Raw genomic sequence first — 57671 nt, forward strand, 5'->3', positions numbered from 1 at the left:
GGCTTCCCGCAGGAACTCACTAAACCGATTCCAGGATTTTTTATCGGCAGTCTCTTGGTAACGAGGGCTGCCAAATACGGTAAAGGCATGAGGCGCGCCGCTATAGGTGATCATCTCATGCTGAATGCCACTTTCTTCCAGTTCGATCGCCAGGTTCGCAAACTGATCCATGGTGATTGCTGTATCAGCGCTGCCATGGAGAATCAGCAGTTTGCCTTGGGCATTTTGATAACTCTGTCCTTCCGGGGTTTTTAGTCCGCCGTGGAAGGTGGCAAAACCTTTCAGTGCTGCCCCTGAGCGAGCCAGTTCCAGTGCCGCAGCACCACCAAAGCAATAACCCATGACAACCGTGTTATTGAGATTACCGCCCTGCTGCTGAGCAGTATGTAGCGCGCCTTGCATCAAGCGGCGCATTTTCTCCCGGTCTTTATACAGCTCTCCGGTATGCTGGCGCTTATCTTTGACCTCAGTCGGCCGTATACCTTTGCCAAACAGATCGGCAGCAAAAACGCTGTAGCCCATCTGTTGCAGCATATCTGCGCGTTTTTTCTCGTAATCTGTCAGGCCATCCCAGTCATGTAACAGGAGTACCAGAGGAGCCTTGGTGCCTGCGCTAACATAGTAGCCTTGATACTCCTCTCCACTAACCTGGTAGGTAATATCTTGAGCAAGTGCCGAAGCTGAGGTTAATAACAGGCTGGTTGCCATGGCTGGGATAACAGTGTGTTTTAGGCATGTAGAACAAAGTTTGCGGATGTTCATCGTCAGTCTCCAGGACTTATGATCATTACCGGAACGTTTATGAATTACGGGTTATGCGAGTTATTTGATGTCACCGCGGTTGATGAACTCAATGTAGTTCGCAATGGATTGGTATTCTCAGTTTAGTACGATTGATGTTTGGTTTATGGATCAGTGTAAGGGTTTATGTCTGAGGTTTTATTAAACATAATCGCTGTCAGATCGTGGTTTACTGCTGAAAGAAGCAGGCGAGTATCAAACAGACAACCAAACCGTAGTTTCAGGCACCGGAAGAGATTTATGACGATTCAGAGCTTGCTGCGCACTGGGCACAGCAAGCTTATGGCGTAGCATTAAGAGCTAAGCAGTCGTTTATGGGGCGAGATGTTCAAACTGCTGGTCAATGAATCTTCATTACTGAATATATTTCTCTTCCAGCATTGCACCCAGTTCATTCACAATCAGGGTTTGTTCCTCCCAGATCTTTTCAGCCAACCAGGGCTTTTTGGCATAGAACTGACGGCTTAACATCAGGTAGTAATCTTCGGTGTAGATAGGCTCCATAGCGCGACTGATAAACTCTGCCAGCTCTGCATGCTTTCGCGCCAGCGCTTCCACATGATTAACAATTAGCACAGCGGCCGGAGCTTCACGTTGTAACAGTGTTTGAAGAGCCTCTGTTGTCGTTGCTTTATGGATCAGGGGGTAGTCATATTCTTTTAGCTTATCTTCCACTGCGTTAATTTGAGTTAAGATAACGCTCTTGCCTTTAAGTCCATAGATCTGGCCTCCATCGGTAGACACGCGTGTATCTTTGACGCGATAGAGAGCGTACTCTTCTCGGTATAACTTTTGCCTGGGGTCAACTTTCGCTTTGGTGAAAGGGTATTTACCGGTAAACAGCCACTCCTCGCGATAAGGTACGTTAAACAGACCGTCCAGTTTTCCGCTTTTGATCTGTTGCAGGCAATCATTAAACTCGCAGCGTACTAACTGGAGTTTTACCTCTTTTACCTTCTTGCCCAGTGCCTGCATGATTTCGACAGAGTAACCGGGGTTATTAGTGGGGATATCTGTACCATCATCCAGATAATAAGGCGGGTGAGAAGTGGTTGGGTAGCCGACCAGAAAACGCAGTGGTGCGGCTTGGCTGATAGTGCTCAGTGCCAACAGGCCACAGCCTGCCAGTATGCCAAATTTTCTGAGAAGTGATAATTGCGCCATGCTTGCCTCCGGCAGAATTCTGTCCCTGATCGGTATATCGTTCACAGTGAATTGAGTCTCTATTGTGAGTAGTTATAACACAACACGATGAATAAGGTCTTGACCCAAAGATCTGCGCTGTTAGTCTGCCGTAGTTTTATTACTGGGCATCCACAGCCTCATTCAGGGCGAAAAGTAGAGTCATGAGCCATAAACCTGAATATTTTATGCACAGGGCAATCGAGCTGGCACAACAAGCAGCAGACCAGGGCGAAGTACCTATTGGTGCAGTTGTCGTGTTGGATGGAGAAATAGTCGGGCGGGGATGGAATCAGCCGATTACTGGTTGTGACCCTTCGGCCCATGCGGAGATTATGGCATTAAGAGATGCAGGTCAGACGTTGCAAAACTATCGTCTGAATGAGTGTGATCTTTATGTCACTGTAGAGCCTTGTACGATGTGCGCCGGTGCGATTATTCATAGCCGGATTCGTAAGGTGTATTATGGTGCGGCTGAGGCAAAAACCGGGGTGAATGAAAGTATTTGTAACCTGTTTGCTCAGCCCTGGTATAACCATAAGGTTACTGTTGAGGGCGGTTTATTGGCTGGGCGTTGTCGTCAGCAATTAAAACAGTTCTTTGCTCTACGCCGGGGTAAAGACGAGAGTAAGGAAGGATGCAGTAATAACACGCAAGAGCAGTGATTAAAGTACAGGAGGTACAATACTAAAGCTGACGCTTTGGCTGATGGGTTGTTCGGTCACCCGGTTCTGGGCGAGCTGTTGTAAGCGTGTATCGTACCAGCTCAGGATATCGTAGTACTGACGTATATTCTGTACATAGGTCACAGGCTCTTGACCTCGGGCAAAGCCATACTTGGTGTGCTTGTACCAGTCTCGTTTCTGCAATAGAGGCAGGTGCTCGCGTACATCGATCCACTTGGTTGGATCTTTTTTCATATGCTCAGTAATAATGCGGGCATCTTCTAAGTGACCAAAACCAACGTTGTATGATGCCATCGCCATCCAGGTACGGTCGGGTTCCTGAATACGTTCCGGCATACGGCGGATCAGTTTTGCCAGGTAGCGTGCTCCACCATAGATGCTCTGCTTTGCATCAAGGCGATTGGTTACGCCCATCTCTTTTGACGTATTGCGGGTTAACATCATCAGGCCTCGTACACCCGTAGGTGATTTAGCATGAGGTCGCCAATGAGACTCCTGATAGCCTACCGCTGCGAGTAATTTCCAATCCAGATCATATTTTTTAGCGGCGCCACGGAAATGGCGCTCATACTTCGGTAAACGATTGCGAACGTGACGTAAAAAAAGCTGAACACCTACATAGTTCAGTTCTTCTTTGTGGCCGTAGTAGCGATCCTGCATCTGCTCCAGCTGGCCCTCTTCAGCCAATTTGGCAAAAAACTTTTTCGTTTCCTGATAGAGGGTGTAATCCCTTTGCTTTGGCATGACCCAGGCTAGCTTATGATTGCCCGGCAGCTTAAACGCTTCTTTTACCTTAGTGAAATAGGCCAGATTAATATCCAGCTCGTTGGAGTTTACTACTGCGTAGTCCAGTTCTTCTTCCTGCACCATGCGAATCAGATCAGTTGCTTCCAGGTCTGCTGTTTCTTTCCAGCTGAGCTTGGGGTGTTGGCTTTGCAACTCTCGTAGCAGACGCGCAGATTCGGTTCCGGCGATTACTGCGAGCTGGCTGCCGACCATATCGTCGAGAGATTTCGGTTTTTGGTGTTCGGTGTTTCTGCGGTTATAGATAACAATCGGCTCCACCTGCATATATTCAGGAGCATAGAGAAAGTCGTGAATTTTAGACAGGCTGATCTCAAGACCAGCGGCACCGATATGGGCTTCACCGCGGCTGAGGGATTGGTAGATCTCTTTAATATCGTGGTTGCTGTCGATCTCTAACTTAACACCCAGATGTTCGGCAAACAGTGTTGCCAGTTCATACTCCATACCGGCAGGGCCATCAGCGCCTTCATAGTATGTCATCGGAGTGTTGCGGGTGAGGATTTTCAGCACGCCCTGCTGTTTGATCTCTTCGAGTACACTGGGGCGCTTCTCCTCTTTTTTACAGGCAGACAACAGCATCGCCACTAGCAGGAGTACTGCTAAGCAAAGAAATGACGAATAAGTGAATCGAGTCTGCTGCACGGAAAATTACCCTGAAAGTGATCCTTTTAATGGATGCTATACGAATGATTGAGCCTATTGTCGCACTTTTTTGACATCAAAAACTCAAACTTGCTTCACAATACCGTGAAAGTCGTCGGCTATCATTGGCGTTGACCAAGGTATTTGCAGTATTATTAGCACCCTTATCATGTCTGCTTTATGAAAGCAGGTGGCATTGTATATCCTTTTGTCGCCTGTTTTTAAAGAGTAGAACAGGTTCCAGTTTCTGAAACTATTTTTAAGAGGCTTCTTTTCGTCATGCTTAAGTTGCGTGGAGCGCCCGCCCTTTCCGCCTTCCGAACCCGTAAGCTGTTAACCGCCCTGCAAGCGGCTGTGCCTGCTGTCAAGGATGTATACGCTGAGTTTACCCACTTTGCCAAGCTGTCAGCCAGCCTGAGTGAAGAACAACAGCAAGTGCTTGACCGCATTCTGCGTTACGGACCAAAAGCTGAGGTGAAGGAGCCTTCTGGCACCCTGTTCCTGAGTGTTCCGCGCCCGGGTACTATATCGCCCTGGTCATCCAAGGCAACGGATATTGCCCATAACTGTGGGCTGGAGGCGATTGAGCGTATTGAACGTGGTATCGCTTACTATGTGCAGGCGGATAATTTATCAGCAGATGAAACGGCTCAGTTGCAGGCTCTGCTACATGACCGTATGACTCAGGCTGTGCTATCTGATCTGGACGAAGCCAGTTGCCTGTTCTCGGAAGAATCACCGCGCCCCATGACGTCGGTTGATATTCTGGGGCGTGGTCGTCCGGCGCTGGAGGAAGCCAACCTGTCTCTGGGTCTGGCGTTGGCAGAAGATGAGATCGATTATCTGGTGGCCAGCTTTACCGAACTGGGCCGTAATCCGAACGACGTTGAGCTGATGATGTTTGCCCAGGCGAACTCTGAGCACTGTCGTCACAAGATCTTTAACGCCAGCTGGACCATCGATGGTGTTGAACAGGAAAAATCCCTGTTTGGCATGATCAAGAATACCTACCAGCAGAATCCAACGGATGTATTGTCGGCCTATAAAGACAACGCGTCTGTGATCGTGGGCCATGAAGCCAACCGTTTCTTCCCGAATCCCGAATCAAAAGAGTACGGCAAAAACAACGAAGCCGTACATCTGCTGATGAAGGTTGAAACCCACAACCACCCAACCGCGATTGCCCCTTTCCCTGGCGCGGCGACAGGTTCTGGTGGTGAGATCCGTGATGAAGGTGCCACCGGTCGTGGTTCCAAACCAAAAGCAGGTCTGACCGGTTTTACCGTATCCAACCTGAATATCCCGGATTACAAACAAGCGTGGGAAGGGGACTACGGCAAACCTGCCCGTATAGTATCTGCGCTGGATATTATGATCGAAGGCCCTCTGGGTGGCGCGGCGTTTAACAACGAGTTTGGTCGTCCTAACCTGAACGGTTACTTCCGTACTTTCGAAGAGAAAGCGATGGGCGTAAACGGCGAAGAGATGTGGGGCTACCACAAGCCGATTATGCTGGCCGGTGGTATGGGTAATATCCGTGCCGACCACGTTGAGAAAGGCGAAATTATCGTTGGTGCTAAACTGATCGTGCTGGGTGGCCCGGCGATGCTGATCGGTCTGGGCGGCGGTGCTGCCTCTTCTATGGCCACCGGTGCCAGCTCTGAAGATCTGGACTTCGCTTCTGTACAGCGTGAAAACCCGGAAATGGAGCGTCGCTGTCGGGAAGTGATCGACCAGTGCTGGCAGCTGGGTGACAAGAACCCTATCAGCTTTATCCATGACGTAGGTGCCGGTGGTCTGTCCAACGCCCTGCCTGAACTGGTTAAAGATGGCGAGCGTGGCGGTCAGTTCAACCTGCGCAAGGTACTGAACGATGAGCCGGGCATGAGTCCGCTGGAGATCTGGTGTAACGAATCTCAGGAACGCTATGTGATGGCGGTTTCTCCTGAAAATCTGGAAGCCTTCGAAGCGATCTGTGCCCGTGAGCGTTGCCCGTTTGCGGTAGTGGGCGAAGCCACCGAAGAGATGCACCTGACCGTACACGATACCGTATTCAGTAATGAGCCGGTTGATCTGCCAATGAGCGTGCTGTTCGGTAAGCCGCCTAAGATGCACCGTGAGTTTAACCGCGTGAATCCTGAGCTGCCTGCTCTGGACTTCGCTGATGTTGAGCTGAAAGAAGCGGCATCCCGTGTACTGCAGCTGCCAACCGTTGCGAGCAAGTCCTTCCTGATCACCATTGGTGACCGCTCTATTACCGGTATGGTCGCCCGTGATCAGATGGTGGGTCCTTGGCAGGTGCCTGTGGCGGATGTGGCGGTGACCACCACGACTCAGGATGCGATTACTGGTGAAGCGATGGCGATGGGTGAACGTACCCCGCTGGCGCTGATCAATCCAGCAGCCTCTGGTCGTATGGCAGTCGGTGAGACCATCACCAACCTCGCGGCAGCGAATATCGAAAAGATGGGCGACATTAAACTGTCGGCTAACTGGATGTCTGCGGCGAGTCATGACGGTCAGAATCAGGCTCTGTACGATACCGTTCATGCGGTAGGTATGGAGCTGGCGCCAGAGCTGGGTATTGCCATTCCGGTAGGTAAGGACTCCATGTCCATGCGTACTGTATGGGAAGATGACGGTGAGCAGAAAGCGATCACCTCACCACTGTCTCTGGTAATTACTGGTTTTGCACCAGTGCTGAACGCTGCAAAAACACTGACGCCGGAACTGCGTACTGATAAAGGTGATACCGATCTGATTGCTATCGATCTGGGTCGTGGTCAAAACCGTCTGGGCGGCTCTGCTCTGGCGCAGGTCTTCAATCAAGTGGGTAACCAAGCCCCCGATCTGGATGATGCGGAAGATCTGAAAGCGCTGTTTGCAGTGATTCAAGGTCTGAACCAAGACGACAAACTGCTGGCTTACCATGACTGTTCCGATGGTGGTCTGTTCGCAACTCTGACCGAGATGGCGTTTGCCGGTCGTACCGGTCTGAATGTGAAACTGGATCTGCTGGCCGGTTCCGACAGTTCTGACGATCTGTTGGCGGCTCTGTTTAATGAAGAGCTGGGTGCGGTGATTCAGGTCCGTCGAGAAGACACCGAACAAGCGCTGGCGCAGTTTGAAGCGGCAGGTCTGGGCGACTGTGTTGCCGTGATCGGTGAACTGAACGACGAAGATTGGATTCGCTTTACCTTCGACGGTAATGCCGTGCTGGAAAACTCCCGCGTGAACTATCAGCGCCTGTGGAGCGAAACCAGCTACCGTATTCAGGCGATGCGTGACAACGCGGATTGTGCTCAGGAAGAGTTTGATACCATTCTGGACTCCACTAACCCAGGTCTGCACGCCGAGCTGACTTATGATGTTAATGAGGATATCGCAGCAGATCTGATCGCATCCGGTAACCGTCCGAAAGTAGCTATCGTACGTGAGCAGGGTGTTAATGGTCAGATCGAAATGGCAGCGGCCTTTGATCGCGCCGGTTTCGCTGCGGTTGACGTCCACATGAGCGATATTCTTGAAGGCCGTGTGACTCTGGATCAATTCCGTGGTCTGGTCGCTTGTGGTGGTTTTTCCTACGGTGATGTCCTGGGTGCTGGTGAAGGTTGGGCGAAGAGCATTCTATTCAACCCGGTTGCTCGCGAGCAGTTCAAAAACTTCTTCCACCGTGAAGATACCTTTGCTCTGGGCGTATGTAACGGTTGTCAGATGCTGTCTAACCTGCACGAACTGATTCCAGGTGCTGAGCACTGGCCGCACTTCGTACGTAACCAATCCGAGCGGTTCGAAGCTCGCGTATGTATGGTTGAAGTACAGGACAGCCCGTCCGTATTCCTGCAAGGTATGGCGGGTTCCCGTATGCCAATCGCAGTAGCACACGGTGAAGGTCATGCAGAATTTGCAGACGAAGCACACCTGAACAATCTGCTGGACAGCGGGGCACTGGCTCTGCGCTATGTGGATAACTACGGCAAGGTCACTGAAATGTATCCTGCGAACCCGAACGGTTCCCCTGCAGGTGTGACCGGTGTGACAACCACCGACGGTCGTGTGACTATCATGATGCCACACCCTGAGCGTGTCTACCGTGCAGTCACCAACTCCTGGTCGCCAGATAACTGGAGCGAGGACGGTGCCTGGATGCGTATGTTCCGCAATGCCCGTGTTTGGGTGGGTTAATAGCTAATCAGATGCGTGATAAAAAGGCAGCTTCGGCTGCCTTTTTTACGGCGTTATAGATACGAAAAAGGGAGCTTTTAAGCTCCCTTTAATAGTTCTGAGAAACGTGGCAGAGTTGTAGGTTAAAAAGCTTTCTTTTGACCCAATTTACCGGATGTTTTTGCTGCTACATAGGCGCTACGAATGAGTTTCATGCCTTCGATTTTTTTAGTAGAAACTTTTGGCGTTTGGCGTACAGGCTTCATAGTACGGCCCCTCTTCACAATAGGATTTCCTGACAACAAAGTTTAGCTTATCCGCTTCATCCTTTACAAGCCGATCATACAGTTTCTCTAATCCGGTTGTTTCTGCGGTAAAGAAGTATCTTTGGGCTCCAGTATAAACACAGTGTTTATCCAATATGTTAGTAATGAGTTTACCCAGTAGCAACGCATCTCGTCTTCGGAGAGGACCTCCTGATGGTGGTGCGAAATATGTTTCGTTTTCAAAATTAGCTTTTAGATCAAATTTCACATCAAAACCAAGGTGGTCCTTTGTATAGAGGTCGTCAAAATCACACTTTGGAGTGAAAAACATCAAATATTCTCTATGTTGAACGGTAAACTCAACAATGTGACCATTAATTTGGTATTCGCTAGGTATTTCTTGGATTGTCCCTATTGGCATTGAGCGATAATCTCTTGTTTTAAGCTTGCCAAGCCAATTATAGGTGGTTTGGCTAGCCACTAAAACAACCCTTCCTGAACCGGCATTTCGGGCCAATAAGTAAATAGTGCAGCATTTTGTGTGATTTTATTCAGCTGTTCTGCAAAATGCTCTGCCACTTCAGGCGCATGAGTATTACTGGGGGTATGCAGAAAAACAAAGGGTGTGCGTCCTTCCTGTAACCATTGGCTGATTTTGTTGAGCCAGGGATCAAGATAGTTCAACGTGCCCTGCCAATCCCGTGCGGTGATAAAACGTACCATCGGACTCTGCCCTGTAGCGATCACATGCAGTGGTACTTTGGGCTTGGCCGATAGGGCATCCTGGGTCTCTGCATCTGGCGTTGGGTTGTTAAACAAGGCGCGGGTATCAAACTGAATACGGTTGATGCCTTGTTCCATCAACAGCGCATTAAAACGCCGTTCCGTATCATCCTTCTGGTAAAAGCCTAAATGGCGTACTTCGATACCGTAATTGAGCTCTTTGGGTAGGCCGAGTAGAAACCGCTCTAGGGTATCCATCTCATCCGGTGAAAAGCTATCCGGTAGCTGAATACACACTAAGCCTAGCTTTTCCTGCAATGCTGATAAGCGCTGTAGCGCTTCGTTTAGCTCGGTCTCACAGTGACGCAGGCTTAACTCGTGGGTAATCGTTTTGGGGAGCTTAAAGCAGAAGCGAAAATGATCAGGTGTGTTTTGATACCACTCCTGTACGGTATGAGTTTCCGGCAGACCGTAGAAGGTGGTGTTACCTTCCACGGTAGAAAAATAGCGGCTATAACGACCCAAGGCATGACGGGGTATATTGCCTGCCAGCGGGCCATCACTCCAGGCGGAGTGATTCCATTGTGCTAAGCCGATATAGCAGTGTGATGTTTGCATATAGATTAAGTCTTAGGCGATTTCAGCGCGCGCACGGCCGTTGTGTTTGGCTTGATATAGGGCTTTGTCGGCCTTTTGGAGCAGATCAAAAGGCTGGCTGTTGTTATCCGGTTGGCAGCTGGCGATACCCAGGCTTATGGTTACGATACCTTCTGGACTCTGCTCATGGGTTATTTGAGCGGCACGGGTTGCTTGCAGTAACTGTTCTGCAATAGGCTGACCTTGATGGCTATCCATATTGGGTAAGAGCGCAACAAACTCTTCACCACCGAAGCGCGCCAGTATGCCGTTGTATTGCTGCATCGTTTTATTCAGGGTTTGTGCAACCTTGATCAGGCAGTGATCACCGGCATGATGGCCATAGTGATCGTTGTAGTCTTTGAATTTATCAATATCAATAATGATCAGGCATAACTTGGTGCGTTGCTCGATACCCTGTTGCCAGTAGTGGTCAAAAGCTTGTTCAAAGCGACGACGGTTGGCGACTTGGGTCAGCGTATCGGTTTCACTCAATATTTGTAGCTGCTGGTTTAACTGCTTCAGCTGTTCATTGGCTTGCTCTGCTTCCAGGCGGGCACTGATCAGTTCCTGTTCCGCCCGTTGCCGGGCAGTAACAAATACCTCAAAGGCCTCGCCCATGGCCGAGATCTCGTCGTTGCCTTCGGTCGGAATCTTAGGGGTATAGCCTGCGACATGACTCATCATTACCTGGTGCAGATGATCCAGACGTTTGATGATCTTTTTGCGGACATATAAGACGCCCAGCACGACCAGTACGATAAAGATAACGCTGAACAGACCAATCATCTTCTGTGTTTCAGTCACTAGGCGCTGGTGTATCCGAGCGGCATCGCGGGCGTTCTGCTGCAGTGTCAGGAAATAGCTATAGCTACTGGCGGCCAGTTTCTGAGCATAAAGTCGTGTTTCTCTGGCAGAGGCCAAAGAGACTCTTTGGCTCACCAGAGTTTGCTGGGCATTTTTGAAGACGCTTTGGCTCAGCTGCTTTAATCGGTTTAAGGTATTTTGCTGCGTGCTATTTAGCCCGGATTCTTTACTCAGGGTGTCTAGCAGTGTTTGAGTACGCTGTTCCAGGTGACTAAGTTGCCCTCGTCGTTCTGTATTCAGTGCCGCAGCACTGTAACTGAGAGCAGCCAGGGCATAGCTATTAAACAGGCTAGGCTGGGCGTCAGCGTTTAATAGCCGCTGTTCAAGTGTCTGTATTTCCTGTATCAGTTGATTCAGCTGTTGCTGCTGCTGTTGGAGGTGACCCTGTTCCTGCTGCAGTTTGCTTTCCAATTGCTGCAAGCTATCAAAATAGGGCTGTTGCCAGCGGTCCAGCTTATCCAGTTCCTGCTGCTCCTGTTCATCGTTGGCAATAAGCTGTTGACGTATATTCTGGTAAATCTGCAGCAGGCTGTTATCCAATGCAGAAATATCGGAGGTCGTTCGTCGTGTGCCCAATAAGCTTTCCAATGCTTGGGCAGCGATCACCTCCGCATCACGGCTGAGCTCTGCAGCGGTCATGGTACGCTCAAAGTGGGTGCCGCTTAGGTTACTAAACTCCCGGCTCTGCTCTCTGAGTGCCTGGATACTGTGCCAGGTCGTTAGAAGATAGAAACCCATTACCCCGGCTAAAATAAGCATCAGGTAAAGGCCAAGACCCCTACGCGCTTTGGTTTGGTGTCCTGATACAGATGTCATAAGGTCGGTATGCTATACACAGTCTGGTTCCGTTTTTATTTTTATTTGAAAGGAGGGGCAAATAAGACTCCTCCCTGACTCCAGGGTTGGTTTAAGCCTCTTTCCATCGCAATAGGAGTGTCTGGGCCAAAGTGTCGATTATAGATTTCACCGTAGTTACCAACGGCTTTGATCGCACGATAGGCCCATTGTTGATCCAGTCCCAGCTGTTGCCCGATATTGCCCCGGGCACCCAGTAGATTCAGTGTTTCGACATCTCGACTGCTTTTAAGTGCCAGGTCGACGCTGTCAGCGGTAATGCCTTTCTCTTCCGCTAAGATCAGAGCGTGGATGACAGAGCGGATAATACGCTGCCATTGTGGATCATTATTACGTACTTTTGGTCCAATAGGTTCCCTGGAAATGCTTTCTGCAAGAATGCGGTAATCCTCTGGGTTGCTGGCACGATTGGCACGATTAATCGCCAGGTTTATACGGTCTGCGGTGTAGGCATCGCAACTGCCCCGAAAAAAACTGTCCCCGTTGCTGCTCATGACCTTGGCCTCAATATTGCGGCTCTCCAGTATATCGATCAGGTTCTGATAGCTGGTGGTGTTGGCTGTGGCGCAGACGGTTTTCCCTGCCAGATCATTCAATGAATAAATATTTGAGCTTTTTCTGACAATAAAGCCTTGGCCATCAAATAGATAGATGGCGGGAAAAGCGACCTGGTATAGGTCTTCACGCCCCAGTGTCCAGGTGGAGCTATACATGACAACATCTGTTTTCTTTTCCTGTAATGAAGTGAAACGGCTTTTTGAGTCCACTTCCACATAGTGAACAAAATCTGGCTTTTTCAGTACGGCTGCAGCTGCAGCTTTACAGAAATCAACATAAAAACCAGCCCATTCGCCTTTGGCATTAATGGCGCTACGGCCAGGATCATCGGGGAAAACACCGCAATTCAGGTCGCCTCGCTGCAGAACTTGCTCAAGGGTGTTGGCAGCCTGGGCGCTGATACTGATTGTGACCAATAACAGTGTTGCTAATAGCTGTCGGGTGATTCTGTATATCTTTTGTGTGAAGTTAGATGTCATCAGTGGTTATCTTTTAAGCAGAGGTCTTTAACTTTACTGCGAATAGGCCTGCGAATCTATCTATTCGGTGCCTGCTTTTTCTCTGGATCTTTTATTGGAGCATCAAACAGACTATTACCACAGTGGGGGCAATGTATTTTATGACCCAGTTCCAGGCTTTGATTGTGGATAATCTGGTTCAGCTCCTTTTCCGAGATACCGTACTGACGGCTTATTGTTTTGAGCAGATGTTTTTCATGATCGCTCAGTTCACCATCTTCCAGAGCATTGATCACCTCTGCAGTTAAAGAAGATTTTCTGTTTTGCAGTTCTTCGGAAAAGCGAGCTGCCAGCATACCGGCAGGCAGCGCAACCGTGCCTACGCCCAGCAGCATAATCAGAATCGCCAGGATCTTTCCTCCTGCAGTGACGGGGGTCATATCGCCGTAACCCACGGTTGTCATGGTTACCACGGCCCACCAGATGGCATCCAGTACAGTTTTAAAAGCCTCGGGCTGGGCCTGGTGCTCCAGGGTGAACATCAGACAAGCGGCTAGCACGACCAGAACCAGTACAGCAAAAATAGCAGAAGCAATTGAACCCAGCTCTGAGCTCAGCACTTTGACAAACACATCCATACTGCGGATATAGTGTGAGAGCTTCAGGAGTCGCAGCAAACGCAATAGTCTGAGATAACGCAGATCAATATTGATAAACAGCGACAGATAGAAAGGCACAATCACGATCAGATCCACCAGGGCGATGGGGCTGCGAATATACTTCAGCCGTCCTTTAAAGCCTTGGCCAAAGCGTGGGTTTTCCGGTGCAATCCAGATGCGAATCAGATATTCCACGGTGAAAATTGCAACAGAGAATATTTCCAGCCATTGGAACTGGATTTTATATTGTTGGTTGATTTCGGGAATGGACTCAATTATCACAACGGTCACGTTGACGACGATCAAGGTGATGATAAAGCCGTTAATCAGATAACCCAGAGGGGTATTAGCACGATCCCCGTCCAATAAATGATAGCAGCGGCTACGCAAAGAGTTTAAAGAAGAACTTGTGCTCAATGGCTTGTCCTGAAGCTGAAGTTATTATGATTTTTTACAAGGTTAGGAAGATTCGATATGCATGTAAATAGGCCAGAGATAATCCCCGTCACCGTGCCAATATTGGAAACGGAGCGTTTATGGCTGCGTTCGTTTAGGCCTGATGACCTGGATGACTACTTTGTTATGGCATCTGACCCGGAAGTGGTGCGTTATATTGGGCCAGGGGAGCCGTTGACCCGGGATTTAGCGTGGCAGAGCCTGGCCTATCTGTTGGGGCACTGGCAGATGAAAGGCTATGGTTTATGGGCGCTTGAGGAGAAGGAAGCGGGGCGCATGATGGGTCGTGTTGGTTTGTATGATCCTCCAGGCTGGCCGGGTATTGAGTTGGGCTGGATGATTGCACGTCAATACTGGCGCCGTGGGTTGGCTTATGAATCGGTGAGCTGTGTGCTTGACTGGTCTCGTTCTCAGTCGGATAAGCAACAGCTAATCAGTTTGATTCATCCGGACAATAATCCCTCAATCAGCCTTGCCAATAAACTGGGCGCGCGCTTTGATCATAAGATTGAGCTAGGGGATGTGCAGGCGTTGCAGTTTGCCTTTGATCTGAAATAGCTCTCAGGCACACTGGGGGACGGGCATTTTTATAGAGCAGGGTATTTAATAACCCTGATGATAATCACAAAAGGACTTTTTTATGGCGGTAACAGGGGTTCATCCTAACCTGAATACATGGCGATTACAGTTTCATCAGCTGCTGGCTAAGCTGGACGCCGCAGGTATACAAGCAACACCGGAAAGTGCCCGTCAGGCACTGGCTGATCTAACCGCGCGCTATGTGACGCCCGGGCCTGAGTTGGCCCGTGTTGAGGATCTGGCGTTATCGTTACCTGATCGCTCCATTTCGTTGCGTTTTTATCAAGCAAAAAGGGAACAAGTAGACAAAGAGGCAGAAGGGCAAGCAAAGCCGGCAGATCTGGTGTTGTTTGTTCATGGTGGAGGTCATATGGCAGGTAGTATTGAGGTCTATGATCCTATCTGCCGTCGCTTGGCTCAGGCTTCCAAGCAAGCGGTGTTGTCCATAGAATATCGTTTGGCCCCCGAACACCCTTGGCCGTGCGGTATTGACGATGTGCGTGCGGTGATGGCTCATCTGCCTGAATTGTTAGATCGTTTGCAACTACCTCTGGCTGAGCTGAATGTTCATATGATGGGGGATTCAGGTGGTGGTGCTATGGCAGCAACCATCTGTTTGCAGCCTGATAATGATCTGGGTTTTGAGCTGCAAAAGTTGGTCTTGGTTTACCCTAGTCTGGATTACCGGATGGAGACTGATTCAGTGCGCCTGTTTGGCGACGAATATATGCTCACTGCGGATAGAATGCGTTGGTATTTTGATAACTATCTGCAGGAACAGGCTGATCCTTTATCAATCTCGCCACTGGAGATGTCTTTGCCAGGGGCTTTCCCCGAGACGCTGATTATTAATGCGGGTTTTGATCCGTTAAAGGATGAAGCGGAGTTGTTTAAGGTTAAACTGGTAGAGGCTGGTTTTTCAGCACAACTGGCCTGTTATGACGATATGTTGCATGCGTTTTTAAATCTGGAAAGTATGGTGCCGGAGGTGTGTGAGCGGGCTTATTGTCAGATTGCGGATTTTTTAAATGCTTAATCGGATGGGGTAATATGATCCCGCTCTATAACAGAGAAGGGCTTGTCAGTTGGCAAGCCCTTTGTCTTTCGCTCTTCTTCTATGGAATCAATAAGACGATTTAAGCGTTAGTTTTGAGTCCAACAGCGTACCTTTTGTACCAGGTTACCGCTTATTTCTGTGGTTTCCAGGTAATAAGGTCCCACTTTCAGACAGACGTTAGCCTCGGGGAATGACTCCAGGCGCTCGATAATCAGGCCGTTCATTGTTTTGGGTCCGTCAACTGGCAGAGCCCAATCCAAAGATTTATTGATATCCCGGATACTGGCGGTGCCATCGACAATAAAGTTCTGACTACTGTTTTCTTCATCTTCAGCGCTGGTTTTCTCTTCCAACTGGATCTCTTCATTCTCGCCGCTAATAGGGGAGGCGAAATCACCAACGATCTCTTCCAGGATATCTTCCAGGGTCACAATACCCATAACATCGCCATATTCGTCGACCACAATGGCGATACGGCGCTTAAGTTTCTGGAAGTGCAGCAGCTGAGTCTGCAGCGGCGTTGTTTCCGGAATAAAGTAAGGTTCACGAGCCTCGGCGATCAGGTCTTCTTTCGCTGGGTTTTCACGGGCCATAAAGCGCGACACATTACGCATATGCAGAATGCCCAGTACATTATTGATATCGCCTTTATACAAAATCAGGCGCGTATGCTGACAGGTTTGCAGCTGTTCAATGATGCTCTCTATAGGATCATCCAGATCAATGCCCTGAATGTCCTGGCGGGGAATCATGATGTCATCGACAGTCATGGACTCCAGATCGAGAATACTCAGGAGCATCGTTTTGTGGCGACGGGGGATCATTGCACCTGATTCCAGTACTACGGTACGCAGCTCTTCAGGTGTGAGCTGATCGTTACTGCTGTCGTTCTGATTGATCCCCATCAGTTTTAATAGAGTGTTGGTGATGGCATTGACCATAAACACCAGTGGATACATCAGCTTCAACAGGGGGGACAGCAACAGTGAGGCTGGGTAAGCTATTCTTTCAGGATGTAGTGCCGCCAGTGTTTTCGGTGTGACTTCTGCAAAAATCAGAATCACCAGTGTCAGCAGAGCTGTGGCAATGGCAATGCCTGCATCGCCGTATAAACGAATAGCAATGATTGTCGCAATGGACGATGCCAGAATGTTAACAAAGTTATTACCGATCAGAATGACACCAATCAGGCGATCAGGACGTTCTAACAGACGGCTGACCCGTAGCGCGGCACGGTCTTTGTTTTTGGCTTTGTGGCTGAGTCGATAACGGTTAAGCGACATCATGCCGGTTTCTGAACTGGAGAAGAAACCAGAACAGATAATAAGAAAGACGAGTAGGCCAAATAATATGCCAAGGGGGGTGTCGTTCAAGAGCTGTATTTTCCTTAACTTAACTGTGAACTACTTTTTAGGGATTTCGAAGGTTACTGTCAAGATGGTCGGCGAAATTGCCGCCATCTTTAAACGAAATTTCATGGCAGATTTAGCTGAGCAGTACTTCCAAAGCAAACTTGCTACCAAAGTAACCCAAAATCAATAGTGTGGTGCCGCCCAGTGTCCAGCGTACTGCCGTCATACCTCGCCAGCCCAGCCAGTGATGGCCGCCTAGCAGTACCGCAAATACCAGCCAAGCCATTAACGTTAACACAGTTTTATGGGCAAGATGTTGCGCAAACAGATTTTCAATGAAAATAAAACCTGAGCCGATAGCTAACGTCAGCGCCAATACGCCGGCACAGATCAACTCGAACAGTAAACGCTCCATGGTTTGAAGTGGCGGCAATACCTGAATAATGCCACGGGTATGTTTATGTTTAAGTTGATAGTTTTGTATGGCAACCAGCATCGCCTGACAGGCTGCAATGGTAATAAAACTGTATGCCAGCAAAGAGGTGGTGATATGGCTTAACAGGCCGTGAGGCATCTCGCTGGGTGCTGAAACAGGGCCCCAGATGGCAAAGATCAGAGCCACCATAGACATCGGGAATACCCCGATAGCCAGATTTAGAATCGGTTTTTTCAAACTGCTGACGAGTAAGAGTGTGCTGATACTCAGTGTAGCCAGGACGCCCATTTCACTTAATCCCAGATGCACGCCATCAGGCTGAAACATCGCCAGCCAAACGCTTAAGCCATGATTGATTACTGCTGCACAGCCCAATAGCTGTACCAGAGATGGTCGAATGGGGGCTTTGCGTTGCAGGGCCATCCATTGATATGAGGCCGCTGCCAGATAAAAAACAGTTGCGATCAGAGCTAATGCAATAGCGTCCATAATCTGTCCGGTATCCCAAATATAAGAAGCGCGTCAAAAGAGAATAAAAATCAGGCTGTAATAGTAACTGATTGCATTATGGATTGCATAAATAGCACTAGGGATTTTTTATAAATGAGCGCCGGATTGACATAATTTAGCATATTCTCGGCTTTTCTATGGTGGCATGAGGCAGATGCCCATAGATGCCAAGGCCCTGCGTTGGTTATAATGCATAGTAATTGCGCTTAAATGTTATGGCGTTAGCCTGTCACCGGCGAATAAAGCGACCGGTGTTTTATTACGTTTGGCTTGATGGTGTTTGTGCGGTATCAGGCTGTTGAGGATGTGTGGATGTTTGAAAATTTAACCGATCGCCTTTCGAAAACCCTGCGTTCGATTACCGGTCAGGCCAAGCTGACCGAAGACAATATTAAGGACACCCTGCGTGAAGTGCGCAAGGCGTTGCTGGAAGCGGATGTTGCCCTGCCAGTAGTGAAAGCCTTTATTGAAAAGGTGAAAGAGCGGGCGGTTGGACAGGAAGTCAGTAAGAGCCTGAGCCCAGGTCAGCAGTTTGTCAAAATTGTTCAGCAGGAACTTGAAGCGATTATGGGTGAAGCGAATGAAACGCTGAACCTGAACGCTAACGCTCCAGCCGTAATCCTGATGGCGGGTCTGCAGGGTGCGGGTAAAACCACCTCTGTGGCTAAACTGTCCCGCTACCTGAAAGAGCGTGAGAAGAAAAAGGTACTGGTGGTATCTGCTGACGTTTATCGTCCAGCAGCGATCAAGCAGCTGGAAACCCTGGCCGGTGAAGTTGAGGCTGAGTTCTATCCGAGTAGCACTGATCAGAAGCCGGTTGATATCGCAAAAGCGGCGATTGCTCACGCCAGGATCAAATTCTTCGATGTAGTGATAGTCGATACCGCAGGTCGTCTGCACGTTGATGCGGATATGATGGATGAGATCAAAGATCTGCATGCGTCTATTGACCCGGTAGAAACCCTGTTTGTGGTGGATGCCATGACAGGTCAGGATGCTGCTAATACCGCTAAAGCCTTTAATGATGCGTTGCCGCTGACCGGTGTGATCCTGACCAAAGCGGACGGTGATGCCCGTGGTGGTGCTGCACTGTCGGTACGTCATATTACCGGTAAACCGATCAAGTTTATGGGTATGGGCGAGAAGGTTGATGCCTTAGAGCCGTTCCACCCGGATCGTGTGGCTTCCCGTATTCTGGGTATGGGTGACATTCTGTCTCTGATTGAAGAAGCAGAGCAGAAGATCGACAAAGAAAAAGCAGAAAAGCTGGCCAGGAAGGTTAAGAAAGGTAAAGGCTTTGATCTGGAAGATTTCCGTGATCAGCTGCAGCAGATGAAGAAGATGGGCGGTATGGCCGGTCTGATGGATAAGCTGCCGGGCATGGGGCAGATCTCTGAAATTGCGAAGAGCGGTGCCGCAGAGAAAGAGATGGGCAAGCTGGAAGCGCTGATCAACTCCATGACGCCGGAAGAGCGTCGTAAGCCGGATCTGATTTCAGGCTCCCGTAAGCGCCGTATCTGTGCGGGTTCCGGTCTGCAGATTCAGGATCTGAACCGTCTGCTGAAACAGCACAAGCAGATGCAGAAGATGATGAAGAAGATGGGTTCTAAGGGCGGTATGTCCAAGATGATGCGCGGCCTGGGCGGTATGATGCCTCCGGGTATGGGCGGTGGCCCTGGTGGTGGCAACTTCCCTCGTTTCTAACGACTGCTTCTTATAGTTCGCAGTCATCAAATCATGGGTCTTCGGGCCCATGATTTGTTTTCCTCCGGTTCTTTTTTCTTTTTCTTTCCTTCACTAACTTTTGTCATTTCTACTTCTCTTCTTTCCCTTTTATTGCGCTTGTCTGCTTCTTTTACTGTCTATCTATGTCGTGAGCTTATACCATTCCCGGTAAGTTTCTTGATATCAGAGTCGGTTGGATAAGCGAAGCGCCATCCGACACTGGCTCCGGTGTCGGGTGATTGTCGGAAGGCACCTTACGGCTTTTCCGACCTATAACAGCTTATCTTGTTTGGTATTAATTTACGGTGCTTTTGCGCTAAATTACATTTCTTTTGCGGATTGTGGGTCAAGTCGCTTGCGTTTCCGTCAGAGGGCCCTAAAATAGCGGCACATTTTCAGACTACTCATCTGCTCAGCCCGGGAAAGCTCGGTGTTGTTGCGGATTATTGTGCTTTTGTGGTTCCAAATGCTGGTGTTTTCCCTTAGAATATGCCGCCTTTCGGGCCTAAAGCCCGATGAAGCAAGTCTGTAGCGAAATTTTGACAACTCCGAATATAGGATCAGAAGGCAATGGTAACCATTCGTCTGGCTCGTGGTGGCTCTAAGAAGCGCCCGTTCTACCATCTGACTGTAGCTAACTCTCGTAGCGCCCGTAATGGTCGTTTTATCGAGCGTGTTGGTTTCTTCAACCCACTGGCTAAAGGCCAGGAAGAGCGTCTGCGTGTTGACCAGGAGCGTGTAGCTTACTGGACTGCACAAGGTGCAACTCTGTCTGACCGTGTTGCTCAGCTGCTGAAAGAAGCTGCTAAGTAATTATCACGTTATAACAGAGAATTAAGACAGGCTTATGTCCGATCAAAAAGAAAATTTTGTCGTTTTAGGCAAAATCACGAGTCCTTTTGGTCTTCAGGGCTGGGTCAAGGTCTATTCTTATACTGACCCGATGGACGGTCTCTTCCAGTATAAGAAATGGTCTTTATGGCGGGATGGCAAGCCGGTAGGTGAGTTTGTTCTGAGTAAAGGTCAGAAGCACAGCAAGGGCTTAATTGCCCGGCTGAAGGCGGTTGAAAACCGCAATCAGTCTGAAGCGCTGGCAGGCACTGAAATTCGCATCAGCAAAGATCAGTTGCCGGATCTGGAAGACGGTGATTACTACTGGCACCAATTAGAGGGGCTGACAGTAATAACCATTGATGGCGTCAATCTTGGTCAGGTCGACTATCTGATAGATACAGGTGCTAATGATGTGGTGGTGGTTAAAGCCAGTACAGATAGCATCGATGATAATGAACGTTTGCTTCCTTATCTATTGGATCAGGTGGTCAAAGAAATCGACCTGTCTGCCGGCACTATGCTGGTAGATTGGGATCCGGATTTCTAAGAGTTTATTACTGTGTGGTTAGGTGTTGTATCCCTGTTTCCTGGGATGTTTGATGCGGTCACCGAGTACGGTGTAACCGGGCGTGCAGTGAAAAAAGATTTACTGCAGCTGGATTTCTGGAATCCTCGTGATTTCGCAACCGACAAACATCGCACAGTAGATGATCGCCCGTACGGCGGCGGCCCAGGTATGCTGATGAAGGTTGAGCCTCTTCGGGATGCCATTCTGGCAGCTAAGCAAGCTGCTGGTGCCGATGCCAAGGTGATCTATATGTCCCCACAAGGGCGGCCTCTTGATCAACAAGGGGTGCTTGAGCTGGCCTCCCGTGAGCGAATGGTGATAGTCGCTGGACGGTATGAGGGTATCGACGAGCGTGTTGTGGAGACATTAATCGATGAAGAGTGGTCAATCGGCGATTATGTTCTCAGCGGTGGCGAACTGGCGGCATTAACTCTTATCGATAGCGTATCTCGTATGGTTCCTGGCGTACTGGGGCATGAAGATTCTGCCGAAGAAGATTCTTTTGCTTCAGGGTTGCTGGATTGTCCGCACTATACCCGACCGGAAGAAATTGACGGTCTGAAAGTGCCGGATGTGCTGCTTAGCGGGAATCATGAAGCCATTCGTCGGTGGCGTCTCCAGCAATCTCTGGGTCGAACCTGGTTAAGGCGGCCGGAATTGTTGGAAAAAGTCGACCTGGACGATGAGCGCCAGGCATTGTTGGAAGAATTCATCCGCAATCATGACGGTTCGCGCTAAAAGCGCAAGTCGAGCGGCTTAAATCTAGGAGCGAGCTAATGAGCAGCAAAAACACTATTATTCAGGCTATTGAAGCCGAACAGATGAGCAAAGAAGTACCTGCATTTGCACCAGGTGATACTGTTGTTGTTCAGGTTAAAGTAAAAGAAGGTAGCCGTGAGCGTCTGCAGGCGTTTGAAGGTGTTGTTCTGGGCAAGCGTAACCGCGGTCTGAACTCTGCTTTCACTGTACGTAAAATCTCTCACGGTGTGGGCGTTGAGCGTACTTTCCAGACTTACAGCCCTCTGGTAGACAGCATTTCTGTTAAGCGTCGTGGTGACGTTCGTCAGGCTAAACTGTACTACCTGCGTGAGCTGAGTGGTAAGGCTGCACGTATTAAAGAGAAGCTGGGCTGATCGATTAAATCAGTTCGACTTGCTGAAAAAACGGGTAATCCTTAGGGATTGCCCGTTTTTTTTCGTCTGGAGTTTTTGTCATGTCAGTAACTGTAACTGATTGCTCAGCAGAGTCGTTGCTACAGGAATTTCATCATTATCTGTTGTTGGAGCGAGGGTTAAGCGCTCACACCTTAGAAGCTTACCGCCGGGACCTGCGTCAGTTTACCGCCTGGTTGCTAGAGCAGCATGGCCACAGTGACCTGTTAGTGGTGACGACCGAGCTGCTAAAAGAGTTTGTTGCAGATCGTTTTGAGCAGGGTAAAAATGCCCGCTCCGTGGCCCGATCCATCAGTGGGCTGAAAACCTTCTACTATTGGTTGCTGGATGAAGGCCAGGTCAGTGTTAATCCTGTCAGCTTATTACCCAAAATCAGTCAGGTGAAAAAACTACCCGGTGTGTTATCGGAACGGGATGTAGATGATTTACTGAAACAGCCGGATCGAGCTGATCCTATCGAGGCCCGTGATCGCTGTATGCTGGAGCTGTTGTATGCCACGGGCTTGCGTGTTTCCGAGTTGGTAGGGTTACAGACCGGCCAGGTGAGCATTCAGCAGGGCTTGGTAAGAGTCACCGGCAAAGGTCAGAAGGAGCGTCTGGTACCTTTGGGGCAACTGGCTTTAGACGAGCTGGAAGATTATCTGCGTCATACCCGTCCTTTGATCGCAAATATCGGTGATAGTGATGTGCTTTTTCCCAGTCGTAAGGGCGGCTTTATGACCCGGCAGGCGTTTTGGTATCGCATTAAAAAGTATGCTGTGCTGGCAGGGATTGAACAGCAGATCTCACCCCATCAGCTACGCCATGCTTTTGCTACACATCTGTTAAATCATGGTGCTGATCTTAGAGCAGTGCAGCTATTACTGGGTCACAGTAGTGTTTCGACGACACAGATCTATACCCATGTAGCAAATCATCGTTTGCAGCAGTTATATCAAACTCATCACCCGCGAGCCTGACTGCTCAACCTATGATTCGCTTAAGCTAATAAATGCCCTTTGGACATAGATAGAGCATTGGTGTCGGACCAAGATAACGGTATAGTGCAAAGCCTACTTCAGCGGAACATTTATTACTTGCTGCGGTCACAGCTGAAGGCCTGCACCGTTTATCGGTTTGGCACCGAAGCCAGGCCAGCTTATCGATATGGGAATCTGTTATGAAAAAACTGAAGGGTTATCTGAGTGCGCTGACACTGTTGTTGAGCTGCGTACTGGCACTGCCTGCATTGGCGGAAAGTGCTGAAGATGTGATTTTAAAGAAACTGAAAGCAGCGGGACCAGCGATTCCTGTCAATGAGATTCGTCCGGCGGTGTTGCCTAATTTCTATGAAGTAGAGCTGAGTAGCGGTGAAATCCTGTATGCCAGTCAGGATGGAGGGTATCTGTTTACCGGCGATCTGTACCAGATTGCAGAGCAGGGCTTTAAAAATATTTCTGAAGAGCGCCGTATGACCAAGCGTGCGGATCAGATTGTTGCGCTGGATGAGCAGCAGATGGTTGTTTTCCCGGCTGAAGGTGAGCAGAAAGGTCAAATTACTGTCTTTACGGACATCGACTGCGCTTATTGCCGTAAGTTGCATCAGGAAGTCCCTGAGCTGAATAAGATGGGTATCGCCGTACGTTACTTAGGCTTCCCGCGTGCGGGAGTCGGTTCTAGCTCTTACTACACTATGGTTTCTGTCTGGTGTGCAGAGAATCAACTGGATGCGATGACACAAGCCAAGCGCGGAGAGTCCATTGAAGATAAACGCTGTGCCAACCCGGTGGCTGACCAGTATAAACTGGGTCAGCAGCTAGGCGTTCAAGGTACTCCAGCTATCTTCCTGGATGATGGTCGACTGCTACCGGGTTATATGCCAGCAGCACGCATTTCAGCGGCTTTGGGTTTATAAACGTGTAATATCTGATTCGTTATCGATTCAGTGTTTGATCCCAGCACAGCCCCGGACGATTTGTTCCGGGGCTGTGCTTTTTAGCCCGATAAAAAACCAGCCTGGCGCAGGAATGCACAAAAAAAATCTGTTTTTTGTCCCTGTCTTCAGCAGTTGCTTTAGGTTGGTTTTTATCTGGACCAAAACAGGCTAATATGAACGGCCTTAAAAATCCTAGTCAGCACAGGAAAACACTGTGTTCTAGGTGAAATGACTACAGGAAATATGCAAGAGGGTAATGAGTTGAAACCGGTAAAAGTGGGTGTATGTGGATTAGGTACCGTCGGTAGCGGTACTGTAAATGTATTGCGTCGTAACGCAGAAGAGATTGCCCGTCGTACTGGTCGCCCAATTATTGTAGAGCAAATTGGTGCCCGTCGTGACAATCCAGCTTGTGATACTACAGGTATTACCATTACCCGCGATATTTTCGATGTGGCTAATAATCCTGAAATCGATGTCGTGGTTGAGTTGATTGGTGGTTACGATGTAGCCCGTGAGTTGGTACTGAAAGCGATTGAAAACGGCAAACACGTGGTTACCGCTAATAAAGCGCTGATCGCGGTACATGGTAATGAGATCTTTGCAGCGGCGCGTGAAAAAGGTGTTGTTGTAGCCTATGAAGCCGCGGTTGCCGGCGGTATCCCTGTGATCAAGGGGATTCGTGAAGGTCTGACAGCGAACAAGATCAACTGGCTGGCCGGTATCATCAATGGTACAGGCAACTACATCATGACGCAGATGCGTGATTACGGTCGTGACTTTGCGGATGTACTGAAAGAAGCTCAGGAGCTGGGTTACGCAGAAGCGGATCCAACCTTCGATGTGGAAGGTATTGATGCAGCGCACAAGCTGACCATTCTGAGCTCTGTGGCGTTTGGTATTCCATTGCAGTTTGATAAAGCCTATACCGAAGGCATTGGCAAGATTACACCACTGGATATTGAACAGGCCGATGAGCTGGGTTACATCATTAAGCATCTGGGTATATCCCGTCGCACCGACAAAGGTGTTGAGCTGCGCGTACACCCAACGTTGATTCCTAAGGATCGTCTGATCGCCAACGTACACGGCGTACTGAACGCGGTCATGGTTCAGGGTGATGCGGTAGGCCCAACCATGTACTACGGTCCGGGTGCCGGTGCAGAGCCGACGGCTTCTTCTGTGATTGCGGATATCGTTGACGTTGCGCGTACCATGAATACTGAATATGGCGAGCGTGTTCCACCACTGGCCTTTACAGAAGAGTCTCTGGATTCCGATTCCGATATTCTGCCGATGGATGAAGTGGAAACGGCTTACTACCTGCGTCTGCATGCGGTGGACCGTCCCGGTGTGTTGGCTCGTGTCGCGAGTATTCTGAGCGATAAAGGCATCAGCATCGAAGCGATTATCCAGAAAGAGGATAAAGAGAGCGAAATGGTGCCTATTATCCTGCTGACACATAATACGCAGGAAAAACTGATGAATGAGGCTATTCGTGAAATCGAGTCTCTGGTAGATATCTGCAGTGAAGTTATACGTATCCGTGTAGAAAGCCTGGACTAAGTTTTACTGAGCCGTATGCAGGGACACCGAGGTGATTAATCAGGTGTTTCCTGCTATAGATCCAGTCTGATAGTGCTGGCTCATACCGAGTAAATAGCACTGTCAGACATCCCGCTTTGATTGGGTGGTTTGCAAGACCGGTAATAGAACCGGCTCTCCTTTAGAGCGCTTCTTTTAGGGAGATCGCTTCTTTTAGGATGATATATGCAGCGCCTGATCCCAGATAATAGACGAGAAGAATCGTGCGTTATATCAGTACCCGCGGCCAAGCGCCCGCTCTGAATTTCGAAGATGTTGTACTTACCGGCCTGGCCAGTGACGGTGGCCTGTATGTACCTGAAACTATCCCTCAGTTTTCTGCTGAAGAGATCGCCTCCTGGGCGGGCCTGCCTTACACCGAGATCGCCTTTAAGGTGATGCACGCCTTTATCGGTGATGAGATTCCGGCAGATACGCTGAAAGCGATGATTGAAGATACCTACGGTACCTTCAAACATGATGCGGTAACTCCGCTGAAGCAGCTGGATAGCAACCACTACCTGCTGGAGCTGTTCCATGGTCCTACACTGGCGTTTAAAGATGTGGCGCTGCAGATGCTGGGTCGTCTGCTGGATCACTTCCTGGGCAAGCGTAATGAACATGCGGTAATTATGGGTGCAACCTCTGGTGATACCGGTTCTGCTGCGATTGAAGGTTGTAAGCCGTGTGAGCATGTGGATATCTTTATCCTGCATCCACACAACCGTGTATCTGAAGTACAGCGTCGTCAGATGACTACGGTACTGGCGGATAACGTATTTAACATCGCGGTTGAAGGTAACTTCGACGATTGTCAGGCGATTGTTAAAGCCAGCTTTAACAACCAGGGCTTCCTGGGTGGTAATACCCGTCTGGTGGCAGTGAACTCGATCAACTGGGCGCGTATTATGGCTCAGATCGTGTACTACTTTGTTTCTGCTGTGGCTGTAGGTGCACCACACCGCAAGGTATCTTTCAGCGTACCGTCTGCCAACTTCGGTGATATCTTTGCCGGTTATATGGCGTACAAGATGGGCTTGCCGGTGAACCAGTTTGTTGTTGCCACTAACGCCAACGATATCCTGCACCGCGTCATCAGCAAAAACGATTTCAGCAAGCAGCCGCTGTTGCACACGTTGTCGCCAAGTATGGATATTGTCGTATCCAGTAACTTCGAACGTCTGCTGTTTGATCTGTATGACAATGACGGTGCTGCGGTTGAAGATCTGCTGAACCGCTTTAACAATGAGCCGGTGCAGCTGGATCAGGCCCGTTGGGATAAAGCCCGTGAGCTGTTCGACAGCCTGAGTGTGGACGACGACACCACCATCGACGTGATCAAAGAAGCCTTTGAGCGTACCGGTGAGCTGCTGGATCCTCATACTGCAACGGGTTATCGTGCAGCAGAAGCCTGTAACCGTGACAAGTCTGTGCCTATGATCACGCTATCGACCGCACACCCTGCGAAGTTCGAAGATGCGATTGTCAAAGCGGGCTTTAAAGGCGCACCTCTGCCACCACATATGGCCGATCTGCTGGAGCGTGAAGAGCGTTACAGTGTACTGCCTGCGGACGCTGATGCGATTCAGCAGTTTGTGGTGCAGAACAAGCGCTGATTAAATTCCAGGGGCGTCATCCCCCTGGTCTCGTTGTACAATAGGGAGCTTTTAGGCTCCCTATTTTTTTACCTGATCATTCAGTTTCAGGCCCATTCGCAGATAAGCAGACTAAAAGGAAGGATATGGCGTCGCGCAGTAAGTTACTTCATTGGTTAGGCAGTTTCTATTTCTGGAATCTGTTTCTGGTTATGCTGGTTATGGTGCGGTTTATCCGTTACATCGACCTGCCGGAAACCATCGTGGGCTGGGGGTATCTGCTGACGACCTGGGTGGGGCATAGCGCGTTTCTGACTTTCCTGCCTTTTCCGATACTGCTGGCGTTAATTGTTTTTGCTTCAGCTCGTTTGTTGATTGCCAGTTCGGTGGCCGTATCCGTGCTGGGAATCTCTGTGCTATTGCTGGATAGTTTTGTTTTTGGTCAGTACCGTTTTCATATCAATCAGATGGTGATCAGTCTGTTATTGAATGATACCGATGGTCAGATTTTTGAGTTTTCACTGTCCTCCTGGCTGATGCTGGCAGGCGGAATACTTGCTGTGTGTACATTGCAAACCTCGGTTGCTATTAAGCTTTGGCAGCGTGGCAAGCGACGCGAGAAGAAACGAGCGTTAAAGCCCTTTGCATTGGGGCTGCTGGCTTGCCTGACTACCAGTCACTTGGTTCATGCCTGGGCCGATGCGGTTTACCAGTTTGATGTGACCCGGCAAGCACGTTTCTATCCACTAAGCATTCCAATGACGGCACGTTCCCGATTGGAGCAGTGGGGGATCAGTAATCCCGAAGCAGCTGAACAGGCGCGCATGCTGAAAACAACGGAAGGCTCGCTTAACTATGGTCAATCTGCTTTGCAGTGCAGTCACCCTACCTCTGCTATGAATGTACTGATGGTGGTGGTTGACTCCTGGCGTGAAGATACCTCCTATGCGCCTTTTTCCCCGAATATTGCGGCCTTTTCTGATCAGTATGGTGTACGTTTTGCTGATCACTACAGCGGCGGTAATGGTACGCGTACAGGTATTTTCAGCCTAATGTATGGTTTGCCAGGTACCTACTGGAACGCTATGAAATCAACGGCCACCCCTGCCGTTATGATCAAAACCCTGCAGCAGCAAGGGTTTGGGCTGGGTATTTTTGCCAACGCTACCCTGGTTAATCCGGCATTTGATAAAACGGTGTTTGCTTCTGTTAGCAATCTGCGTCTGAAGACAGAAGGGGGCTCATCACCACTTCGGGATATTCAATTAACGGATGATTGGCTGAACTGGTTGGATAAGCATCAAAGTGAGCCGTCATCCAGGCCATTCTTTGGTTTTCTGTTTTATGATGCACCCCATGCCTATAGCTATCCAAAAGGTTACCCAGAGCATTTCACTCCGGTATGGGAAGAGGTTAACTATCTGCTATTGAACAACGAATTCAATCCTGAGCCTTATTTTAATCGTTATAAAAACGCCGTGCACTTTACTGATGCTCAGATTGGTCGGGTGCTGGATGATCTTAAGTCCCGGGGCTTGCTGGACAATACCCTGATTGTGATTACCGCTGATCATGGGCAGGAATTTAATGATAGCGGTATGAATTATTGGGGACATGGCAGTAACTTTACTGATGTTCAGGTTAAAGTGCCCATGATTATAGTTGACCCAAGACGTAAAGCGGCAGTGGAGACTAAAACAACCAGCCACCTTGATGTGCCTGCTACTATTCTGGAAAGCGCATTAGGCTGTCAGGATGATAGTCTGAGCTATAGCAGTGGTCAGAATATGTTTCAGCGTGAGAGTCGTCAGTGGCTGATTGCGGGTGCGGATAACAATCATGCGGTCATTGAACCAGAGCGCATTACTGTCACTTATCATAGCGGTCGCTATGAAGTATTGAATAAAGAGTATGAGCTATTGGATCAGCAGACATTGGATTTATCAACGATGAAGGAAGTTATGGATGAGATGGGGCGGTTCTATAAATGATGGCACCCGAAATTCGTCTGCGTCCACTGAACAATCAGGTCCTGCTTCAGGCTCAAGCATTAGGTTTATCGCCTTTATTGGCAAAGGTGCTCGCGGGGCGGTTAAGTGAGGGTGTACGTAACCTTGAGAGTATTGTTCAGCCAGCGTTGCAGTATATCGAGCGACCAGAGAAACTAAAAGATGCGGGTAAAGCCGCGGGGCGTATCGCTCAGGCGGTGATGCTGGGGCAAACCATCGGAGTGCTGACCGACTATGATGTCGACGGTATCACCTCCCATGCAGTGATGTATCGTGCGTTAACCGAACTCTTTCATCATCCTGCAGATAAAATCCAAAGTTTAATCGGTCATCGCCTGCAGGATGGTTACGGTGTCAGCGCAGGCTTAGTCGCGCGTATTCTTCAACTACCTGTGTTGCCCGATGTGATTATCACCGCAGACTGTGGCTCCAGTGATGAAGCCCGTATTGTGCTGCTTCAGCAAGCGGGTATTGATGTCATCGTCACCGATCACCATGCCTTGCCGGTCGAGGGGCCTCCGGAGTCGGCTTTCGCCATGGTCAATCCTACTCAGAGTGATTGCGGTTACCCTGATGCCACAATCGCTGGCTGTATGGTGGCCTGGCTAGTGATGTCTGCGGTACGTATGGAATTAGTCGCCCAGGGATATTTGTCGGAAAAAAGCTCCAAACTAGGCTTTTTGCTCTCTTATGTGGCTCTGGGTACGGTAGCCGACTGTGTCTCTTTGGGGGATAGCGCCATTAATCGTGCTGTGGTGAAAAATGGCCTGGACTTGATTAATCGGTTTGATCAACCCTGCTGGAGAGCTGTACGGAAATTGCTGAAAAAAGAGGACCAGCTGTTTTCGGCAGATGTGCTGGGGTATCAGCTGGGGCCGCGCATCAATGCCCGTGGCCGTTTGGATGATCCTTATGCCGCTTTGCACTTTATTTTGGCGCCTTCTGATCATCAGGCGGAGCAGTATTTATCGATACTCGATCAGGATAATGAAGATCGAAAAGCGATTGAACAAGAGATGACTCTGTCGGCCAACCAACTGGCGCAACAGCAGGTTATACAAGGGCTCGAGGCGCTCAGTATCTATCTGCCGGAAGGTCATCCTGGCGTGCAGGGTATAGTGGCTTCACGAGTGACTCAGAAAACAGGAAAGCCTTCAGTTGTATTGTGTCCTGCTGTGAATCCTGAGCATATGACAGGTTCAGCGCGAAGTATAGATCAGGTCCATATTCGAGATGCTTTGCAATGGGTGCATGACAATAATCCGGATATTATCGTGAAGTTTGGCGGGCATAAGGGGGCAGCTGGGTTAACCATTCAGCGAGCGTCGTATTTAGCTTTTGTGCAAGCTTTTGATCAGGCTGTAAAACAACAAATTGGCTTGGAAAATTTACAGCCGGTGATCTGGGTTGACGGTGAATTGGAACCAGAACAGATCAGTGAACAAACCTGGCACGAGTTACAAGCATTACAACCCTACGGTCGTGAATTTGATAGCGCTTATTTTGAAGGTCACTTTCTGGTTGAGCAGCTCAAAGTGATTGGTGCAGATCAAACTCATCTTCAGCTTTTGCTCAGTGACTGGCAGCAAACGTATAGCTATCGTGCTATCTGGTTTAAGGCATTAGCTGCTGGTCAAACACTTAACTTCAGCGAAGGTGATTATATTCACTGTGTATATCAGCTCAATCTGAATCACTTTCGTGGTCGTAGCCAGATTCAACTGATGGTCGAGTGGGCAGGAAAGAGCCACAAGTGACAACAGGCTGTACACCAAGCCTCTGGCATCCCTGTTTATGCAAATATTTATTTTAGTAGAATCTTTTCTCTACTGTAACTAAATGTTAAAAAAAGAGGGGATGTCATCAACCTGTAAGCAAATAAATCTAGGGTTCCAAGCTGACTTGATACTTAACTCAAATCAAAAGTCAGCAGAATGATGTAAAAAAGGGCTTATTTGACTATTGCCATGCGCGCGCAGGATGTTTAAAGTAGCCCCTGCGATTGAAACAATAAAGGTTTAAGGTTGGCTGGTTGTGCTGGCCGGCTAACCAAAATTTTCTGCAGTATTTGCAGAGCGATTGAGTAGAGAAAGGAAATTAACAAATGAAAAAGACTCTGATTGCTACCGCTATCGCTGGTGCTATGAGCTTCACAGCTGTTGCTCAAGCAGCAGAAGTAAACTACGACCTGTACGGTTCCCTGCGTGTTGTTGCTGAAAATCCTGATGAAGGTGACCTGAATATTGGCGATAACTCCTCCCGTGTTGGTATTAAAGCTTCTACAGAGCTGAATGGTGGCATCACTGGTATCGCTCGTTTAGAATTTAAAGCCAAAACTGATTCTGGTGACGTTGGTGATGGCCGTCTGGCTTACATCGGTGCAACTGGTGGTTTCGGTACTGTAACTGCGGGTCGTCAGTGGACTCCTCAGTACCTGTGGACTTCTGGTAAAGTAGATATTCTGGATGTAGGCTCTAACCCAACTCACTCCTATGATTGGGCTGGCCGTCAAGGTAACACTCTGGCGTACATCACTCCAGATATGGGTGGTTTCCAAGCTGCAGCAGTACTGGTAGCTCGTAATTCTGGCGTTGATACTGGTGACGACGCTGATGCATATAACCTGGCTGCTCACTACTCAGCTGGTGGTTTCTCTGTAGCCGTTGCTTCCCTGATGTATCAAGGTTCTGTTGATGAGAACTACACCTCTGTAGCCGCTAGCTACACTATGGGTGATCTGTACGTTGCTGCTGAAGCAACTGACAACGGTATCGACGACGAAAACACGTTCGAAGTAGCAGGTTCTTACGCTATGGGTGATGTTAAACTGCTGGCTAACTTCGTAAGCTTCGAAGATGGTGAGCAAGTTGCTGTTGAAGCTCAGTACAAACTTGGTGCTCAGTCTCGTGTAGCCGCTACTATTGTAACAGCTGATGATGATGCAGAAGCTGCGAAAGCTGCTGGTAAAACCGGTTCATCTGATTCTGTAGCTCTGAGCTGGCGTGTAGACTTCTAATCATTGCTTGATTAGTCGTACTTACATCGAAACGCTGATCGGTTTTAAGATCAGCGTTTTTTTTCGTATCCTATTTTAGTGCTTTATCCTCTGATTACCTGTGCTTGCAATGCTTACCATTCAACCTGTATTGCTGGTACAACATTTCTTTCCGGTCTGATTCTTTCCCGTACGCCTAAAATCCAGTAACATGCCTCGCCTTGTGCTATTGCCTAATGAGAGGTTGTTTTGGCTGCCCCCCGTGCAAAAATCACTACCGATAAAGTTTTTGATGGTTTGGCTGAGAAGTTCCGTCGTAATGTCTATGGCACCGCCAAAGGCTGGTTACGTCAGCAGATTTTGTATCAGGATCTGCAGCAGATTCCCTTTCTCAATCAGCAAATTGAGCCTAATAGCACAGCGAATGTGTTAGATGTGGGCGGTGGTCTGGGACAGATGTCTGATTGGCTGGCACAGCAGGGGCATCAGGTTTGTTTTACTGAACCCGCTGAAGATATGCGTGCCGAAGCTCAAGTCTTGTTTGATAATCAGCAACAACAGCACAACTATGCTTTTCCGGTGCAGGTATATGACTATAAATTGCAGCAGATCTCTGAGCAACTGGAGCCTGCGCAATTAGTAGTGTGCCACGCCGTACTGGAGTGGTTACATCAACCACAAGAGGCTTTACCCCATCTCGCGACTATGATGCAGTCAGACGGCTGGTTATCCCTGATGTTCTTTAATGAACACGGTTTGCGTTTTAGCAATATCGTAAAGGGTAACTACGATAAAGCATTAAGGGATACCCTTGATGGTACCGGGCAACGACTGCGCTTAACGCCAATCAGTCCGCAAGATCCAGAGACAGTGATTCAAGGGCTGCGAGATCAGGGGCTGGAGATTGTATCTGTCGCGGGTATTCGCATTTTTAATGATTATCTGCGTGATAAAGACCCGTCAGAGGAAGACCTGTTAAAAGTTCAGGAGCTGGAATGGCGCTATTGTCATCAAGACCCTTACTGGCGTTTAGGGCGCTATATTCATGTGATAGCCCGTAAACCGGCGTGATATTTTTATTGTTTGAGCCCCTTGGTCGATCCGGTTCATCCGCTTAACGGTGATCAGTGCTCTTAAAGTGGATCTCTTAATCGGCCCCTTGTTGACTGAATCACTTTGGATTCAGCAGGTTAAATCTCAAGATAGTACGTGAGGATAAAATGGCATTAACACCTGCCAGTGAACTGATTATGCGTAACCAGGCTGAATTAAGTGGCCGGGTGTTATTTGCTCATATTCCCGATGATGGCTTGCTGAGTCAGTTGGGTCAGCTGGAAAGCCCCATTGTCTTAACGGATGACTGGCGCAGTTTCAGTTCTATGCAACATCAGCCTAAACTTGAACCGCTTTTTCAGAGTCAGGTGCCGGATATCCCCCCTGTGGATAAGATCGTGCTCTTTATGCCTAAGGCAAAAGAGCAAGCGCGCTATCTGATTGCTCAGCTGTTACCTCTGCTGAAAGAGGGGGCTGAGTTCTGGCTGGTAGGTGAAAATAACGGCGGCATTAAGTCCGCTGATAAGCTGCTATTGCCCTTTACCGACAAAGTACAAAAAAAAGATAAAGCAAAAAAGTCCACGCTGCTGAGCATGATACCGGTTGTGGATAAGATTCCGGCTTTTGAGCTGGAGCAGTGGCAACAGTATTGGTCGCTGGATACAGGGCTTAGTGCAGAAGCTGGCGCTAGTTCAGAGTCCGCATTAGAGTTAGTTAGCCTACCCGGTGTGTTTAGCCATGGCCGCTTAGATGAAGGTTCAGAGCTATTACTGCAACATCTGCCGAAAGTCCGGGCCAGTGTGGGTTTTATCCCTAAAGCACTGGATATGGGCTGTGGTTGTGGTGTGATTGGTTTAAGTTTGCTTAAACAGCAGCCAGAATTGGCGCTGACCGCCTGTGACGTTAGCGTGATGGCGGTAGAAGCGACTAAACTGAGTCTAGCCCATAATCAGCTGGAAGGTGAGGTCATCGCTTCCGATATGTGGAGTGAAGTGGAAGGTCGCTATGATCTGGTGATCTCTAATCCACCGTTCCATACCGGTCTGAAAACTGACTATGTACCGACCGAGCAGTTTATTCGCCAGGCGAAGAAACACCTGAATCGTGGTGGTGAACTGCGTATTGTCGCTAACCGCTTCCTGAAATATCCAGACCTGATTGAGCAAGTGTTTGGTAATTGTGAACGTATTGCTGAGACCGGTAAATTCTGTATCTGGTCCGCGCGCGTGCAAATCTAACGGGTTTTACCATGCAAGATAATCAAAAAGATTCCATATTTGCCAATCCTCTGGATAAGGTCGCCACCTTCTCATTTGATGATCAGGTGGTGCAGGTTTTCCCGGATATGATCAAGCGCTCAGTGCCTGGTTATAGCAATATGATCGGTATGACCGGCGTGATTGCCCGTCGCTATTGGCAGCCGGGTACCCGGGTCTATGATCTGGGTTGTTCCCTGGGAGCGAGTACGCTATCGGTTTGTCACCAGATTGATGACCCTAATCTGGAGATTATCGCGCTGGACAATTCTGAGGCGATGATCGAACGCTGTGAACGGGTGTTTGCGCAGGAAGCTCTGAATAGCGATGGTTCAGCCCGTAATATTCAGCTGGAATGCGCCGATATCTGTGAGTACCCCATCGAAAATGCCTCTGTGGTGGTACTGAACTTTACCTTCCAGTTTTTGCCACTGGAGAGTCGTTTACCCTTGTTGGAAAAAATCGTTGCCGGTTTGGCTCCAGGTGGCGTGTTAGTGCTCTCTGAAAAGGTGCGTTTTGAGCAGGCCGATAAGCAGGATACTCTGTTTGATCTGCAGCTCGACTTTAAACGCGCTAATGGTTATAGCGATCTTGAGATCAGTCAGAAGCGTGCAGCACTGGAAAACTTTCTGCAGGCGGAAAGCTTTGAAACCCATCAACAGCGTTTTGACCAAGCGGGTTTTGCTCATAACTGCGTATGGTTCCAGTATTTGAACTTTGCCTCCATGCTGGCCATTAAAGCCCGTTAGGTTTTTTACTAAATAAGTAGACTGATACCAACCTCGATCAATTATTGTAGGTGGGAAAAGCCGCAAGGCACCTTCCGGCAACGGCTGAGTATTGGAATCCGTGTCGGATGGCGTTTCTCTTATCCGACCTACTTTGACTACCTATTTCGTATATCAAGAAACTATCGGTATTCGTATTAAATCTTTAACTCTCTGAAAAATAGTAACCAGACCATGACCGATTACGCCCCTCTCTATCAGAAATTTGCCGAAGAAGGCTTAACCCGTTGGTTGGCAAAAGTGCCCGAGCAACTGGAGCATGGTCTGGATACCAAACGTTATGCAGATCTGCCCGGTTGGCTTAGGGTTGTGGATAAGTTTGCCACCGCAGAAGAACTGGCAGAGGATGGCTATCAGGTGACGGTGGATCTGGATCGCAGTGCGGTGCTGGTAAAAGCCTCTCCGGCTTTGCCTGAACCTCAGCAGGCGAAATACCGTAACCTGATGAAAAAGCTGATGCCATGGCGCAAAGGTCCGTTTGAGTTGCACGGTACTTATATTGATACCGAATGGCGCTCAGATTGGAAGTGGGATCGCCTGGAAGAGTTTATCGCGCCGCTGCATAATCGTCGGATACTGGATGTCGGTTGTGGTAGTGGTTATCACTGCTGGCGTATGGCCGGGGCCGGTGCACGCTTTGTCGTCGGTATTGACCCTTCACCGCGTTTTCATGTGCAGTTCCAGCTGATTCGCAAGCTGATGGGGCTAGCTGATGGCAATAAGGTCTTCCATCTGCCAGTGGGTATTGAGGATGTACCGGCGAACCTGGATTACTTTGATACAGTATTCTCCATGGGGGTATTGTACCACCGTCGTAGCCCGATCGACCACCTGTACCAACTGAAGGAAGCCCTGCGTCCTGGCGGTGAGCTGGTGCTGGAAACACTGGTGGTGGATGGTGATGCTCAGCAGGTGCTGGTGCCGGAAGATAGATACGCCATGATGAATAATGTCTGGTATCTGCCAAGCCCTGATGCACTGGTACTCTGGTTAGAGAAATGTGGCTTTATCAATGTACGTGTGGTGGATGTGTCCGTTACTACATTGGACGAGCAGCGCAGTACGGAATGGATGGCCTACCAATCGCTGGTGGATTTCCTGGATCCTGAGGATCACAGTAAAACCGTTGAGGGTTACCCGGCACCTAAACGTGCTGTTGTGCTGGCAGAGCGGCCTTATTAGTAAATGGAATAACTATATATAAGTACTATCTAAATCGATATTTCTATAAATCGTTTTTTTCTAATATTATGGCGATCAATCTTTAGTCACTAGAAGTCGTTCAGCACTTATCTGCCTCAATCAGATACTGCTTAGCTTATTTCTTCTGAGGTAATTATGAATATTGATCGTCTGATGTTTGTGTTTGCGGGAAGTATGATTCTAATCAGCCTGCTGCTGACCCATTTTGTACACGCCAACTTTGTCTGGTTCACCGTATTTATTGGTTTCAATATGATCCAGGCGGCTTTTACCGGTTTCTGCCCGGCGGCTAAGATTTTTAGCAAGATGGGTATTCAAACTGGCTGCGCATTCAGTAAATAGCGCACCCTCGGTCCTTTGGAAAGCTTGCCTGACTATCGTTATCAGACAAGCTTTCCAGCCTCCAGCCTCCAGCCTCCAGCCTCCAGCCTCCAGCCTCCAGCCTCCAGCCTCCAGCCTCCAGCCTCCAGCCTCCAGCCTCCAGCCTTTAAGCCCCAAAAATCAGCTTGGCAATATCCCGATAATGGCTGGCGAAATGTACAGTCATCCCTTCTTTCAGACTGTCCGGCAGTTCATCGTAATCCCTTTGGTTAGCTGCGGGCAGAATCACTTCCATAATCTTACTTCTGCGTGCGGCGATCACCTTTTCCCGGATACCGCCGACAGGCAGTACATGGCCGGTTAACGTGATTTCTCCGGTCATGGCCAGTGAGCGTGGCAGGGCTTCATTTCGAGCCAGAGACAGCAGGGCGGTGGTCATGGTAACACCGGCGCTGGGGCCATCTTTGGGTGTTGCACCTTCAGGCACGTGCAAGTGAATGGCGCTGTTATCAAAGAACTGCTCATCAACACCGTGTTTGGCCAGTTGAGAAGAGGCATAGCTGATTGCCAGCTCTGCTGACTCCTTCATCACATCGCCCAGCTTGCCGGTCAGTTTCAGACTACGGCCTTTGTTGTGTACTACACTGGCTTCAATCGGTAGTGTTGCACCGCCCATAGAGGTCCAGGCCAGACCTGTGACCACGCCAACACCTTTCAATACCTGTTCTTTACGGAAGATGGGGGCACCCAGATATTCCTCCAGGTTTTTTGCATTGACCTTGATACTATCCTGATCACTCTCCAATAACTGCACGGCCGCTTTACGCATAATTCGATGGAGCTGTTTTTCCAGCTGACGTACACCAGCCTCGCGGGCATAGCCTTCGATCACCTGCTTTAATGCGGCATCGGACAGGTCCACCTGCTTTTTCAGCAGTTTGGCGCGCTTTAACAGCTTGGGCCAGATATGATTTTTGGCGATCTGCAGCTTCTCTTCGGCGATATAGCCGGACAGGCGGATGGTTTCCATACGATCCAGCAGAGGCCCGGGAATGCTATCCAGTTGGTTAGCGGTACAGACAAACAGAACCTTGGACAGATCCAGACGCACATCCAGGTAGTGATCCAGAAACTCGCTGTTCTGCTCCGGGTCCAGAACCTCAAGTAGTGCAGAGGCCGGGTCACCCTGATAAGAGGCTCCAATCTTGTCGATCTCATCCAGCATAATCACCGGATTGCTCAACTCGACATCTTTCAATGCCTGAACCAGCTTACCAGGCATAGCGCCGATATAGGTACGACGATGGCCTTTGATTTCGGCCTCATCACGCATACCGCCAACAGAGAAACGATAGAAGGGGCGGCCCAATGCATCGGCAATGGAACGACCAATGGAGGTTTTGCCGACACCAGGAGGGCCAACCAATAAAAGGATAGAGCCAGAGACTTCACCTTTAAAGGAGCCTTCGGCCAGAAATTCCAGAATACGGTCCTTCACATCTTCCAGGCCATCATGATCCTGATTCAGCACCTCGCGGGCGTGTTTCAGATCCAGATTATCTTCTGTGGTGATGCCCCAGGGCAGACTGGTAATCCACTCCAGATAGTTGCGGGTGACACCATATTCAGCCGAGCCGGTTTCCAGCATGGAGAATTTATCCATCTCTTCCGAGATGCGTTTCTCTACCTGCTCAGGCAACGTTAGCTTGCTGATGCGCTCCTTAAATTCATCCAGTTCTGCTGTCTTATCGTCTTTGGAGATGCCCAGCTCGCGCTGGATCACTTTCATCTCCTCTTTCAGGAAGAATTTTCGCTGATTTTCGCTGACTTTCTGATTCACCTCTTCGCGGATTTCACTCTGTAAACGGGCGACCTCCAGCTCTTTTTGCAGTAGCGGCATCACCTTTTTCATCCGCTCCAATACGGGCAGCGTTTTTAAGATATCCTGAAGATCGTCTCCGTCTGCAGTGGTGATCGCCGCCGCAAAATCAGCCAGTGGTGAAGGTTCGTTGGTATCGAAATGATTCAGGTAGTTTTTCAGCTCTTCGCCATAGAGAGGGTTGAGTGGTAGTAGTTCCTTGATGGCGCTGATCAGCGCCATAGCGTAGGCTTTTACCTCATCACTGTCCTCAATCTCTTCTTTTGGATACTCCACTTCTACCAGATAAGGGGCTTCTTTATTAAGCCAGCGTACAATACGGAAGCGGCGCAGGCCTTGAGCGACAAACTGGATACCACCCTCTTCCAGGCTGACCTTATGCACCCGCGCAGCACAACCAATGGTGTTGAAATCCCGGTGATCAATCTCTTCGGGCTTAATATCGCCGACATAGCACAGACCAACAATGTGATGAGGCGTATCGGCCAGGCGTTCCATGGTTTTCTGCCAGCGTTGACGGCTGATTATCAGTGGCTGAACCTGGGCAGGAAAGTAGGGACGGTTATGTACCGGTAGCAGATAGATACGCTCAGGCAGAGCATCCGATGGTAAAATTAACGTGCCCGAACTATCAGTTGTACCTTGTTTGACATTGTCCGGTTCAGGTTGGCTGTTGTCCTGCTCGTTTGGAATCTCATTATCACTCATGGCATACCCTTTTGCTTAAGTGGCTGATCTGTCTGCTGGCTATAAAATAATAAAAACGCTGAAGAATACTGATGACGCGAATAGGCCAGGCAGATCGGCAAAATATTATCGTGTTGACTAATGGATATGGGCGACAGGATAAAATTCAATGCAAGCGAGAGTATTAATCCCGTTGTGAGACTAATTTGTTATCAATCAATTCAGAGAATGTTTAATCGGGATAGTTGATACTCAAGACATAGTAGACCTGTTCGCCGTCGGGGGCTTGTACAACGACTTCGTCATCCACGGACTTACCTAATAAGGCCCGTGCCATCGGTGAGTCGATATTGATCTTCTGCTGTTGTAGGTCTGCTTCATCTGGGCCAACAATCTGTAAGGCCATCCGTTCACCCTCTTCATGTTCCAGTTCTACCTTGGCAGAGAAGAAGATTTTACTTTGATCGGTCGGCTTGTCTGCAACAATGGTCAGTGCATCCAGACGCTTATCCAGAAAACGAATACGTCCCAGTGTTTTGTTTAACAGCTGCTTATTATAAGTGTAATCCGCGTTTTCACTGCGGTCACCCTGAGCGGCGGCTTCTTTAACCTTCTGCGCCAGTTCCGGGTGGCGCACCTTCCATAGGAAATCACGCTCCTGTTGCAGGGTATCGTAACCCTGTGGTGTGATCAGGTTGGTTTTTTTCTCGTTGCGGGGATCTTTTTTCGGGTCCCGCCAGCGTTGCATATTCCGGCCTTTCATAACTGTCTGTGGTTACCTGTTAATATCTGTGAAAACAGTGCGCAATATAGCAAAAAAAATGGCCCATGCAGAAACATGGACCATTGTAGCTCTTCAAGCTCAGTAGAGATCAGGTACGGAACTGTTTAATCAGGTTATTTAGATTATGAGCGTTCTGGGTCAACTCCTGACCCGAGGCTTTAATCAGTGATGTACCCTGCTCCGTTTCTTCGGAAACCTGTGCGATAGAAACCAGATTCTGGTTCAGTTCATCGGCGACGCTGCTTTGCTCTTCGGCAGCATTTACGATCTGAGCGTTCAGGCTGCTGATCTGTTGCATCGAGTCTGCAATAGTGCGGAAGGACTCACCAGCTTCGGCGGCCCGCTCCACCGTCGTCTCTGCCTTGGATTGGCTGGTTCTCATTGCATCAACCGCAATTTTTGATCGGCTCTGTAACTCGTGGATCATATCCTGAATCTGCTGAGTGGATTCTGCGGAGCGCTGTGCGAGTTGGCGCACTTCATCGGCCACCACGGCAAAGCCACGACCCTGTTCACCGGCTCGGGCGGCTTCAATCGCGGCGTTAAGTGCCAGCAGGTTGGTTTGCTCTGAGATGCCTCCAATCACATCCAGGATGCTTTCGATTTTGGCGGTATGACTTTCCAGCTCGTTAATCACCTCACTGGATTGCTGTACATCATGGGCCAGTTCGTTAATGCTGCGAGTGGCCTCTTCAACAATGCGCAGACCGTGTTCCGTTTGCTCATGGGCTGCTCGTGTGGCTTCATTGGCCTGTTCGGCAATACTGGCGGTCTGCTGTGCAGATGCGGCCATTTCATTCATGGCGGCAGCACTTTGTTCTGTTTCGGTACGCTGACGGGTGACACCCTTTGTGGTGCTTTCTGTAATTGTGCCCATCTGATTGATGGCTTCTGTCAACTGGCCTGTGGACTGGCCAACAGAGTTAACGATATTCTGGAACTTATCCATCATATGGTTAAAGGCACCGGCCATATCGCCCAGCTCATCCTTATTACTGATATCGACGCGCTGACGCAGATCACCGGAATCTTTTACATCTACCATCGTATTTTTCAGTCGGGTAATCTGGGTGGTAATCATATGGATAATAAACAGAGCCAGACCACCAATCAGCAGCGTCAGAATACCGACGGTGATGGAGTACTGTACAAGAGTCGCCCAGAAAATATCATCCATATCGTTCAGATAAATACCATTGCCGACGATCCAGCCCCAGGGTGCAAACCCTTTTACATAGGAGATCTTTGCCTGTGGTTCTTCATGGCCGGGTTTTGGCCAGAGATAGCTGACATAGCCCTCTCCTGCTTGTTTGACCACACCCACAAACTCGGTGAAGATTTTTTTGCCATTGGCATCAGCCAGACCGCTGAGATTTTTGCCATTGAGAGATGGTTTGATGGGATGCATCACCACCACGGCGTTCATATCATTGATCCAGAAATACTCATCTTTATCGTAACGCAGTCTTTCAATGGCCTTACTGGCCGCTTGTTGGGCTGCTTCCCGGGTCAGTGCACCGCTTTGTTCCTGGGCATAATAGTGGTGCAGGAAGCTGTATACGGTTTCAACCACATGCTTGGTCTTCTGCTTCCTATCTTCGAGCAGGTTTTCTTTCAGAGACATTAACGACACGCTGATGAGGACCGCAGTACCCATCGCCATCAGAGCGATAATGACCCAGAGTTTGTACTTGATTTTAATATTGCCCAACAGGTTATACATGGCAGTTATCCTGATACGTTGGTTAGCCGTTATTATTGTTTTTTTGATAAACGGTCTGTGACTAGATGGAGATTATTCAGCGTCCAGTGCTGGTCAAAATGTATACCAGCGCACACTATGAGAGTTATCCCGCCGGAACACATTGATCCTATGCAAAAAAATGCCATCTTTCTGTCAAAGAATGTAACTAAGCTACGGTTTTTTTAGCTTTTTTTGCTCTATCTATTAGTTGTTTCTGAAGCATGTGGGTTTCTGTATACATTGGATTAGAGTCGGTTAAGTGGATTTTACTCCCGCCTGGTTAAGCTTTTTTATGGTACTGTTCTGCACTTTGTCGCGCGTTTATCGATCAGGAATAGTAGTCGTCCGGTGGTGGTAAGCCTTTTAATAGGGGGTACGTCAGAATATCGGGTACGCCTTCTCTTTTGAGCTGGTTGATCCAGGGATAGATATCATAATTTACACGTTCGACCCGTGGAATCAGACGGTTACGAAACTGCTCAACAAGTAAGTAATGCACGTCTGAACTATCAGGTTGACTGGCAAAGCCGCAGGCCCCGCAGGAGGCGACAAAATGCCCTTCTGGCAGGTGTTCGATCCAGGGCTGGTGATCACTGCCTACCACTAAACCCTGACAGCGATACTGTTTGAGCCAGGCCATAATGAGTTCCCTATCCAGATTGTAAGCGTTCAGAGTATCTGGTAGCAGAAAGTCAGGTGTGCCGTAACAGGCTAATAGTGCGCCGCTTGGGGTTTGTAAGCGCACCAGATCGGTCCAGTGTTTCAGGTGTTTTTTATTTGCAGGGCTCAGGCTCTGTTTCGCCCGTGACATGGATGCATGATGATTAAACAAAGATACTTGTCCCGGTTGCTCCTTCAATAGCTGGCGCTCATGGCTGCCTTTCACCAGCCAGGTACATTGGGTTTGCAGAATAAACAGCGTTTCGTTGCTATGACCAAAGGCTCCCAGGCCATTGCCCAGAAACAGGCGGATACGGGCGCTTTGTCGCCTGGCTTGCAGCAAGCACGCCTTGAGCGCGGGCAGATTACCTTCTGCCCCGGCAATCAGGGCAACCGGTCGGATGTCCAGATACTGTAATTGAACGAATGCCATGGCAGCCTCCATGATACTGCTACCTTCAACCTACCCCTAAGTATAGATCAGTATAGAAGGTGATTTGTCACTGCAATTAAACTTGCTATGCTGAGAGTCTGAAATAGGGTGATGAGCCTGAAATCTCTGTCACAAAAAACGGCCATAAAAAACGGCCACAAAAAACGTCCATAAATAGCCAAAAAAGTAGCAACAGAAATAGCCATGCGAGATGTCACGATATTAGCAATGAGTAACAAGTTGACCCGTCGTTATCACAGGGATGATGTTCAGATCATCAAGCGGGAAGAAGCCTATCAGGGCTTTTTTCGTATGGAAAAGCTGCATCTCAAACAGCGCCGTTTTGATGGCCAATGGAGCGAGACGTTTACCCGAGAGATATTTGTCCGGGGCGATGCGGTGGGCGTGTTATTATACGACCCTCGTAGCGACCAGCTGTTGATGGTAGAGCAGTTCCGTCCCGGTGCTTTATACGATGAAACACAAAGCCCATGGATGTTTGAGATTGTGGCCGGTATGACAGAAGAGGGAGAAACCCTGGAAGATGTTGTACGCAGAGAGGCTCAGGAAGAAGCCGGTTGTGATATCGAAGCGCTGGAGAAACTGTTTAGCTACTGGGTGAGTCCCGGTGGTATGGATGAGCAGATCGCACTGTTTTTAGGTGTCATCGACAGCCGCAAGGTGACAGAAGGGGTCTATGGTTTGGATGACGAACACGAGGATATCCGGGTCGAACTGGTGGACTTTTCTGAAGCCGTAAGAGGGTTACAAGATGGTCGTATTAACAATGCTATGGCCATCATTGCCCTACAGTGGTTGCAGCTGAACCGTGAGCGGCTGCAGCAACAATGGTGTCAATCCTAGAACGAGATAATCGATAGCTGGCAGTAACGCTGGTTTGAAAGATAAGCGGTTCGCGCTGACGAGGGGAACGAGCAGTCAAACCAGCAAGCCAGAGAGTAGAGTGTAACCATGCAACGAACCAAAAATCCTAACCCCTGGGCCAAAAAGAAAGCCTATGTCGTCGATCTAAAACGACAGATGGCCGAGTGCGAAACCAACTATCTGCGCTTATTGAAACTGCTGCCTGATCTGGAAGAGAACGATAGCTGGCGTTTTGCGGTCAGTGATGAATCGCTGCATCTTGGGGAGCTGGCGATTAAAGTGACCGAGCGCAGTAAATACACCACCCTGCTGCGTATCTGGCAGCAGGACAGCTGGGGGCATTGGTTGAGCCAGCCTGAATTGTCCGTGCGTATGTACCACGATGCCCGTATGGCGGAAGTGGTGGGGTATCAAAAGCAACGTCACTTTGATGGCCGTTACCGCTACCCGAATCCGAAAATGCGCCAACCTGATGAGAAGATGCAGATTAATCTGTTTCTGGCCGAATGGCTGACCCATCTGAAAAACTATGGCCACAGTGTTGAGGCGGTCGGTTTGCCCTCCTAACACATCAGCTATCCCGATCATTACAACGATCCAAATAATCAGAACTATACACATTATTAGAAAAGACCCTGACATGTCCGTGAGAGATTCCCTATCTGTGGTGCAGCTGACCGATCTGCACCTGCTGGCTGATCCTGAACAAGATTTTAAAGGCCAGAAGCCTTGGCACAATTTGGTTGCTGTGCTGGAGCAAAGCCTGAAAGCCCATCCGGTGGATCTGTTTCTACTGACTGGAGATTTAAGTCAGGATGAATCCGTTGAAAGCTATCAACAGCTGTATCAACTGATGCAGGAGACCGGTGTGCCTTGGCACTGGATTCCCGGTAATCACGATAGTGTCGATCTGATGCAGGCGTTGCATCCTATTGATTTTTCTGTTGTTAGCGGCGAATGGCAGTGGTTATTACTGAATTCTCAATCCGGTCAGCCTCACGGTGAGTTGGATGAGTCTCAGCGTCAGCAGCTGCTGCAGGCACTGGAACAACCTCAAGCGTTGTATCAAGCGATTGCGATTCATCATCAGCCTTTACTGGTTGGTCCGGGCCGTCAGGGGGAAAACCATAATCCGCTAATGGATAATAGTGAGGCCATTGCCGGAATTGATAGTATTCCCCTGCGCGATCAAGGCTGGTTATGGCAAACACTCACTGGTTTCCCGGCAGTAAAAACCGTGATCTGTGGTCATGTGCATCAGGAGCAACATCTGGTAAAAGATCAGCTGAGTTTATTGACCACACCGGCCACCAGTATTCAATTTGCCTCTGATATCAATGAGTTCCAGATAGCAGATCTGGCACCGGGTTATCGTTGGTTAAACCTGATGCCTGATGGCCATGTGGAAAGCCGGGTTTATCGCCTGGAAAATTAGTGCTTCTTATTCGATAAAGTTATCAACAAAGTATTTTAAATAATTTGACGTAATTAAGGATTCCGTTTTTACTACGCCCATTGGGGTTAGTACGTCCGCATATCGAAGCGGATAACATGACGGGCTTAAGTGAGACGATCAAGACAACGGATCGCTTAAGACAGACACCTGAACCTGAACAAATAACCCAACCAATTCCAACCGGATGAGCGGACTCTTTTAGACTCAGACCGGTTTTTTTGACTTTTAGCAGGAGTGGATCATAACAATGATATCGCCCGAACGCCTGACGCACCTGAAACAGCTGGAAGCGGAAAGCATCCATATTATTCGGGAAGTTGCCGCAGAGTTTGACAACCCTGTGATGCTGTATTCTGTCGGTAAAGACTCTGCCGTAATGCTGCATCTGGCTCGTAAAGCTTTCTACCCAGGAACACCGCCGTTTCCACTGATGCACGTGGATACCACCTGGAAGTTCCGTGAAATGATCGAGTTCCGTGACAAGATGGCGGCAGAGGCCGGTATGGATCTGATCGTGCATACCAACGAAGAAGGTCGGGCGGCGAATATCAACCCATTCGATCACGGCAGCCGTAAGTACACGGACGTGATGAAAACTCAGGCTCTGAAGCAGGCATTGAACAAGTACCGCTTTGATGCTGCGTTTGGTGGTGCCCGTCGTGACGAAGAGAAGTCCCGTGCGAAAGAGCGTGTTTACTCCTTCCGTGACAAATTCCACCGTTGGGACCCTAAAAGTCAGCGTCCTGAGCTGTGGAACCTGTACAACAGCAAGGTGAACAAAGACGAGTCCATTCGTGTATTCCCGCTGTCCAACTGGACCGAGCTGGATATCTGGCAGTACATCTATCTGGAAGAGATTCCGATTGTACCTCTGTACTACTCAGATAAACGTCCTGTGGTTGAGCGTGATGGTACCCTGATCATGGCAGATGATGAGCGTATGCCGCTGGCCGAAGGTGAAGAGCCAGAAATGCGTTCCGTGCGTTTCCGTACGCTGGGTTGTTACCCGCTGACCGGTGCGGTGGAATCGACCGCAGCGACCTTGCCTGACATTATTCAGGAAATGCTGCTGACCACCACTTCTGAGCGTCAGGGTCGTGTGATCGACCATGATGGCGCGGGCTCCATGGAGCAGAAGAAGCGCGAAGGTTACTTCTAGCCGGAAAGGCTTTAGGCTGGAGGCCTGAGGCTTGACGAAAAGGGTGCCAAATGGATTTTGAGAAGCTAGACGTATGGAAAATGTCCGCCCGATTATCGGCAGATTTATACAAGAACCTGAGAAACCTGAACGATTGGGGATTTAAAGATCAGATTACCCGTTCAGGTCTGTCTGTACCCAGTAATATTGCAGAGGGTATGAGCAGAGAAAGTGCAAAAGAAAGACTCAGGTTCTTAAGCATCGCTAAAGGCTCTTGCGCAGAGCTGAGAACTCAAATTTATATCGGTATCGATATAGGCTATATCGAGAGACAGGCTGGTCAGGACTGGATTCAGCAAACCAAACGAATAGCCGCTATGTTATCGGGACTGATGAATAAGATTAAGGTGGAGCTTGAACCTGGTTCGTCCAGCCTCAAGCCTCCAGCCTCAAGCCTATGAGGACACAAAATGTCTCACCAATCCGACTTGATTGCGGAAGATATTGAAGCGTATCTGAAACAGCACGAACAGAAAGACCTGCTGCGTTTTATCACCTGCGGTAGCGTGGATGATGGTAAAAGTACCCTGATTGGCCGCCTGCTGCACGATTCCAAAATGATCTATGAAGATCAGCTGGCTGCGATCAGTAAAGACAGCAAGAAAAGCGGTACCACTGGTGAAGAAGTGGATCTGGCGCTGCTGGTAGACGGTCTGCAATCCGAGCGTGAGCAGGGTATCACCATCGACGTGGCATACCGTTATTTCTCTACCGATAAGCGTAAATTTATTATTGCCGACACCCCAGGGCACGAGCAGTACACCCGTAACATGGCGACCGGTGCATCCACTGCATCACTGGCGATCATCCTGATCGACGCTCGTCATGGTGTACTGACCCAGACCCGTCGTCACAGCTTTATTGTCTCCCTGCTGGGCATCAAACACGTGATCGTGGCGGTGAACAAGATGGACCTGGTCGAGTACGGTGAAGAGCGCTTTAACGAGATCGTGGCGGACTATAAAGAGTTTGCCAAAGATCTACGTATTCCTGACTTCCAGTTTGTACCGGTTTCCGCTCTGAAAGGCGAAAACGTGGTAGAAAACAGCACGCAAATGCCTTGGTACCAGGGTGAGCCGCTGATGAACATTCTGGAAAACGTTGAAGTTAGCCATGATATCGCACTGGAAGATCTGCGCTTCCCAGTACAGTACGTGAACCGTCCTAACCTGGACTTCCGTGGTTTCTGCGGCACGGTAGCTGCAGGTGTAGTGCGTAAAGGTCAGCAGATCACAGCGCTGCCATCGGGCAAGACCAGCACCGTTAAATCCATTATCACCTACGAAGGTGAACTGGAGCAGGCGCAGGCTGGCTCAGCTATTACGGTGACCCTGAACGACGAGATCGATATCTCCCGTGGCGATGTACTGGTTGAAACCGGTAAAGATGCTCTGGTCAGCAACTGTTTTAGCGCTCACCTGGTGTGGATGCATGAGCAGCCACTGGAAGTCGGCAAGCAGTACAACTTTAAAGTCGGTACCGATTTCACCACCGGTTATGTGACCAGCATTGAACATCAGATCGACGTGAATACCCTAGAAAAATCCAGTACCGATGAGCTGCCACTGAATGGCATCGCACTGGTTACCGTTGAGCTGACCGAAGCGGTGGTATTTGATCCTTACCAGGACAGCCGCTTCACCGGTAGCTTTATCGTGATCGACCATCTGTCCAATGGCACTATCGGTGCAGGTATGATCGAAGCCGCTGCTGAGCAAAGCGAGCAAACTGCAGTTGGCCCAGTCAGCGCCTTCGAGCAGGAGCTGAACGCTCTGATTCGTAAGCATTTCCCGCACTGGGAAGCTAAGGATGTCAGCAAGTTGCTGAAATAATTCTCCTTGAAGCAAACGTTACTCTGATTTGAGTGACGTTTTGTTTGTTGATTTTACCGCCAACTCAGTAATGCGTTTGGCGGTTTTTTTATGGTGTGACTTGTTTAGCCAATGAGGTAAAATTTTTCGACTCTAGTATTTCTTGCAGTCATTGGATAAGGGTTCCTATTACTTATGCGCTTAACACGATTAAAAATTCAGAACTTTCGTTGTTTTGAGCAGTTTGAATTAGATCTACATCCGAATCTAACCGTATTAATTGCACCGAATGGGGCAGGTAAAACGACTCTGTTGGATGCTGCACGGATTGCAGTCTGGCCTTTTGTAAAAGCGTTTGATCTGGGTGGTCAAACGGGTAAATCTGCAACTATTCAACCAGATGATGTGAGGCGCTTACCTCTTCAAAGAGGTGTGATGGAGCCTGTTCTGCCCTCGAGTATTGAGGCTTCAGGTTTTTGGCCAGAACTGAATACCAATACCACTAAGTCAGAGGCATTATTGTTTTCTGAGGCAGATCTGCAATGTGTTTGGCTGCAAACGCGCGAGAAAATTAAAAAGGGGACTAATACTCTAGGCGATAAAGGAACAAAGGGGCTTACCCAATTAGGTAAAGCCTTCCAAGCCAGTCAATTTAACTCACTTGATTCGATTGCTTTATCAGAGGCTTCGATAGGCTTTCCGGTGATCTCTTATCTTGGAACTGGTCGCTTGTGGTATCAGGGACGATATAGCTCTCAAGTTAAGGATAAAAAACTAGAACAGGATGCCTTTTCCAGAAGTTGGGGTTATAGAGACTGTTTAACTGCCTCATCAGCTTATAAACAGTTCGAAGACTGGTTCGGTTGGATTTATCGTAGCTACAGGGAAAAGCAAATTGAGGCACTTGAGCGTAGTACATCAATAGATTCAAACGATCAATGGCTGAAAGATAGTATTGATGTAGTTGTGAAGGCTGTTGATGAAGTTGTCGCCCCGATAACCGGTTGGGGGAAAATTGCATATAGTTCTAGCAATCAGCAGCAGATTGTCTTAAGCCATAAAGAACACGGCATAATGCCTTTAAGTATGTTAAGTGATGGTTTGAGAAACACTATTGTAATGGTTGCAGATATTGCATTTCGTTGTAGTAAGTTAAACCCTCATTTGGGAGCAAGAGCTGCTTTAGATTCATACGGGGTCATTATGATTGATGAAGTGGATATGTTTCTTCATCCCGAATGGCAACAGCAGATTTTAGGGGCTCTGCGTCGAGCTTTTCCCAAAATTCAGTTTATCGTTACCACCCATAGTCCTCAGGTTTTAACCACGGTTCCAAAAGAATGTATTCGTCTTATTGATGGCGATCGAGCGGTTGAACCTTCAGTTCATACTTTGGGAGAGGAAAGCAGGACCGTTTTGGAAGATGTAATGCACGTATCCTCTAGGCCTAGAGATGAATATTCAGATCTGTTGACTCAGTACCTAAAGAAGATTAACCGAGGTGACATTGATAGCACTGAAGTCTTGCAGATGAGAGCTGGTTTAGAGCGTCATTATGGTGCAAATCATGATCAGTTACAGCTCGCAAATACAAGAATTAATTACTGGCGGGCAGTGCGTCATACGGAATAGTCGTTAATGAAGTATTTTTCTCATGAAGATCAGGCACCACTGCTATTAGGAAAGAGGCAGTTAAAACCTGTTGATAATCCTGGCGGAGCTTGGCGTAACTACAAAAAGGGAGAAAGGGGACGTGGGAGAGTGCATGAGTTAACCACTAACCTGCTGGTATGTCAGAAGTCACTTTGTGCGTATTGTGAGATCAGTCTACTACACCCGCAGTTGGGTTTTCATATCGAACATATTCTTTCCAAATCACTAAACCCAGAGCTTACTTTCGAATATAAGAATCTAATGCTGTCGTGTTTTAAAGGTGGTGGTGAGGTTCCTGCCTCAGAAGAAGACCCATATCCTGTCAGCTGCGGTCACGCACTACTCAAATCAAGCAATGAGTTCGATGAAGCTCTGTTTATCAGGCCAACGGAAGCTGATTGTGAGCGTTATTTTTTCTATGAGCTTGATGGGGAGATTGTTCCTCATGATAATCTAAATGCTCAGGAATCAGAGCGAGCGCAGCACACGATTGATGTTTTGAACCTGAACTGCCGACGCTTAAAGCGCTTAAGGGGGGATGTCATTGATCAACTATCTCGGTTGAGTGCAGAGTTGGTTAAGCAGCCAGAGCAATTACAGTTCTTTATTCAACAAGAGTTGAGTGCTCGAGAAGGTGCGCTGGTTTCATTTTGGACAACCAGAAAACAGCTTCTCATTCCTGATTAACTTCATTATGCCTACATCAGCTACTCTGAAGGAGCATCGAAGAGTTTTCCTCGGATGCTCTCTTATTTTGTACTTGATGACCGCCTAGCAGCAGCCACCCTCTGTGCTATTTTCACCTACCAGATGTGCCAAGGCGTAGCAGTCACGCCCCGGGCTGCTCCCAGGTCCAATATGTTGGTGTTTTCAAGCAGCTGAGGCGCCACTAAACCGCAGTTTATAGTAGCAGGCCATCGCCTTATCATGAATCAATCTCAGTGTCTTTTTCAGCAAACCTTGGCTAATACCTGAATTTAATTGAGCTTGCGTAACGTAGTAAAATCTTTATACAAGGGTAAAGGCTTCCCTTTATGCCACCGCGCAGCCATAGTGCGGGCTTCAGCTAGCTGATCATCTGTTAGCAGATGGGTGCTGTGATTGATGCTTTTTTTTGCCAGAGAATGGCTTTTTTCTGCCGCCAGTATCTTGAGTGTTTGAGCCATGACTGGGTTGGCGGTTACCCCTAGTCCTAATTCATATAGTCCACTTAAATAATATAGTGCTTCACTATGTCCCTGCTCTGCAGCTAAGCGAGCCCACTTTACTGATTCGTTATAGTTCTTCTGTACGCCATCCCCCGTTCGAAACATGATGCTGAGATTATATTGTGCTTCGGCATAACCCAGGTTAGCGGCTTGATGATACAGCTTGGCTGCTTTGGAGTAGTTTTTCGAGACACCTTTACCTTGGTCGTACATAAGTGCTAAGTAATATTTAGCCTCTGGCATTTTCTGCGAGCCTAATGTTTTGAAGATGTCATATGCTTCAGAAAAATCTTTTTGCTGGAATGCCCTGACTCCTTCATTAAAAGATTTGGCGTATGTCGGTAGGAGGCTTAAAGACAAATATAACAAAATGGGGCTGATAATATATTTGTTCATGAGGATTAGCTTTTAAGTTTGATAATAGATGTTTTTCAAAAATAGGTTTTTTACTCTATGGTGGATTCTATATAAATCTTAAGATAAGTGCTATTACACGACATTACATGTCGATACGTGCCTTTGCATGGTTTAACAATCTGTGTGGGGGCTAATTGGTCTCGCTCTTCTACGCGATTGTTTTTGACGATTGAGTTGATAGATATTAATAGCTTATAACTTTGACTAAATTGCCACAGAATACGTATCAGTACTGCAATTTGGCAAGACTTGGGGTCGAAGTGTGTGATTGGCTCTATGCTGAATGACAACGTATTCCGATGACGGGAGTTTTCTATGTTTAATCGCTTATCCATTACCCGGGCGTTACAGCTGTCTTTTGGGGCCGCTATAGCCGCGACACTGTTACTTGGTATCTATCTGTTACTGGCGATTAATAGCGTTCAGCAGCAGTTTGTCACTGTGGTTGATCGTAATGTCAGCCTGTTAACCACGGTATCTGATCTGCGCTATTACACGGTGACTTATCGCCGCTTTGCTCTGGACTATGGCTTGACCAATGATCAGGCTGAGCACAATAAAATTCTGCAAACCATTCAGTACAACGATGAACAAGTGGCTGAGGCGATGTCTCATATGAATTCCCTGGCCGATACTGCGCAGATTCGTAATGATCTCGAAGACTATCGTCGTCGCATTGATGATTATCGGGGTATGCAGGAAAACTATATTCGGCTGATTGATGATGGCAGGATCGATGCCGCGCGCCGTGAGATGTTAGGGCCCATGTTGGCTCCTTTTAATGCCATTGTGGATCTGTTAGGTCGCTTACAGCAGGATCTGGAAAAAGAAGCGATTGATATTAAGCTGGCAGAGGCCAGAAATATTGAATCTCTGATTATGCAGACGGCGGTGATCGGTGTGCTGGTGGCGGTTGCAATTCTGATTATGGGCGTTGCGATATCCCGTAAAGTCAGCCGCCCGTTGGATAAACTGATTTCCCAGATGCAGGCTGTTGAGCGGGGACATTTACATCAAAAGCTGGACCCGGCCGATTTTGCCAAGGATGAGTTGGGTGCGGCAGCCAAATCCTTTACCCGGATGCAGGATGGTTTGACTGTGTTGGCAAGGGAGATCAACGACAGCGTAGCGACACTTGAAGCAACCAGTTGTCAGTTGCAGCAAAGAGTGAATGAGACCTCGCTCAGCCTGGAAACTCAACGCAGTGAGATCGCGCAGATAGCGACGGCGACAGAACAGATGCAGGCCGGTTTTGTTGAGGTGACTCACCGCACGGTTGAAGCCTCTGAACAATCCAGTCAGGCGCAGCAGGAAGCCCATGACAGCCAAAGTAATATTCAGCAATCAGTGCTGCAGAGTGAGGCGTTATCAACGGCATTAACCCGTACGGCTGAGGTGGTTTTGAAACTGCAGGAAGACAGCCATAGTATCAGTGTGATCTCGGAAGTGATCGGCACCATTACCGAGCAAACCAATCTGCTGGCACTGAATGCGGCGATTGAGGCGGCACGGGCCGGAGAAGCAGGGCGAGGGTTCGCGGTGGTGGCTGATGAGGTACGTCAGCTAGCGCAGAAAACGCAATCATCGTTGGGTGAGATTGCCGAGATTATCACCTCGCTGCAAAGCCATGCAGGACAAGCGGCTGAGATGATGACCACCAGCCAAGAACAGATGCAGATGGGGCTGGACCAGGTGCGTCAGGCGGGGACATCCTTTGGCAATATTTTGATGGCTTCTGAAACGATTGCCGGTATGAGCCGCCAGATCGCGACAGCCACGGAAGAGCAAACTCAGGTGGCCCGTAATCTGGGTGACAGCGTGGGTACGATTCATGCGGCATCGGACAGTATTGCACAGGGGGCCTTGGCTACGGAGCAGGCCTGTCAGGCACTGCAAAATGAAAGTGAACATCTGAGCCAGCTAGCTTCCCGCTTTAAGCTATAGCCAGATTATTCAGTCGGTTCGTTTATCTGCTGCCTATCCGTGTCATGCTGCGCGTAATACGGGCTGACTGATTGAGTGCTGTGATCATCTCTCTCTTATGTCTGCGATGGGGCTCCTTTAAAGGATTATGGCTGGGGGAACCAATCGTAGACTTATCACTCTTATTCACACTAACTCTGTGAAATCATTCGCTTTATAGCTGACCTTTGGCATCCTGGCATGCTTTAATCATGTTGGATTGCTGCAATTAACACAGGATGATGTTATGCCCGATTGTCCGTTGCCTCTGGTTCTGGCCGGTCCGATACTGCGCCGTTTAACCCCTGATCGTTTAACCTTCTGGTTAGCGACGACCTCGCCTGTGCAACTGCGTTTAACGCTGTTGCCTGAGAATGGCAGTGCCCGTTTTATTGATCAGTCGGTTATGACCGATGCGTGTTGTGTGTTGGTGGCGGGTGAGTCGCTCTATTTCTGTCTGATCGATCTGGCGTTAAATGAGCCATTACCGCAGGATTGCTGGATCGGTTATCAGCTGGAGTTGATGCCTGAGGAGCAATCGGAGACAGCCAGTTGGCAAAACTGGCGTCAGTGGGCCCCAGATCTGTGCTATCCCGGTAAGGATACGCCAGGTTTTGTGCTGCGTTCCAAGTTGGATCGCCTACTGCACGGTTCCTGTCGCAAGCCTCATTTCCCGGGGCAGGATGGTTTATTAAGAGCAGATCAACAGGTACAGGAGTATCTGCATGATCCAGCGCTCTGGCCCGCGTTGTTAATGATGAGCGGAGATCAGATCTATGCGGATGATGTAGCCGCGCCTATGCTGGTAGCGATTCATGAGCTGCTGGGTTTACTGAAGCTACCGGTCGAGACGCTGCCGGGGGCTAAACTGGATAGTACTCATGAGCTGCATGGCAGTCAGGCTTATTACTATCAGCGTGAGAACCTGCTACCGATGACCCGACCAGATAAGGATGTCAGAAAGCGGGTATTTGAAGGTGTACGCAAGCCGGTGTTTACAACGGATACGGCTCACAATCATCTGGTGTCTCTGGGTGAAGTGTTGGCGATGTATCTGTTGGTCTGGTCTCCTGCGGGGTGGACTGTGCTGCATCAGAATGAGCCTTTAGGCCTGGAGACTGCTCAGGCGGAACGCTACCGGAAAGAGTATGACAATCTGCAGCTGTTCAGTGACGGTTTGGCTCGTGTTCAGAGAGTGATGGCTCATCTGCCGGTGGCGATGATTTTTGATGATCACGATGTGACAGATGATTGGAATCTGACCGCCGGTTGGGAGCAGACCGCATACGAACACCCTTTCTCACGTCGCATTATCGGCAATGCATTATTGGGCTATCTGGTTTGTCAGGGGTGGGGGAATGCCCCTGAACGTTTTCCTGATACCTTAATGAATCAGGTCGGGCAGGTGTTGAAACAGCCTGGCACAGAAGCCCATGATCTGTTGGTTAGTCATCTGAACCGTTTTAATCAATGGCATTATCAATGGCCCACGAGCCCTGCCTTAGTGGTACTGGATACCCGCACCCATCGCTGGCGCTCGGAAAAAGGGCTGAATCAGCCATCAGGATTGATGGATTGGGAGGCGTTATCCGATCTGCAGCAACTGTTAATCGGTAAAGAAGCGGTGGTTATGGTATCCCCTGCGCCTGTTTTTGGTGTGAAGTTGATTGAGGCGGTACAGAAAGTATTCACCTGGTGCGGTAAGCCTCTAATGGTAGACGCCGAGAACTGGATGGCGCATCCCGGTGCTGCCTATGCCATGATGAATCTGTTCCGCCATGGGAATACACCGAAACATTTTGTCATTCTGTCGGGCGATGTGCACTACTCCTTTGTCTACGATATTGAGCTGAAAAGCGATAAACGTGGGCAGGATATCTGGCAGATCACCAGCAGTGGTATCAAAAACCAGTTCCCGGAAAAGCTACTGACAGTATTTGACCGTTTAAACCGTTGGCTCTACAGCCCGGTATCACCGCTGAACTGGTTTACCAAGCGGCGTAAGATGCGCATTATTCCGAGAAAACCAGACTCTGCGGACCCTGGAGAGCGTTTGTTGAATGCTTCGGGGATTGGTTATGTTGAGTTAAGTGATGATGGTCGGCCCACACTGGTGATGCAGCTATGTGCCGATGGGCGGGATATTGAATTTGACCCCAGAGAGCATGAGGCCCATTGGGATTAATCAGGGACGACGATGTGGATAACTGGGTTATCCACATCGTGAGGTGTTTGATATTAAAGGCGTTTTATTGGGCCCGAGCCGGTGTCAAAAACAGCTCCGGATTAACATACTCGCCATTCAGGCTAACGCTAAAGCCCAAGTGTGGCGTTGTAATCGGCGCGGCAAAACTCTTGCCAAAGATAATCTGTTTACCTGTAGTGCCGATCTTGCCGATCTCCTCACCACGATTAATCCACTGACCTTCACGTATACGGAAGTTAACGGCTTGCAAATGACTGTATTGAGTAAATAAGCCACTGCCGTGATCAAGTACCACATGAGTGCCTTGGTAGAACATATCTTTAATTAGAGCGATGCGACCACTGGCTGGCGCAATAACCCGCTGTCCTGACAGATCCACGCTGTTGTGGTTATAGACCAGTTCCTGATTATAAAAGATACGCTGGCCAAAGGGTTTCAGTATCTTACCGTTAGTGGGGTGCAGGAAGGGTCGACTATCGGGTTCGCCGTTGCTCCAATTTTGGATCACGCTATTAATCTGTTGCTCGTCTTTAGCGATGGTTTGGCGCTGCGTTGACGTGAGATCGGTACGTAGTGGTGCGCGGCTCGCGAGGCGTTTTTCACCGTTATATTCTGGCTCCACCACATCAATATACACGCTGCGGTTTTTACCACCGGGCTGGCGAATATCCAGACTGTGTTTACCTGCGCCCAGATTTTGCGATAAACCAACCCAGGCCACCCAGCGATCATCGCTGCGTTTATTATAGGCGCGGTTCATGGTGTAGACGCGTTTACCACGGAAATAGGCTTCCGGTACGCCTTCACCGATGGAGTTGGGCAGCTCAATAACGATGACTCCACCGGGTACTGGGTTTGCCCTGGGGTTGTACTCTGCGTGAGCAGGCAGGCTTAAAATAGCAGTCAGTAGTCCGGTAGTCAGTAAAGCACCAAAACTACGCCGACCTGTTAAGGGTGTGTTGTCACGCATAATAATCCCCTGAATTAACTCCTGACACGCATATTAGCGGAATTTTTCCTAATATGCTGCCCCGGTGCACAGGCCAGAAAAGTTTTTATGCACCAGTGGTTTATTGTTGTTTGTCCTGTACCTGGCAGACCAGTTTTCCCTGTGCCAGTTTTGCTGTCACGGTATCTCCGACGGCCACATGATCAGTGTGCCGGATAATCTCTCCGTTCGTATCTTCAACGATAGCATAACCCCGGGACAGAGTGGCTAATGGGCTAACTGTCTCAAGGCTATGGCTTAACTGTGCCAGTGTCTGTTTCTGTTTATCAAGTTGATTTTGCACACTTTTGTAGAGCCTTTGTTCCAAGCGGCTCAGGTTATCACTCAGTTGTTGCTGCTTTTTGTCAGGGCTGGCGCGAAGCAGGCGTTGGCTGAGTTGTTCCAGCTGTTGCTGAGTTTTCTGCTCCTGCTGCTGAAAACTGAAGTGTAGCCGTTTGCTTAGATTTTCCAGCTGGGCCTGTTGCTGTTGCATCTGTTCTTTGGGATGACGCAGTTGGGGGCGGTAGACCTGCAGTTGTTGTTTGTCCCGTTGCAGTCGTTGTTGCATCGCCTGGGTCAGACGTTGCTCCAATTGGCCCAGTAGCTGATCCTGTTGCAGCAGGCCTTGATAGCAGCGCTGGTATCTGTGTTCCAGATAATCCAGCTGTTGCTGGTGCTCCTGCAGCACACGTTGCATCGATTGCTCGATTTTGCTTTCTGCCTGCTGCAGCCAGTGTTGCCACTGATCCAAGTCCGGGCTGACCAGCTCTGCCGCCGCCGAAGGCGTTGGTGCTCTTAAATCGGCGACATAATCGGAGATGGTGATATCGGTTTCGTGGCCTACGGCGCTAACAATAGGAATATGGCTGGTAAAGATCGCTCTGGCGACGCGTTCATCGTTAAACGCCCACAGGTCTTCCAGACTGCCGCCGCCTCGACCGACAATCAGCAGATCAGCTGTGCCATGGAGATGAGCCAGCTCAATAGC

The 57671-nt window shown here is 48.9% G+C and carries 48 protein-coding genes (2 of these 48 cut by a window edge); 31 read left to right on the forward strand and 17 right to left on the reverse strand.

What is annotated here, in order from left to right; all coding sequences use genetic code 11:
* Both H579_RS0102745 and H579_RS0102750 read right to left on the reverse strand, forming a co-directional pair.
* Positions 1-762, reverse strand: partial view of a dienelactone hydrolase family protein gene (locus H579_RS0102745; RefSeq protein WP_245583198.1) — the 5' portion only. Its footprint begins 12 nt before the window's first position; 762 of the gene's 774 nt are visible here — the first part of the coding sequence; it begins with the start codon at positions 760-762; its stop codon lies beyond the left edge, outside the window.
* A 393-nt stretch (positions 763-1155) separates the two neighbouring features.
* On the reverse strand, positions 1156-1965 hold the full coding sequence (locus H579_RS0102750; RefSeq protein WP_028299402.1) for a substrate-binding periplasmic protein: 810 nt from the start codon (positions 1963-1965) through the stop codon (positions 1156-1158).
* 182 nt (positions 1966-2147) lie between these two features.
* Between H579_RS0102750 and tadA the strand changes: the two genes are divergently transcribed.
* Positions 2148-2648: a tRNA adenosine(34) deaminase TadA gene (gene tadA / locus H579_RS0102755; protein WP_028299403.1), complete on the forward strand. Its 501-nt coding sequence runs from the start codon at positions 2148-2150 to the stop codon at positions 2646-2648.
* Here the strand turns inward: tadA and mltF are convergent, their stop codons facing one another.
* Complete coding sequence (gene mltF, locus H579_RS23975) at positions 2649-4118, reverse strand: membrane-bound lytic murein transglycosylase MltF (RefSeq protein ID WP_157834541.1); 1470 nt, start codon at positions 4116-4118, stop codon at positions 2649-2651. It lies immediately after the preceding gene.
* 279 nt (positions 4119-4397) lie between these two features.
* Between mltF and purL the strand changes: the two genes are divergently transcribed.
* The gene (purL, locus tag H579_RS0102765) at positions 4398-8303 is read left to right on the forward strand and encodes a phosphoribosylformylglycinamidine synthase (protein ID WP_028299404.1); all 3906 of its coding nucleotides are present in this window, start codon (positions 4398-4400) and stop codon (positions 8301-8303) included.
* A 207-nt stretch (positions 8304-8510) separates the two neighbouring features.
* Here the strand turns inward: purL and H579_RS0102770 are convergent, their stop codons facing one another.
* The 5 genes from H579_RS0102770 to H579_RS0102790 form a co-directional block, all read right to left on the reverse strand.
* Positions 8511-9029 (reverse strand): hypothetical protein, encoded by a 519-nt coding sequence (locus tag H579_RS0102770; protein WP_028299405.1) that lies wholly within the window; start codon positions 9027-9029, stop codon positions 8511-8513.
* Positions 9029-9889 carry a DUF72 domain-containing protein gene (locus H579_RS0102775; RefSeq protein ID WP_036565165.1) on the reverse strand — a complete coding sequence of 287 codons (861 nt, stop codon included), beginning with the start codon at positions 9887-9889 and terminating at the stop codon, positions 9029-9031. Before H579_RS0102775 ends, H579_RS0102770 begins: the two co-directional genes overlap by 1 nt.
* Before the next feature lie 12 nt (positions 9890-9901).
* Complete coding sequence (locus tag H579_RS27560; protein ID WP_157834542.1) at positions 9902-11533, reverse strand: GGDEF domain-containing protein; 1632 nt, start codon at positions 11531-11533, stop codon at positions 9902-9904.
* 98 nt (positions 11534-11631) lie between these two features.
* Positions 11632-12666, reverse strand: coding sequence for an amino acid ABC transporter substrate-binding protein (locus H579_RS0102785; RefSeq protein ID WP_051227252.1), 1035 nt, complete (start codon positions 12664-12666; stop codon positions 11632-11634).
* A 56-nt stretch (positions 12667-12722) separates the two neighbouring features.
* The gene (locus H579_RS0102790; RefSeq protein WP_036565167.1) at positions 12723-13721 is read right to left on the reverse strand and encodes a potassium channel family protein; all 999 of its coding nucleotides are present in this window, start codon (positions 13719-13721) and stop codon (positions 12723-12725) included.
* Between the two features lie 57 nt (positions 13722-13778).
* Between H579_RS0102790 and H579_RS23985 the strand changes: the two genes are divergently transcribed.
* Together H579_RS23985 and H579_RS0102800 are read left to right on the forward strand one after the other, a co-directional pair.
* Entirely contained in the window at positions 13779-14318 is a 540-nt protein-coding gene (locus H579_RS23985; protein WP_028299409.1) for a GNAT family N-acetyltransferase, read from the forward strand.
* A gap of 82 nt (positions 14319-14400) precedes the next feature.
* A complete protein-coding gene (locus H579_RS0102800; RefSeq protein WP_028299410.1) occupies positions 14401-15375 on the forward strand; it encodes an alpha/beta hydrolase in 975 nt (324 codons plus the stop codon).
* Positions 15376-15482: 107 nt separating this feature from the next.
* On the opposite strand, the gene H579_RS0102805 is transcribed toward H579_RS0102800, so the two are convergent.
* Both H579_RS0102805 and H579_RS0102810 read right to left on the reverse strand, forming a co-directional pair.
* Complete coding sequence (locus H579_RS0102805) at positions 15483-16769, reverse strand: HlyC/CorC family transporter (RefSeq protein WP_425411332.1); 1287 nt, start codon at positions 16767-16769, stop codon at positions 15483-15485.
* Between the two features lie 112 nt (positions 16770-16881).
* On the reverse strand, positions 16882-17673 hold the full coding sequence (locus H579_RS0102810) for a cytochrome C assembly family protein (RefSeq protein ID WP_028299412.1): 792 nt from the start codon (positions 17671-17673) through the stop codon (positions 16882-16884).
* 333 nt (positions 17674-18006) lie between these two features.
* Between H579_RS0102810 and ffh the strand changes: the two genes are divergently transcribed.
* From ffh to H579_RS0102895, 17 genes are all read left to right on the forward strand, one after another.
* The gene (gene ffh / locus H579_RS0102815) at positions 18007-19398 is read left to right on the forward strand and encodes a signal recognition particle protein (protein WP_028299413.1); all 1392 of its coding nucleotides are present in this window, start codon (positions 18007-18009) and stop codon (positions 19396-19398) included.
* Positions 19399-19989: 591 nt separating this feature from the next.
* Entirely contained in the window at positions 19990-20232 is a 243-nt protein-coding gene (gene rpsP / locus H579_RS0102820) for a 30S ribosomal protein S16 (protein ID WP_028299414.1), read from the forward strand.
* Positions 20233-20266: 34 nt separating this feature from the next.
* Positions 20267-20800, forward strand: a complete 534-nt coding sequence (gene rimM, locus H579_RS0102825) for a ribosome maturation factor RimM (protein ID WP_028299415.1) — start codon at positions 20267-20269, stop codon at positions 20798-20800.
* A gap of 12 nt (positions 20801-20812) precedes the next feature.
* Positions 20813-21559 carry a tRNA (guanosine(37)-N1)-methyltransferase TrmD gene (trmD, locus tag H579_RS0102830; protein WP_028299416.1) on the forward strand — a complete coding sequence of 249 codons (747 nt, stop codon included), beginning with the start codon at positions 20813-20815 and terminating at the stop codon, positions 21557-21559.
* 38 nt (positions 21560-21597) lie between these two features.
* Positions 21598-21954, forward strand: a complete 357-nt coding sequence (gene rplS, locus H579_RS0102835) for a 50S ribosomal protein L19 (protein ID WP_028299417.1) — start codon at positions 21598-21600, stop codon at positions 21952-21954.
* An 80-nt stretch (positions 21955-22034) separates the two neighbouring features.
* Positions 22035-22952 (forward strand): site-specific tyrosine recombinase XerD, encoded by a 918-nt coding sequence (xerD, locus tag H579_RS0102840; RefSeq protein ID WP_028299418.1) that lies wholly within the window; start codon positions 22035-22037, stop codon positions 22950-22952.
* A 200-nt stretch (positions 22953-23152) separates the two neighbouring features.
* Complete coding sequence (locus H579_RS0102845) at positions 23153-23887, forward strand: DsbC family protein (protein ID WP_036565170.1); 735 nt, start codon at positions 23153-23155, stop codon at positions 23885-23887.
* 282 nt (positions 23888-24169) lie between these two features.
* Entirely contained in the window at positions 24170-25474 is a 1305-nt protein-coding gene (locus H579_RS0102850; RefSeq protein WP_028299420.1) for a homoserine dehydrogenase, read from the forward strand.
* Between the two features lie 242 nt (positions 25475-25716).
* Positions 25717-27108: a threonine synthase gene (gene thrC, locus H579_RS0102855; protein ID WP_028299421.1), complete on the forward strand. Its 1392-nt coding sequence runs from the start codon at positions 25717-25719 to the stop codon at positions 27106-27108.
* A 125-nt stretch (positions 27109-27233) separates the two neighbouring features.
* Entirely contained in the window at positions 27234-29078 is a 1845-nt protein-coding gene (locus H579_RS0102860) for a DUF3413 domain-containing protein (RefSeq protein ID WP_028299422.1), read from the forward strand.
* Positions 29075-30853 (forward strand): single-stranded-DNA-specific exonuclease RecJ, encoded by a 1779-nt coding sequence (gene recJ / locus H579_RS0102865; RefSeq protein WP_028299423.1) that lies wholly within the window; start codon positions 29075-29077, stop codon positions 30851-30853. Before H579_RS0102860 ends, recJ begins: the two co-directional genes overlap by 4 nt.
* Before the next feature lie 347 nt (positions 30854-31200).
* The gene (locus H579_RS23990; RefSeq protein ID WP_051227254.1) at positions 31201-32112 is read left to right on the forward strand and encodes a porin; all 912 of its coding nucleotides are present in this window, start codon (positions 31201-31203) and stop codon (positions 32110-32112) included.
* Positions 32113-32340: 228 nt separating this feature from the next.
* A complete protein-coding gene (locus tag H579_RS0102875) occupies positions 32341-33162 on the forward strand; it encodes a methyltransferase domain-containing protein (RefSeq protein WP_028299424.1) in 822 nt (273 codons plus the stop codon).
* Positions 33163-33311: 149 nt separating this feature from the next.
* A complete protein-coding gene (locus H579_RS0102880) occupies positions 33312-34382 on the forward strand; it encodes a methyltransferase (RefSeq protein ID WP_036565173.1) in 1071 nt (356 codons plus the stop codon).
* An 11-nt stretch (positions 34383-34393) separates the two neighbouring features.
* Positions 34394-35149 carry a carboxy-S-adenosyl-L-methionine synthase CmoA gene (cmoA, locus tag H579_RS0102885; protein WP_028299426.1) on the forward strand — a complete coding sequence of 252 codons (756 nt, stop codon included), beginning with the start codon at positions 34394-34396 and terminating at the stop codon, positions 35147-35149.
* A gap of 213 nt (positions 35150-35362) precedes the next feature.
* Positions 35363-36370, forward strand: a complete 1008-nt coding sequence (cmoB, locus tag H579_RS0102890; RefSeq protein WP_028299427.1) for a tRNA 5-methoxyuridine(34)/uridine 5-oxyacetic acid(34) synthase CmoB — start codon at positions 35363-35365, stop codon at positions 36368-36370.
* A 156-nt stretch (positions 36371-36526) separates the two neighbouring features.
* The gene (locus H579_RS0102895; RefSeq protein ID WP_028299428.1) at positions 36527-36733 is read left to right on the forward strand and encodes a YgaP family membrane protein; all 207 of its coding nucleotides are present in this window, start codon (positions 36527-36529) and stop codon (positions 36731-36733) included.
* A gap of 145 nt (positions 36734-36878) precedes the next feature.
* On the opposite strand, the gene lon is transcribed toward H579_RS0102895, so the two are convergent.
* The 4 genes from lon to H579_RS0102915 all read right to left on the reverse strand — a co-directional run bounded on the left by lon (position 36879) and on the right by H579_RS0102915 (position 42899).
* Positions 36879-39299 carry an endopeptidase La gene (gene lon, locus H579_RS0102900; protein ID WP_028299429.1) on the reverse strand — a complete coding sequence of 807 codons (2421 nt, stop codon included), beginning with the start codon at positions 39297-39299 and terminating at the stop codon, positions 36879-36881.
* Between the two features lie 211 nt (positions 39300-39510).
* A complete protein-coding gene (greB, locus tag H579_RS0102905) occupies positions 39511-40041 on the reverse strand; it encodes a transcription elongation factor GreB (RefSeq protein WP_084623860.1) in 531 nt (176 codons plus the stop codon).
* Between the two features lie 109 nt (positions 40042-40150).
* A complete protein-coding gene (locus tag H579_RS0102910; RefSeq protein ID WP_028299431.1) occupies positions 40151-41785 on the reverse strand; it encodes a methyl-accepting chemotaxis protein in 1635 nt (544 codons plus the stop codon).
* 349 nt (positions 41786-42134) lie between these two features.
* Positions 42135-42899: a hypothetical protein gene (locus H579_RS0102915; RefSeq protein ID WP_157834543.1), complete on the reverse strand. Its 765-nt coding sequence runs from the start codon at positions 42897-42899 to the stop codon at positions 42135-42137.
* Between the two features lie 228 nt (positions 42900-43127).
* Here H579_RS0102915 and H579_RS0102920 point away from each other — a divergent pair, with 228 nt between their 5' ends.
* The 8 genes from H579_RS0102920 to H579_RS27565 all read left to right on the forward strand — a co-directional run bounded on the left by H579_RS0102920 (position 43128) and on the right by H579_RS27565 (position 50589).
* Positions 43128-43763, forward strand: coding sequence for an NUDIX domain-containing protein (locus H579_RS0102920; RefSeq protein WP_028299433.1), 636 nt, complete (start codon positions 43128-43130; stop codon positions 43761-43763).
* A gap of 108 nt (positions 43764-43871) precedes the next feature.
* Complete coding sequence (locus H579_RS0102925; protein ID WP_028299434.1) at positions 43872-44351, forward strand: DUF1249 domain-containing protein; 480 nt, start codon at positions 43872-43874, stop codon at positions 44349-44351.
* Positions 44352-44424: 73 nt separating this feature from the next.
* Positions 44425-45219, forward strand: a complete 795-nt coding sequence (locus H579_RS0102930; RefSeq protein ID WP_028299435.1) for a metallophosphoesterase — start codon at positions 44425-44427, stop codon at positions 45217-45219.
* Between the two features lie 268 nt (positions 45220-45487).
* On the forward strand, positions 45488-46399 hold the full coding sequence (cysD, locus tag H579_RS0102935) for a sulfate adenylyltransferase subunit CysD (protein ID WP_036565175.1): 912 nt from the start codon (positions 45488-45490) through the stop codon (positions 46397-46399).
* Between the two features lie 50 nt (positions 46400-46449).
* A complete protein-coding gene (locus H579_RS0102940; RefSeq protein ID WP_028299437.1) occupies positions 46450-46839 on the forward strand; it encodes a four helix bundle protein in 390 nt (129 codons plus the stop codon).
* A 9-nt stretch (positions 46840-46848) separates the two neighbouring features.
* Entirely contained in the window at positions 46849-48270 is a 1422-nt protein-coding gene (cysN, locus tag H579_RS0102945) for a sulfate adenylyltransferase subunit CysN (protein ID WP_028299438.1), read from the forward strand.
* Positions 48271-48444: 174 nt separating this feature from the next.
* Positions 48445-49881 carry an AAA family ATPase gene (locus tag H579_RS23995; RefSeq protein ID WP_051227255.1) on the forward strand — a complete coding sequence of 479 codons (1437 nt, stop codon included), beginning with the start codon at positions 48445-48447 and terminating at the stop codon, positions 49879-49881.
* Between the two features lie 6 nt (positions 49882-49887).
* On the forward strand, positions 49888-50589 hold the full coding sequence (locus tag H579_RS27565; RefSeq protein WP_084623864.1) for a retron system putative HNH endonuclease: 702 nt from the start codon (positions 49888-49890) through the stop codon (positions 50587-50589).
* 290 nt (positions 50590-50879) lie between these two features.
* Here H579_RS27565 and H579_RS24005 read toward each other — a convergent pair whose 3' ends face one another.
* On the reverse strand, positions 50880-51506 hold the full coding sequence (locus H579_RS24005) for a tetratricopeptide repeat protein (protein ID WP_051227257.1): 627 nt from the start codon (positions 51504-51506) through the stop codon (positions 50880-50882).
* Between the two features lie 336 nt (positions 51507-51842).
* Here H579_RS24005 and H579_RS0102965 point away from each other — a divergent pair, with 336 nt between their 5' ends.
* The gene (locus tag H579_RS0102965; protein ID WP_028299439.1) at positions 51843-53471 is read left to right on the forward strand and encodes a methyl-accepting chemotaxis protein; all 1629 of its coding nucleotides are present in this window, start codon (positions 51843-51845) and stop codon (positions 53469-53471) included.
* A gap of 265 nt (positions 53472-53736) precedes the next feature.
* Positions 53737-55674 carry an alkaline phosphatase D family protein gene (locus H579_RS0102970; protein WP_028299440.1) on the forward strand — a complete coding sequence of 646 codons (1938 nt, stop codon included), beginning with the start codon at positions 53737-53739 and terminating at the stop codon, positions 55672-55674.
* 64 nt (positions 55675-55738) lie between these two features.
* Here the strand turns inward: H579_RS0102970 and H579_RS0102975 are convergent, their stop codons facing one another.
* Entirely contained in the window at positions 55739-56665 is a 927-nt protein-coding gene (locus H579_RS0102975) for a peptidoglycan DD-metalloendopeptidase family protein (RefSeq protein WP_028299441.1), read from the reverse strand.
* A 100-nt stretch (positions 56666-56765) separates the two neighbouring features.
* Positions 56766-57671 carry the 3' portion of an exodeoxyribonuclease VII large subunit gene (xseA, locus tag H579_RS0102980; protein ID WP_051227258.1) on the reverse strand. Its footprint extends 579 nt past the window's final position, so only the last 906 of its 1485 coding nucleotides appear in the window; its start codon lies off the right edge, out of view; its stop codon occupies positions 56766-56768.

This window comes from Oceanospirillum beijerinckii DSM 7166 (genome assembly GCF_000422425.1).
Lineage (GTDB): Bacteria > Pseudomonadota > Gammaproteobacteria > Pseudomonadales > Halomonadaceae > Oceanospirillum > Oceanospirillum beijerinckii.

Bases quoted from the DNA above. Each gene is read 5' to 3' on its own strand.
- tadA (WP_028299403.1), top strand. From the start codon at position 2,148: ATGAGCCATAAACCTGAATATTTTATGCACAGGGCAATCGAGCTGGCA.
- cmoB (WP_028299427.1), top strand. From the start codon at position 35,363: ATGACCGATTACGCCCCTCTCTATCAGAAATTTGCCGAAGAAGGCTTA.
- rimM (WP_028299415.1), top strand. From the start codon at position 20,267: ATGTCCGATCAAAAAGAAAATTTTGTCGTTTTAGGCAAAATCACGAGT.
- rpsP (WP_028299414.1), top strand. From the start codon at position 19,990: ATGGTAACCATTCGTCTGGCTCGTGGTGGCTCTAAGAAGCGCCCGTTC.
- H579_RS0102845 (WP_036565170.1), top strand. From the start codon at position 23,153: ATGAAAAAACTGAAGGGTTATCTGAGTGCGCTGACACTGTTGTTGAGC.
- H579_RS0102930 (WP_028299435.1), top strand. From the start codon at position 44,425: ATGTCCGTGAGAGATTCCCTATCTGTGGTGCAGCTGACCGATCTGCAC.
- rplS (WP_028299417.1), top strand. From the start codon at position 21,598: ATGAGCAGCAAAAACACTATTATTCAGGCTATTGAAGCCGAACAGATG.
- H579_RS27565 (WP_084623864.1), top strand. From the start codon at position 49,888: ATGAAGTATTTTTCTCATGAAGATCAGGCACCACTGCTATTAGGAAAG.
- H579_RS23985 (WP_028299409.1), top strand. From the start codon at position 13,779: ATGCATGTAAATAGGCCAGAGATAATCCCCGTCACCGTGCCAATATTG.
- H579_RS27560 (WP_157834542.1), bottom strand. From the start codon at position 11,533: ATGCTTATTTTAGCCGGGGTAATGGGTTTCTATCTTCTAACGACCTGG.
- recJ (WP_028299423.1), top strand. From the start codon at position 29,075: ATGATGGCACCCGAAATTCGTCTGCGTCCACTGAACAATCAGGTCCTG.
- cmoA (WP_028299426.1), top strand. From the start codon at position 34,394: ATGCAAGATAATCAAAAAGATTCCATATTTGCCAATCCTCTGGATAAG.
- H579_RS0102895 (WP_028299428.1), top strand. From the start codon at position 36,527: ATGAATATTGATCGTCTGATGTTTGTGTTTGCGGGAAGTATGATTCTA.
- H579_RS23995 (WP_051227255.1), top strand. From the start codon at position 48,445: ATGCGCTTAACACGATTAAAAATTCAGAACTTTCGTTGTTTTGAGCAG.
- H579_RS0102920 (WP_028299433.1), top strand. From the start codon at position 43,128: ATGAGTAACAAGTTGACCCGTCGTTATCACAGGGATGATGTTCAGATC.
- H579_RS0102800 (WP_028299410.1), top strand. From the start codon at position 14,401: ATGGCGGTAACAGGGGTTCATCCTAACCTGAATACATGGCGATTACAG.
- H579_RS0102775 (WP_036565165.1), bottom strand. From the start codon at position 9,889: ATGCAAACATCACACTGCTATATCGGCTTAGCACAATGGAATCACTCC.
- H579_RS0102915 (WP_157834543.1), bottom strand. From the start codon at position 42,899: ATGGCATTCGTTCAATTACAGTATCTGGACATCCGACCGGTTGCCCTG.
- H579_RS0102785 (WP_051227252.1), bottom strand. From the start codon at position 12,666: ATGACATCTAACTTCACACAAAAGATATACAGAATCACCCGACAGCTA.
- H579_RS0102970 (WP_028299440.1), top strand. From the start codon at position 53,737: ATGCCCGATTGTCCGTTGCCTCTGGTTCTGGCCGGTCCGATACTGCGC.
- H579_RS0102975 (WP_028299441.1), bottom strand. From the start codon at position 56,665: ATGCGTGACAACACACCCTTAACAGGTCGGCGTAGTTTTGGTGCTTTA.
- H579_RS0102925 (WP_028299434.1), top strand. From the start codon at position 43,872: ATGCAACGAACCAAAAATCCTAACCCCTGGGCCAAAAAGAAAGCCTAT.
- H579_RS23990 (WP_051227254.1), top strand. From the start codon at position 31,201: ATGAAAAAGACTCTGATTGCTACCGCTATCGCTGGTGCTATGAGCTTC.
- H579_RS0102750 (WP_028299402.1), bottom strand. From the start codon at position 1,965: ATGGCGCAATTATCACTTCTCAGAAAATTTGGCATACTGGCAGGCTGT.
- H579_RS24005 (WP_051227257.1), bottom strand. From the start codon at position 51,506: ATGAACAAATATATTATCAGCCCCATTTTGTTATATTTGTCTTTAAGC.
- greB (WP_084623860.1), bottom strand. From the start codon at position 40,041: ATGAAAGGCCGGAATATGCAACGCTGGCGGGACCCGAAAAAAGATCCC.
- H579_RS0102910 (WP_028299431.1), bottom strand. From the start codon at position 41,785: ATGTATAACCTGTTGGGCAATATTAAAATCAAGTACAAACTCTGGGTC.
- H579_RS0102965 (WP_028299439.1), top strand. From the start codon at position 51,843: ATGTTTAATCGCTTATCCATTACCCGGGCGTTACAGCTGTCTTTTGGG.
- H579_RS0102940 (WP_028299437.1), top strand. From the start codon at position 46,450: ATGGATTTTGAGAAGCTAGACGTATGGAAAATGTCCGCCCGATTATCG.
- cysN (WP_028299438.1), top strand. From the start codon at position 46,849: ATGTCTCACCAATCCGACTTGATTGCGGAAGATATTGAAGCGTATCTG.
- H579_RS0102860 (WP_028299422.1), top strand. From the start codon at position 27,234: ATGGCGTCGCGCAGTAAGTTACTTCATTGGTTAGGCAGTTTCTATTTC.
- cysD (WP_036565175.1), top strand. From the start codon at position 45,488: ATGATATCGCCCGAACGCCTGACGCACCTGAAACAGCTGGAAGCGGAA.
- H579_RS0102810 (WP_028299412.1), bottom strand. From the start codon at position 17,673: ATGGACGCTATTGCATTAGCTCTGATCGCAACTGTTTTTTATCTGGCA.
- H579_RS0102880 (WP_036565173.1), top strand. From the start codon at position 33,312: ATGGCATTAACACCTGCCAGTGAACTGATTATGCGTAACCAGGCTGAA.
- xerD (WP_028299418.1), top strand. From the start codon at position 22,035: ATGTCAGTAACTGTAACTGATTGCTCAGCAGAGTCGTTGCTACAGGAA.
- ffh (WP_028299413.1), top strand. From the start codon at position 18,007: ATGTTTGAAAATTTAACCGATCGCCTTTCGAAAACCCTGCGTTCGATT.
- lon (WP_028299429.1), bottom strand. From the start codon at position 39,299: ATGAGTGATAATGAGATTCCAAACGAGCAGGACAACAGCCAACCTGAA.
- purL (WP_028299404.1), top strand. From the start codon at position 4,398: ATGCTTAAGTTGCGTGGAGCGCCCGCCCTTTCCGCCTTCCGAACCCGT.